The organism is Pseudonocardia halophobica (genome assembly GCF_027922425.1).
Lineage (GTDB): Bacteria > Actinomycetota > Actinomycetes > Mycobacteriales > Pseudonocardiaceae > Pseudonocardia > Pseudonocardia halophobica.
This window is the reverse complement of record NZ_BSFQ01000048.1, coordinates 1-44,195: the sequence shown is the minus strand read 5'-3', so window position 1 is coordinate 44,195 and position 44,195 is coordinate 1. Positions and strand designations below refer to the sequence as shown.

At 73.4% G+C, this 44,195-nt stretch carries 55 protein-coding genes, 1 pseudogene and 1 riboswitch; of the genes and pseudogenes, 42 read left to right on the top strand and 14 right to left on the bottom strand.

Annotation, left to right across the window (positions count from 1 at the left end):
* Positions 1-94: 94 nt before the first annotated feature.
* The 14 genes from PKE99_RS33410 (at position 95) to dmpG (ending at position 12,230) form a co-directional block, all read left to right on the top strand.
* On the top strand, positions 95-772 hold the full coding sequence (locus PKE99_RS33410; protein ID WP_037052844.1) for a dienelactone hydrolase family protein: 678 nt from the start codon (positions 95-97) through the stop codon (positions 770-772).
* A gap of 5 nt (positions 773-777) precedes the next feature.
* Positions 778-2,148, top strand: coding sequence for an aromatic ring-hydroxylating oxygenase subunit alpha (locus tag PKE99_RS33405; protein WP_051738212.1), 1,371 nt, complete (start codon positions 778-780; stop codon positions 2,146-2,148).
* 16 nt (positions 2,149-2,164) lie between these two features.
* The gene (locus tag PKE99_RS33400; protein WP_081924690.1) at positions 2,165-2,707 is read left to right on the top strand and encodes an aromatic-ring-hydroxylating dioxygenase subunit beta; all 543 of its coding nucleotides are present in this window, start codon (positions 2,165-2,167) and stop codon (positions 2,705-2,707) included.
* A complete protein-coding gene (locus PKE99_RS33395) occupies positions 2,704-3,510 on the top strand; it encodes an SDR family NAD(P)-dependent oxidoreductase (protein WP_037052842.1) in 807 nt (268 codons plus the stop codon). Before PKE99_RS33400 ends, PKE99_RS33395 begins: the two co-directional genes overlap by 4 nt.
* Entirely contained in the window at positions 3,507-3,824 is a 318-nt protein-coding gene (locus PKE99_RS33390) for a Rieske (2Fe-2S) protein (RefSeq protein ID WP_037052927.1), read from the top strand. Before PKE99_RS33395 ends, PKE99_RS33390 begins: the two co-directional genes overlap by 4 nt.
* Positions 3,817-4,821, top strand: coding sequence for an amidohydrolase family protein (locus PKE99_RS33385; RefSeq protein ID WP_037052840.1), 1,005 nt, complete (start codon positions 3,817-3,819; stop codon positions 4,819-4,821). Before PKE99_RS33390 ends, PKE99_RS33385 begins: the two co-directional genes overlap by 8 nt.
* Before the next feature lie 100 nt (positions 4,822-4,921).
* Positions 4,922-5,704 carry an IclR family transcriptional regulator gene (locus PKE99_RS33380; RefSeq protein ID WP_037052926.1) on the top strand — a complete coding sequence of 261 codons (783 nt, stop codon included), beginning with the start codon at positions 4,922-4,924 and terminating at the stop codon, positions 5,702-5,704.
* 681 nt (positions 5,705-6,385) lie between these two features.
* Positions 6,386-7,594, top strand: a complete 1,209-nt coding sequence (locus tag PKE99_RS33375) for a cytochrome P450 (protein WP_037052838.1) — start codon at positions 6,386-6,388, stop codon at positions 7,592-7,594.
* 28 nt (positions 7,595-7,622) lie between these two features.
* Positions 7,623-7,751 (top strand): hypothetical protein, encoded by a 129-nt coding sequence (locus PKE99_RS33370; RefSeq protein ID WP_197040865.1) that lies wholly within the window; start codon positions 7,623-7,625, stop codon positions 7,749-7,751.
* On the top strand, positions 7,748-8,347 hold the full coding sequence (locus tag PKE99_RS33365) for an SDR family NAD(P)-dependent oxidoreductase (RefSeq protein WP_051738211.1): 600 nt from the start codon (positions 7,748-7,750) through the stop codon (positions 8,345-8,347). The genes PKE99_RS33370 and PKE99_RS33365 overlap by 4 nt, the downstream gene beginning before the upstream one ends.
* 184 nt (positions 8,348-8,531) lie before the next feature.
* Positions 8,532-9,308 (top strand): LuxR C-terminal-related transcriptional regulator, encoded by a 777-nt coding sequence (locus tag PKE99_RS33360; RefSeq protein WP_197040863.1) that lies wholly within the window; start codon positions 8,532-8,534, stop codon positions 9,306-9,308.
* 122 nt (positions 9,309-9,430) lie between these two features.
* The gene (locus PKE99_RS33355; RefSeq protein ID WP_063739881.1) at positions 9,431-10,282 is read left to right on the top strand and encodes a 2-keto-4-pentenoate hydratase; all 852 of its coding nucleotides are present in this window, start codon (positions 9,431-9,433) and stop codon (positions 10,280-10,282) included.
* A complete protein-coding gene (locus PKE99_RS33350) occupies positions 10,279-11,217 on the top strand; it encodes an acetaldehyde dehydrogenase (acetylating) (protein ID WP_037052834.1) in 939 nt (312 codons plus the stop codon). Before PKE99_RS33355 ends, PKE99_RS33350 begins: the two co-directional genes overlap by 4 nt.
* Complete coding sequence (gene dmpG / locus PKE99_RS33345; protein ID WP_037052832.1) at positions 11,214-12,230, top strand: 4-hydroxy-2-oxovalerate aldolase; 1,017 nt, start codon at positions 11,214-11,216, stop codon at positions 12,228-12,230. The genes PKE99_RS33350 and dmpG overlap by 4 nt, the downstream gene beginning before the upstream one ends.
* Positions 12,231-12,962: 732 nt before the next feature.
* Here dmpG and PKE99_RS33340 read toward each other — a convergent pair.
* Both PKE99_RS33340 and PKE99_RS33335 read right to left on the bottom strand, forming a co-directional pair.
* Positions 12,963-13,253 (bottom strand): hypothetical protein, encoded by a 291-nt coding sequence (locus tag PKE99_RS33340; protein ID WP_037052830.1) that lies wholly within the window; start codon positions 13,251-13,253, stop codon positions 12,963-12,965.
* Positions 13,254-13,429: 176 nt separating this feature from the next.
* A complete protein-coding gene (locus tag PKE99_RS33335) occupies positions 13,430-14,563 on the bottom strand; it encodes a site-specific integrase (RefSeq protein WP_037052828.1) in 1,134 nt (377 codons plus the stop codon).
* 304 nt (positions 14,564-14,867) lie between these two features.
* On the opposite strand from PKE99_RS33335, the gene PKE99_RS33330 reads away from it, so the two are divergent.
* Entirely contained in the window at positions 14,868-15,266 is a 399-nt protein-coding gene (locus tag PKE99_RS33330; RefSeq protein WP_037052827.1) for a hypothetical protein, read from the top strand.
* 51 nt (positions 15,267-15,317) lie between these two features.
* On the opposite strand, the gene PKE99_RS33325 is transcribed toward PKE99_RS33330, so the two are convergent.
* Positions 15,318-15,497, bottom strand: coding sequence for a hypothetical protein (locus tag PKE99_RS33325; protein WP_156068054.1), 180 nt, complete (start codon positions 15,495-15,497; stop codon positions 15,318-15,320).
* Between the two features lie 622 nt (positions 15,498-16,119).
* On the opposite strand from PKE99_RS33325, the gene PKE99_RS33320 reads away from it, so the two are divergent.
* On the top strand, positions 16,120-16,353 hold the full coding sequence (locus tag PKE99_RS33320) for an AraC family ligand binding domain-containing protein (protein ID WP_197040862.1): 234 nt from the start codon (positions 16,120-16,122) through the stop codon (positions 16,351-16,353).
* A gap of 3 nt (positions 16,354-16,356) precedes the next feature.
* Positions 16,357-16,539, top strand: a pseudogene (locus PKE99_RS33315) (helix-turn-helix domain-containing protein); the annotation flags it as partial.
* 320 nt (positions 16,540-16,859) lie between these two features.
* Here PKE99_RS33315 and PKE99_RS33310 read toward each other — a convergent pair.
* The 3 genes from PKE99_RS33310 to PKE99_RS33300 form a co-directional block, all read right to left on the bottom strand.
* Positions 16,860-17,804 (bottom strand): anti-sigma factor RsbA family regulatory protein, encoded by a 945-nt coding sequence (locus PKE99_RS33310; RefSeq protein WP_037052924.1) that lies wholly within the window; start codon positions 17,802-17,804, stop codon positions 16,860-16,862.
* Positions 17,805-17,809: 5 nt separating this feature from the next.
* A complete protein-coding gene (locus PKE99_RS33305; protein WP_156068052.1) occupies positions 17,810-18,238 on the bottom strand; it encodes an STAS domain-containing protein in 429 nt (142 codons plus the stop codon).
* Positions 18,239-18,412: 174 nt separating this feature from the next.
* Positions 18,413-18,886: an ArsI/CadI family heavy metal resistance metalloenzyme gene (locus tag PKE99_RS33300; protein ID WP_037052817.1), complete on the bottom strand. Its 474-nt coding sequence runs from the start codon at positions 18,884-18,886 to the stop codon at positions 18,413-18,415.
* Positions 18,887-18,958: 72 nt separating this feature from the next.
* Here PKE99_RS33300 and PKE99_RS33295 point away from each other — a divergent pair, with 72 nt between their 5' ends.
* The 7 genes from PKE99_RS33295 to PKE99_RS33265 are packed head-to-tail and all read left to right on the top strand — an operon-like array spanning position 18,959 to position 23,383.
* The gene (locus PKE99_RS33295; protein WP_037052815.1) at positions 18,959-19,342 is read left to right on the top strand and encodes an ArsR/SmtB family transcription factor; all 384 of its coding nucleotides are present in this window, start codon (positions 18,959-18,961) and stop codon (positions 19,340-19,342) included.
* Positions 19,339-20,442: an ACR3 family arsenite efflux transporter gene (gene arsB, locus PKE99_RS33290; RefSeq protein WP_425566530.1), complete on the top strand. Its 1,104-nt coding sequence runs from the start codon at positions 19,339-19,341 to the stop codon at positions 20,440-20,442. Before PKE99_RS33295 ends, arsB begins: the two co-directional genes overlap by 4 nt.
* Positions 20,439-20,867 (top strand): arsenate reductase ArsC, encoded by a 429-nt coding sequence (locus PKE99_RS33285; protein ID WP_231498414.1) that lies wholly within the window; start codon positions 20,439-20,441, stop codon positions 20,865-20,867. Before arsB ends, PKE99_RS33285 begins: the two co-directional genes overlap by 4 nt.
* 2 nt (positions 20,868-20,869) lie before the next feature.
* Positions 20,870-21,886, top strand: a complete 1,017-nt coding sequence (locus PKE99_RS33280; RefSeq protein WP_051738209.1) for a hypothetical protein — start codon at positions 20,870-20,872, stop codon at positions 21,884-21,886.
* Between the two features lie 32 nt (positions 21,887-21,918).
* Positions 21,919-22,269, top strand: a complete 351-nt coding sequence (locus PKE99_RS33275) for an ArsR/SmtB family transcription factor (RefSeq protein ID WP_037052812.1) — start codon at positions 21,919-21,921, stop codon at positions 22,267-22,269.
* A complete protein-coding gene (locus PKE99_RS33270; RefSeq protein WP_037052809.1) occupies positions 22,266-22,748 on the top strand; it encodes an SRPBCC family protein in 483 nt (160 codons plus the stop codon). Before PKE99_RS33275 ends, PKE99_RS33270 begins: the two co-directional genes overlap by 4 nt.
* Positions 22,749-22,756: 8 nt before the next feature.
* On the top strand, positions 22,757-23,383 hold the full coding sequence (locus tag PKE99_RS33265) for a maleylpyruvate isomerase family mycothiol-dependent enzyme (protein ID WP_037052806.1): 627 nt from the start codon (positions 22,757-22,759) through the stop codon (positions 23,381-23,383).
* Between the two features lie 11 nt (positions 23,384-23,394).
* Here PKE99_RS33265 and PKE99_RS33260 read toward each other — a convergent pair whose 3' ends face one another.
* Positions 23,395-24,690, bottom strand: a complete 1,296-nt coding sequence (locus tag PKE99_RS33260) for an MFS transporter (protein WP_037052803.1) — start codon at positions 24,688-24,690, stop codon at positions 23,395-23,397.
* On the bottom strand, positions 24,690-26,129 hold the full coding sequence (locus tag PKE99_RS33255; RefSeq protein WP_051738208.1) for an MBL fold metallo-hydrolase: 1,440 nt from the start codon (positions 26,127-26,129) through the stop codon (positions 24,690-24,692). Before PKE99_RS33255 ends, PKE99_RS33260 begins: the two co-directional genes overlap by 1 nt.
* A 79-nt stretch (positions 26,130-26,208) precedes the next feature.
* On the opposite strand from PKE99_RS33255, the gene PKE99_RS33250 reads away from it, so the two are divergent.
* Complete coding sequence (locus tag PKE99_RS33250; protein ID WP_037052915.1) at positions 26,209-26,877, top strand: ArsR/SmtB family transcription factor; 669 nt, start codon at positions 26,209-26,211, stop codon at positions 26,875-26,877.
* A complete protein-coding gene (locus PKE99_RS33245; protein WP_051738207.1) occupies positions 26,874-28,208 on the top strand; it encodes an MFS transporter in 1,335 nt (444 codons plus the stop codon). The genes PKE99_RS33250 and PKE99_RS33245 overlap by 4 nt, the downstream gene beginning before the upstream one ends.
* 27 nt (positions 28,209-28,235) lie before the next feature.
* On the opposite strand, the gene PKE99_RS33240 is transcribed toward PKE99_RS33245, so the two are convergent.
* A complete protein-coding gene (locus PKE99_RS33240) occupies positions 28,236-28,904 on the bottom strand; it encodes a cation efflux transmembrane domain-containing protein (RefSeq protein WP_081924694.1) in 669 nt (222 codons plus the stop codon).
* A gap of 17 nt (positions 28,905-28,921) precedes the next feature.
* Entirely contained in the window at positions 28,922-29,275 is a 354-nt protein-coding gene (cmtR, locus tag PKE99_RS33235) for a Cd(II)/Pb(II)-sensing metalloregulatory transcriptional regulator CmtR (protein WP_037052797.1), read from the bottom strand.
* 110 nt (positions 29,276-29,385) lie between these two features.
* Between cmtR and PKE99_RS33230 the strand changes: the two genes are divergently transcribed.
* The 5 genes from PKE99_RS33230 (at position 29,386) to PKE99_RS33210 (ending at position 32,119) form a co-directional block, all read left to right on the top strand.
* Positions 29,386-30,066, top strand: a complete 681-nt coding sequence (locus PKE99_RS33230; RefSeq protein ID WP_037052909.1) for a HEAT repeat domain-containing protein — start codon at positions 29,386-29,388, stop codon at positions 30,064-30,066.
* A complete protein-coding gene (locus tag PKE99_RS33225) occupies positions 30,060-31,061 on the top strand; it encodes a MerR family transcriptional regulator (protein ID WP_037052795.1) in 1,002 nt (333 codons plus the stop codon). Before PKE99_RS33230 ends, PKE99_RS33225 begins: the two co-directional genes overlap by 7 nt.
* Positions 31,062-31,206: 145 nt before the next feature.
* A complete protein-coding gene (locus tag PKE99_RS33220) occupies positions 31,207-31,557 on the top strand; it encodes a hypothetical protein (RefSeq protein ID WP_037052792.1) in 351 nt (116 codons plus the stop codon).
* Positions 31,554-31,793, top strand: a complete 240-nt coding sequence (locus tag PKE99_RS33215; RefSeq protein WP_037052787.1) for a DUF6186 family protein — start codon at positions 31,554-31,556, stop codon at positions 31,791-31,793. Before PKE99_RS33220 ends, PKE99_RS33215 begins: the two co-directional genes overlap by 4 nt.
* A 107-nt stretch (positions 31,794-31,900) precedes the next feature.
* The gene (locus PKE99_RS33210; protein WP_037052770.1) at positions 31,901-32,119 is read left to right on the top strand and encodes a hypothetical protein; all 219 of its coding nucleotides are present in this window, start codon (positions 31,901-31,903) and stop codon (positions 32,117-32,119) included.
* Between the two features lie 36 nt (positions 32,120-32,155).
* Here PKE99_RS33210 and PKE99_RS33205 read toward each other — a convergent pair whose 3' ends face one another.
* The gene (locus tag PKE99_RS33205) at positions 32,156-32,884 is read right to left on the bottom strand and encodes a GAF and ANTAR domain-containing protein (RefSeq protein WP_051738206.1); all 729 of its coding nucleotides are present in this window, start codon (positions 32,882-32,884) and stop codon (positions 32,156-32,158) included.
* Positions 32,885-32,989: 105 nt separating this feature from the next.
* A riboswitch (Fluoride riboswitch) is annotated at positions 32,990-33,054 on the top strand.
* A 192-nt stretch (positions 33,055-33,246) separates the two neighbouring features.
* On the opposite strand from PKE99_RS33205, the gene PKE99_RS33200 reads away from it, so the two are divergent.
* The 4 genes from PKE99_RS33200 to PKE99_RS33185 all read left to right on the top strand — a co-directional run bounded on the left by PKE99_RS33200 (position 33,247) and on the right by PKE99_RS33185 (position 35,256).
* On the top strand, positions 33,247-33,540 hold the full coding sequence (locus PKE99_RS33200) for a DUF3040 domain-containing protein (protein WP_037052767.1): 294 nt from the start codon (positions 33,247-33,249) through the stop codon (positions 33,538-33,540).
* A 136-nt stretch (positions 33,541-33,676) separates the two neighbouring features.
* Positions 33,677-34,342: a hypothetical protein gene (locus tag PKE99_RS33195; RefSeq protein ID WP_037052765.1), complete on the top strand. Its 666-nt coding sequence runs from the start codon at positions 33,677-33,679 to the stop codon at positions 34,340-34,342.
* Between the two features lie 66 nt (positions 34,343-34,408).
* Positions 34,409-34,705 carry a hypothetical protein gene (locus PKE99_RS33190; protein WP_037052759.1) on the top strand — a complete coding sequence of 99 codons (297 nt, stop codon included), beginning with the start codon at positions 34,409-34,411 and terminating at the stop codon, positions 34,703-34,705.
* Between the two features lie 227 nt (positions 34,706-34,932).
* Positions 34,933-35,256: an STAS domain-containing protein gene (locus PKE99_RS33185; RefSeq protein ID WP_197040861.1), complete on the top strand. Its 324-nt coding sequence runs from the start codon at positions 34,933-34,935 to the stop codon at positions 35,254-35,256.
* Positions 35,257-35,275: 19 nt separating this feature from the next.
* Here PKE99_RS33185 and PKE99_RS33180 read toward each other — a convergent pair whose 3' ends face one another.
* A complete protein-coding gene (locus tag PKE99_RS33180) occupies positions 35,276-35,980 on the bottom strand; it encodes a TetR/AcrR family transcriptional regulator (RefSeq protein ID WP_051738204.1) in 705 nt (234 codons plus the stop codon).
* 110 nt (positions 35,981-36,090) lie between these two features.
* A complete protein-coding gene (locus PKE99_RS33175; RefSeq protein WP_231498412.1) occupies positions 36,091-37,434 on the bottom strand; it encodes a cytochrome P450 in 1,344 nt (447 codons plus the stop codon).
* A gap of 393 nt (positions 37,435-37,827) precedes the next feature.
* On the opposite strand from PKE99_RS33175, the gene PKE99_RS33170 reads away from it, so the two are divergent.
* From PKE99_RS33170 to PKE99_RS33155, 4 genes are all read left to right on the top strand, one after another.
* Positions 37,828-39,063 (top strand): helix-turn-helix domain-containing protein, encoded by a 1,236-nt coding sequence (locus PKE99_RS33170; protein WP_037052755.1) that lies wholly within the window; start codon positions 37,828-37,830, stop codon positions 39,061-39,063.
* 139 nt (positions 39,064-39,202) lie between these two features.
* Positions 39,203-40,039 carry an SDR family NAD(P)-dependent oxidoreductase gene (locus PKE99_RS33165; RefSeq protein ID WP_051738203.1) on the top strand — a complete coding sequence of 279 codons (837 nt, stop codon included), beginning with the start codon at positions 39,203-39,205 and terminating at the stop codon, positions 40,037-40,039.
* A gap of 40 nt (positions 40,040-40,079) precedes the next feature.
* Entirely contained in the window at positions 40,080-40,922 is an 843-nt protein-coding gene (locus PKE99_RS33160; protein ID WP_037052752.1) for an alpha/beta fold hydrolase, read from the top strand.
* 114 nt (positions 40,923-41,036) lie between these two features.
* Positions 41,037-41,300 (top strand): hypothetical protein, encoded by a 264-nt coding sequence (locus tag PKE99_RS33155; protein ID WP_037052748.1) that lies wholly within the window; start codon positions 41,037-41,039, stop codon positions 41,298-41,300.
* Positions 41,301-41,330: 30 nt separating this feature from the next.
* Here the strand turns inward: PKE99_RS33155 and PKE99_RS33150 are convergent, their stop codons facing one another.
* Complete coding sequence (locus tag PKE99_RS33150) at positions 41,331-41,876, bottom strand: dihydrofolate reductase family protein (RefSeq protein WP_037052745.1); 546 nt, start codon at positions 41,874-41,876, stop codon at positions 41,331-41,333.
* 420 nt (positions 41,877-42,296) lie between these two features.
* On the opposite strand from PKE99_RS33150, the gene PKE99_RS33145 reads away from it, so the two are divergent.
* The 3 genes from PKE99_RS33145 to PKE99_RS39700 all read left to right on the top strand — a co-directional run.
* Positions 42,297-42,536 carry an acyl carrier protein gene (locus tag PKE99_RS33145; RefSeq protein ID WP_037052889.1) on the top strand — a complete coding sequence of 80 codons (240 nt, stop codon included), beginning with the start codon at positions 42,297-42,299 and terminating at the stop codon, positions 42,534-42,536.
* Positions 42,537-42,540: 4 nt separating this feature from the next.
* Positions 42,541-43,320: an alpha/beta hydrolase family protein gene (locus tag PKE99_RS33140; protein WP_051738202.1), complete on the top strand. Its 780-nt coding sequence runs from the start codon at positions 42,541-42,543 to the stop codon at positions 43,318-43,320.
* A 40-nt stretch (positions 43,321-43,360) separates the two neighbouring features.
* On the top strand, positions 43,361-44,195 hold an 835-nt coding region (locus tag PKE99_RS39700), incomplete at its 3' end, for a hypothetical protein (RefSeq protein ID WP_271214958.1).

The following is a 44,195-nucleotide window of genomic DNA, read 5'->3' as shown; positions in this document are numbered from 1 at the left end:
AAGCCACCAACGACAAGAACCGATCAGCCACACCCTGCCGTCGCGGGCGTCCGGAACACCTCGTCCCGAACATCAACAACCTTACGGAGGACCGATGGGCCACGAGGCGATGCCCCGAGTCGAACCGGAAACGCTCGACCTGGACGGGGTCGCGGTGGCAGCACTCGAGCTGGGGGCGAGCGCCCGGGGTGCGGTGGTGCTGCTGCAGGAGCGCGCCGCCGCCCGTGGTGAGACGGCCGAGCGGCTAAACCTGGTGGTGGAGCGCGGCTACTGCACCCTGGCGGTGCCCCACGAGGGGGTGGGAGTCGCCCTGCCCGCGGCCCGGCGGCGGCTGGCCGCGGCCGGGTGGGGCCCGGAGCAGACGGGGGTCGTCGGGATCGGGGCGAGCGCGGGCGCCGCGCTCGCCCTGGCCGGGCAGGGCGAGGTCGGCGGGGTCGTCCTGCTCGCCCCCGACGACCTCGAGCCCACCGCCCTGGCCGCGGTGGCGGTCCCCACGCTCGTCGTCCTCGGGGGCCGGACCCTCGGCCTGACCGCGGCGCAGGTGGCCGCGCTCGACGCCGCGGGCCGCCGCGCGTCCGAGCTGGTCCGGGTCGTGGTCGAGCCGGAGGTCGGCCACGGCTTCGTCGCCCGCTCCGGCGAGACGGCCGGGCACGCGGCCTGGTTCGACACCTGGCAGCGCACCGTCGAATGGTTCGACCTGCTGGTCAGCCCGCGCGCCACCCCGCTGGCCCTGGCTTGGGACCGGCGCCACGACCTCAGCACGAGGAGCTGACGGAGATGTCGCAGTACATCGTCGACGACCGAGAGATGCCGAAGTTCCGGGTCGACCGCGCCGTGATGGTCGATCCCGACGTGTTCGCCCGCGAGAAGGAGCTGATCTTCGACCGGTGCTGGCTGTACGTCGGTCACGAGACCGAGCTCGCCAAGCCCAACGACTTCCGCACGCGGACAGTCGGCGGCCGACCGGTGATCTTCTTCCGGGACAGCAAGGGCGTGATCCGGGTCTGGGTGAACTCCTGCCCGCACCGCGGCGCCACACTGTGCCGGGAACCGAGCGGCAACGCCCGGTTCATGACCTGCTTCTACCACGGGTGGAGCTTCAGCAACGCGGGCAAGCTCGTCTCGCTGCCCGACGACGAGTCCTACGGCCCCGACTTCGACCGCCCGGGCCTCGCCGCGCCGGCGCAGGTCGACTCCTACCGCGGCTTCGTGTTCGCCACCTTCGACCCGGAGGCACCCGACCTGCGGACCTACCTCGCGGGCGCCGCGGACTACCTCGACCTGGTCTGTGACCAGTCGAACGAGGGCATGCGGGTCCTGGCGGGGACTCACGAGTACTCCGCGAAGGCGAACTGGAAGCTGTTGGTGGAGAACAGCTTCGACGGCTATCACGCCGTCACCACGCACCAGCGGTACTTTGAGATGGCGATCGCGGCACGCTCGGGCAGCGAGGGCGACGCGGTGCGCGCCCGCGCCACCGGGGCGGGCAGCACGAACACCCTCGTCCAGTCGCGGGGGATCGACCTGGGCAACGGACACGCCGTCACCGCGGGCTCGCCGGTCACCGGCGGCATCTTCGGCAGGCCCCTGACCCCCGCTGGGCAGGCCGAGCGCGAGAAGCGCTTCCGCGGCTTCGCCGAGACCTACGGAGAGGCGTGGGTGGACCGCATGCGCGGCACCCGCAACCTCGTGATCTTCCCCAACCTGGTGGTGATCGACCTCGTCATGGGCGTGGTCATCCGCAAGATCGACCCGGTGTCGCCGGACTACATGGAGGTCTCCGCCTGGCACCTGGCACCACCGGACGAGGGGCCGGAGCTCCACCGGCAGCGGCTGGACAACTTCCTCACCTTCTGGGGCCCGGGCGGGCTCGCCTCCCCGGACGACGTCGAGGCGCTGGAGACGTGCCAGCGCTCGTTCGCGAGCCGGGGGGAGCTGCGCTACTCGGACATCTCGCGGGGCATGAACAAGGAGCGTCCGACCGGGTCCGACGAGTTCCAGATGCGCACCTGGTGGCGGCGCTGGAACGTGATCGTGACCGGCGAAGAGCTGCCGCCCGAGGAACACGCGCCCCTCGACGGCGTGTGGGCGGGTACCCGGCGGGACCCGGCCGACACCACGACGAGCGCGCCCGCCACCGCGGGCTGAGCAGAAGGCGACCGATATGACCCTGGCCCACCCCACGGCCGTGCCGACGCCACACTCCGCCGTCGGCTGGTCCACCGTGGACGACGCGACGCTGCGCGCACTTGAGCGTTTCCTGACCGAGGAGGCGGACCTGCTCGACCGCTGGCAGCTGCACGAGTGGCTCGACCTGTTCACCCCCGACGGGCGGTACCTGGTGCCCGCCACCGACCTGCCCGAGGGCGACCCCGAGCAGGACCTGTTCCTCATCCAGGACGACCGGTTCCTGCTGGAGCAGCGGGTCAACTCGCTTCTGACCCGCTCCGCCCACGCCGAGTACCCGCACTCGCGGACCCGGCGGCTGGTCACGAACGTCCGGGGCCGGTCCACGGACGGGGACCGGCTACTGGTCCGGGCGAACTTCGCCGTCTTCCGGATGCGATCCGGGGTCATGGACACCTACGTGGGGGAGTACCGCCACGTCGTCGTGCGTGAGGGGGCGATGTTCCGGTTCGCCGAGCGCAAGGCCGTCGTCGACCTCGACGCCCTGCGCCCGCACGGAAAGGTGAGCATCGTCCTGTGAACCGACTCGAGGGACGGACCGCGGTCGTCACCGGGACCAGCCCGAACATCGGGGGAGCCATCGCCCTCGGACTCGCGGCCGAGGGCGCCCAGGTGACCTGCACCGACATCGACCCCGATACCGCGGAGGCCTGTGCGGCGAAGATCGTCGCGAACGGCGGGGAGGCCATCGCGGTGGCGGGGGACGTCACCGACCCGGCGCATGCCGAGGACGTCGTCGCCCGCACCGCCGAGCGCTGGGGCGGGGTGGACGTACTGGTCAACAACGCGGTCCAGTTCAACCACAAGGGCCTGCTGGAGATGCCGATCGAGGAGTTCCGCAGGCAGACCGACATCATCCTGTCCGGCGCATTCCTGTTCACGCGGGCGGTGGCGCGAGACCTGATCGCCCGCGAGGCACCGGGCAGCATCGTCAACATCCTGTCCACTGCGGCGTGGCAGGGGCAGCCCGGCAACATCGGGTACTGCACGGCCAAGAGCGGCCTGATCAACTTCACCCGCTCCGTGGCGATGGAGCTGGCCGCGCACAGGATCCGGGTCAACGGGTTCACCCCGACCGCCACGCTCAGGGAGGGGCCGCCCCCGCCGGGGCCTGCACCCGCGGCTCAGGGGTTCCGGATGGACTTCCGGGGCCTGCACCCCTCGGGCAGGCTGCCGACTGCTGCGGACTACGTGCCCGCGGTCGTCTTCCTGGCCTCCGACGACGCCGCCATGATCACAGGAAGCAACATCACCGTCGACGGGGGCGCGACGGCCAAGTACTGGCCGTGGGCGCCCGGCACCGACGGGGGAGGGACGCCGTGACCGCACATCCTGTTGGCCCGAAGGCCGACTTCGAGCCGGGCACCGCCCGCACCGTGAAGTTCGAGGGGGTGGAGCCGATCGCCGTCTTCCGCACGGAGGACGGCGAGTTCCACGCCACCAGCGACACCTGCACCCATGAGGAGTGGTCGCTGGGCGAGGACGGCGACCTCGAGGGCACCGAGGTCACCTGCCCCCTGCACCTGGCCCGCTTCGACATCCGCACCGGCGCGCCGCTGTGCTTCCCGGCGAGTGTGCCGCTGACCTCGTACCCGGTCGAGGTCGACGCGGACGGGACGGTGTCGGTCGTTGTCTGAACCCACCGCGGTCGACGTCCACGCCCACCACTTCTCCCTCGGGGCCTGCCCGGGCACGGGTGCGGGGGCGCCGGCGCTGGTCGACGACGGCGACGGGCGCGGACGAATACTGCGGGACGGCGAGGTGTTCCGGGTGGTCACCGACACCTTGTGGCGCACCGCGCCCCGGCTGGCCGAAATGGATCGCGCCGGGGTGTCGCACCAGGTCGTCTCCCCGGTGCCGGTGGCGATGGAGTACGCCGCGGAGCCCGCCGCGCCCGCAGCCTATGCGGCCTGGACGAACGACGGCATCGCCGACGTCTGCGCGGAGGCGGGCGGTCGGCTGTACGGGCTGGGCTGCCTGCCCACGGCGGAGCCCGGCGTGGCGCTGGCCGAGCTGTACCGCTGCCTGCGGTTGGGGCTGCGCGGTCTCGAGGTCGGCACCAGGATCGGCGCGCTGGAGCTCGACGACCCGGAGCTGGAGCCGCTGTGGGCGGCGTGCGAGGACGCCGACCTGGCTGTGTTCGTGCACCCGTTGGACGGTGGCCGCGGAGTGGTGCGCCGTACCGGTCAGCCCTACGACCTCGGCCTAGGGATGCTCACCGACACTGCCATCGCCGCGACCGGGCTGATCTTCGGGGGTGTGCTGGAGAGACATCCCGGGCTCCGAGTCGCACTGGCGCACGGGGGTGGGGCGTTCGCCTGGGCCTATCCGCGGCTGCGGGTCGCGGCCTCGCGCGGCGCGGACCCGGGCGCGGTGCAGCGGTGGGACGCCGCTGCCAGCCGGCTCTTCGTGGACACCCTCGTGTTCGACGACGAGCACCTGCGCCTGCTTGTGCACCGCTTCGGTGCCGACCGGCTGGTGATCGGCAGCGACCTGCCGTTCTTCCCGGACCAGCTGGCCGAGTCGGTATGCGCGGTGCGGCGCTCTAGCGGAAACGCGCTGCCCGCCGGCACGGACCTGGCCGCGCTCGCCGCCAATGCCGAGATGTTCCTCGGACTTCGTCGCTCCGCGTAGGCTCACCGTCGTTCCAGTGGCTGGAACGGGTGGTCCCCCCCGCCGGCGGCCACCGGGCAAGGTGGTCGGCGTAGGCGAGGCGGACGCGATGGAGCGGTCGATGGGACGTGAGGGGCCGCCGCCGTCCATCCTTTCCAAGGCCTTCGACCTGTTGAACGCGTTCAATGCCCAGGAGCGGGTGATGACGCTCAACGAGCTGACCAGCGCGTCCGGCCTGCCGAAGTCTACGGTGCACCGACTGCTGGCCCGGCTGGTCGAGCTGGGGGCGATCGAGCAGCACCGCTCCGGCTACAAGATCGGGCTGACTATGTTCCGGCTCGGCTCAATGCCGCCCGCGGTGGGCATGCGGGACCGCGCGGTGCCGTACCTAGCCGCCCTGCACCGCTTCACCGGGCAGACCGTACACTTCGCGGTGCTCCGCGGCTTCGAGGTCGTCTACCTGGAAAAACTGCCCAGCGAGCACTCGGCTTCGGTGCTCTCGGGGATCGGCGCGCGGCTGCCCGCCAGCTGCACCGCGGTGGGCAAGGCACTGCTCGCCCACGAGGCGCCCGAGGACCTGCCGGACCTGCTGCCGTGTCCGCTGCCGCGGTTGACGCCGAGCTCGATCCGAGACGCCGACGAGCTTTTCGCCGAGCTCACTGAGGTGCGGACGAGCGGTCTTGCCCACGAGTACGAGGAGGCGCAGCCCGGTCTCGCGTGCATCGGGGCGCCGATCGTGGTGAACGAGTACGCCGTCGCGGCGGTGTCGGCGTCGTACCGCACGAACGCGCCGCTGCCCAAGGGGGCCGAGTCGATGCTGCGGCAGACGGCGGCGGCCATCGCCTCCTCTGTGCGGTCCTCGCTCGAGAGCGGCAGGCAGCACTGGTTCCCGCGGGAGATGTGACCGACGCCGCGCCGTTCTGCGCATGCCGCAGACCTGGTCGAGGTTGTAGCCCTCCCTCATCGAGCCGTGCCCGACCCGGCCCTCCTGGTCGCTCCACCGATGCAACGTGTGGAAGATGTCGGCGAAGGAGTACCAGGTCTCCGGCATCGACGACACCGCCCCGCCCTGCACGGCGACGTACCGCCCTCGGCATCTCGCCGGACCACTACTGCGTCACGCCGGCGGGGCCCATACGGTGGGCGCGCAGCTCGGACTCGACCAGGCCGTGCAACCTGGCCGTCGCGCATAGCAGGTAGCCGCGGTGGAAGCGGTACTGCTCGGTGGGCGCGGCAGCGGGTCGAAGGTGAAGACTCGGACGTGCCTTGTCGAGTAATCCGGCGCGAACCATCAGATCAGAGCCAGTGTCCTACAGGTCGCGGCGGCCGTGAGGTTCTTGCCCGCGGTCCCGAGAATGCCCATGTCGAACGACCTCCACGATGAGGTGCGATGGCGGCGGAGGCGGACCGGAGTCAGCCGAGAGTACCGTGACCCAACTTTTCAACCGGTGTCAAGAGTTGTCCGGAAAAGTTCGGAACGCCCCTCCAACTACGACCGAAAGGAGGTGCTTACCTTGACTCGGCGCCTACTCCGCATCCATTTTCCTCCAGGTTTCTCGCCCCTTCTCTCCGGAGGTGACCAGCGATGCCGACTGAGATCGCCCGGCCCGTCGAGGTCCCGGTCCTCGACGACGACCCTTTCGACCCCGAGAACCTCCGTGACCCCTATCCGATGTACGCGCGGCTGCGGGAGGCGGGGCCGGTCGTGTACCTGCCGAGCTGCCGGCACTACGCTGTGGCCCGTCACACCGAGGTGGCAGCCGTCCTGAAGGACTGGCAGACGTTCAGCAGCGCGGCCGGGGTGGGCCTGCAGGACCCCCGCGAGCCCGGCTACTTCCGCGCGCCGGGTCTGCTGCTCGAGCAGGACCCCCCGGACCACGCGCGGTTCCGCAAGGTGTTCACCCCGATCCTCGCCGCGCCGTCGGTCCGCAGGCTGCGCGAGGGCGCCGAGCAGCGGGCGCGTGCACTGGTGGATGGACTGCTGGCCCGCGGAACTGTCGACGCGGTGCGCGACCTGGCCGAGGTGTTCCCGCTGCAGGTGCTGCCCGACGCCATCGGCCTGCCCGTCGAGGGCCGCGAGCTGCTGCTGCCGATGGGCGAACTTGTGTTCAACGGCTTCGGCCCGCCGAACGAGCTGTTCGGCGCCGCGCTGGAGCGGGCCGCCGAAGCCCGGGCCTGGGTGGCGCGGTGCATGCTGCGGGAGAACCTGGCGTCCGTCGGCTACGGCGCGACGATCTACGGTTTCGCCGACGAGGGCACGATCACCGAGCACGAGGCCGGGATGCTCGTGCGCAACTTCCTCACCGCGGGCATCGACACCACGGTCAGCGCCCTGTCGGGGGCCCTCTTCCACCTCGCCGCCGACCCGACGCAATGGGCCGCGCTGCGGGCCGACCCCGCCCTCGCCCGGCTCGCCTTCGAGGAGACCGTCCGGATGCTGACCCCGGTCCAGGTCATGGCGCGCAGCTGCACTCGGCCCGCCAGGATCGGCGACGCGGAGCTGCCCCCAGGGGCCAGGGTGCTGGTGTTCTTCGGGTCGGCCAACCGCGATCCCGCGCGCTGGAAGGACCCCGACCGCTTCGACGTCCACCGCCGCCCGGCGGGGCACCTCGGCTTCGGCTCCGGAGTGCACTCGTGCCTGGGGCAGATCGCAGCCCGGCTGCAGGGTGAGGTGATGGTGGCCGAGCTGGCCCGCCGCGTCGAGCGGATCGAGCTCGTCGGCGACCCGGTCTGGCGGCTGAACAACGTGATGCGGGGCCTCGGGTCCCTCCCGGTGCGGCTGGTGGCGGCGTGAGCGGCGAGCTGACGGGCCGGTCGCGCTGGTGACCGGGGGCGCCGAGGGCATCGGCGCCGCGCTGTGCGACGGGCTCGGCGCGGCGGGCGCCGCGATCGCCGTCTGCGATGTGGTCGACCCGACCGACACCGTCGACCGGCTGCTCGCGGCAGGGTGAAGGCCCGGGGCGGGATCGTGGACGTCACCGACGGCGCCGCGGTCGAGCGGTTCGTCGCCGAGTCGGCGGCGGAGCTGGGGGAGGTGAACGTCCTGGTCGCCAACGCCGGGCTGTTCACCGGGCTGGCGCACACGCCGATCACCGAGATCACCGACGAGGAGTGGGACCGGGTCCAGGCCGTTAACGTCCGCGGTGTGTTCGCCTGCCTTCGGGCCGTGGTGCCGGGCATGCGCCGCGCGGGCAGCGGCAGCATCGTCACCATCGCCTCGACGTCCGTCGCTGGCGGGCTGGCCGACCTGGCGCACTACGTCGCCTCGAAGGGGGCTGTGATCGCGTTGACCAGGGCTGCGGCGCGCGAGCTGGGGGCAGACGGGATCCGCGTCAATGCCGTCGCGCCGGGGTTGGTCGCCAGCGACGGGATGCTCGCCAACGACGAGCACGCCGCCCTGCGGCCCTACGCGGCGGCCAAGCGCCCCCTCGCCCGCGACGAAATCCCCGCGGACCTCATCCGGCCGGTCGTCTTCCTGGCCGCGGGCGGTGACGGCTTCGTCACCGGGCAGACCCTCGTGGTGGACGGCGGTGCCTACATGGGCTGAGAACTACCGTCGAAAGGAGGCGCCGGGCCTGGCCGTCGAACGTCGTCGTCCGCGAGACTGGAGCCCTGATACGGGCGTCGGCGCCTGGGCGTCGTCCGGCGAGTCCCGGCGCGGGCCGTGCCGACCGGCCCACGGGAGGTGCGAGACGATGCGGGACTCTGACCCCTCACGGGGGGATCTCGTCGTGTTGGACGGGGCACTAAACCGGCTGCGTGCCGAGACCGGCGTGCCCCTGGTGGCGGGCGGGATCGTGCGCCACGGTTCCGGCGGCGAGCTGCTCGTGCTCGACCGCACCCTGGGCTCGCTCGACGACGCCCTCAACGGGGCGCGGGTCCGTCCCGGTCGCGGGCTGGGCGGCGCGGTCCTCGCCGCCAGAGCGCCCTGCTCGGTCGACGACTACATCACCGACGGCACCATTACCCACGAGTTCGCCGAACGCGTCGTGCGCGAGCGGTTGACCTCCACCTTCGCCCACCCTGTGGTCGTGGATGGGCGCATCCGCGCAGTCCTCTACGGCGCGGCGCGCGACGGGTGTCCGCTCGGGGACCGGGCGCTCGACGGGGCCCGCCGGGTCAGCAACGAGCTGGCCCTCGTCCTCGGGGCCGCACCCGCGACCCACCATCGGCGGCCCTGGACCCCGGCCGAGGCGTTGCGCGAGCTCGCCCGCGCTGCCGCGGAGGTCCGGGACCCGGTGCTCCGCGGCCGTCTGGAGGGCATACACCGATGCCTGGTCGAGGAACCCCCCGCACCCGCGGACCCCGGCACGGCGGTCCTCGCGCCCCGCGAGGTCGACGTGCTCCGCCGGGTCGCAGTGGGCCGTAGCAACCAGCAGGTCGCGGACGACCTCGGGTTGAGCCCGCTGACCGTGAAGGCCTACTTGCGGTCGGCCATGCGAAAGCTCGGGGTGTCCAACCGGACGGCCGCGGTGCACGCCGCGCGCACCGGGGGCGTGCTGACCTGACCATGGTTAGTCGCCCACTCGTCCCGTCCACCGGAACGGGGACTGGGCCGGGTCGGCCTCGGATGATGAGACTCGGCCGACCGGCGGGCCCGAACCCACTCGCCGGGGAGCCGGGAGGATGCATGAGCCAGAGCCAGGACCACGGCGTCGAGGCGGCCGCCACGAGATTGCTGGACGCGGCCCGCACCCTGATCCCTTGTGACCCGGTTCGGGGCCTGCTGCCGGACAGCACTGCCGCGACCGGCTACGCCGTGCAGACCCTTCTCACCCGGGCCGCCGAGGAGGCGGGACGGCGCGTGGTCGGCCGCAAGATCGGGCTGACGTCGGTTGCCGTGCAGACCCAGCTCGGCGTGGACCAGCCGGACTTCGGCGTGCTGTTCGCGGACGCCGAGGTCCCCGACGGCGGGGTGGCCCCGGCGGACCGACTGCTCCAGCCGAAGGTCGAGGCGGAGATCGCGTTCGTTTTGGGGGCGGACCTCGCCGACGACGACCTCGACGAGGAGACGGTCCGGCGGGCGACGAGGCACGTGGTCCCTGCGCTGGAGATCGTCGACTCGCGGATCGCCGGCTGGGACATCACGTTCGTCGACACCGTGGCCGACAACGCGTCGGGGGCGATGTATGTGCTCGGCGGGCGGCCCACGCCGCTGTCGGAGGTCGACCTGCCCGGGGTACGCATGGAGATGCGCGACGGGGCCGGTGAGCTGCTCAGCCGGGGCACCGGCGCAGACTGCCTCGGCGACCCGGTCCTGGCCGTGCTCTGGCTCGCGCGGACCTGCCGGGGGCTCGGCGTGCCGCTGCGGGCCGGAGAGGTGATTCTCTCGGGCGCGCTCGGGCCGATGGTCTCGATCAGCGCGGGCGGGTCCTACACCGCGACGCTCTCCTCGCTCGGCAGCGTGTCGGTCGCCGTCAAGCCTGTCGTCGACCCCGCCGCCGGTCCGGCGGTCGTGCGGACGGTCGGGCTCCCGCGATGAGGACGAAGGTCGCGATCGTTGGGTCCGGCAACATCGGGTCGGACCTGATGATGAAGGTGGTCCGGCTGTCCGGGGCGTTGGAGATGGGGGCGATGGTCGGCATCGACCCCGAGTCCGAGGGCCTCGCCCGAGCCCGTCGGATGGGTTTCGCCACCACGGCCGACGGCGTGGCGGGTCTGCTGGAGCTGCCGGTCTTCTCCGAGATCGGCATCGTCTTCGACGCGACGTCCGCCCGGGCACACGTTGCGAACGCCGCGCTGCTGGAGCCGCACGGTCGGATCCTGGTGGACCTCACGCCGGCCGCGATCGGTCCGTTCGTGGTGCCCGCGGTGAACCTCGAGCAGCACCGCGACGCGCGCAACGTCAACATGGTGACCTGCGGCGGGCAGGCGACGATCCCGATGGTCGCCGCCGTCTCGCGGGTGACCGACGTGCCGTATGCGGAGATCGTCGCCTCCATCGCGTCGAGGTCCGCGGGGCCCGGCACCCGGGCCAACATCGACGAGTTCACCGAGACCACGAGCCGAGCGATCGAGGTCGTGGGCGGCGCGCGGCGGGGCAAGGCGATCATCGTGCTGAACCCCGCGGAGCCGCCGATGATCATGCGGGACACGGTGCTGTGCCTCGCCGCCGGCGGGGATCCCGACGAGATCCGCGCGAGCGTCGCGGCGATGCACGAGGAGGTGTCGCGGTACGTGCCCGGCTACCGGCTCAAGCAGGAGGTGCAGGTCGACCCGGTTCCCGACGACGAGCCCCTGGGCACCCTGATCGGGGAGGGCCCCCGGCCACGGTGGCGGGTGTCGGTGTTCCTCGAGGTCGAGGGGGCGGCGCACTATCTGCCGTCCTACGCCGGGAACCTAGACATCATGACCTCGGCGGCGCTGCGCACCGCGGAGCAGTTGGTCGCGCGGTCGCGCGTAAAGGTGGCTTCGTGAGCGAACAGCCCGTGCTATACGTTCAGGACGTCACGCTGCGAGACGGCATGCACGCCGTCCGGCACCGGATGTCGCCGGCGGACGTCAAGGCGATCGCGGCCGCCGTGGACCGGGCGGGGGTCGACGCGATCGAGGTCGCGCACGGCGACGGCCTCGCCGGGGCGAGCCTGACCTACGGCCCCGGCAGCAACACCGACTGGGAGTGGATCTCCGCGGCGGCCGAGGTGGTCGAGCACGCCCGGCTCACCACCCTGCTGCTGCCCGGCATCGGCACGATCGCCGAGTTGGCCAAGGCCTACGACTTCGGCGTCGCGTCGGTGCGAGTTGCGACGCACGCCACCGAGGCCGACATCGCCGTGCAGCACATCGAGAAGGCCCGCGAGCTCGGTATGGACGTCTCGGGCTTCCTGATGATGTCGCACGTGGCGCCGGCCGCGGATCTTGCGGCGCAGGCGCAGGTCATGGAGAAGGCGGGGGCGCACTGCGTGTACGTCACCGACTCGGGCGGCAGGCTCACCATGCGGGACGTCCGGGACCGGGTCCGCGCGTACCGGGATGTGCTGAGCCCGGCGACGCAGATCGGCATCCACGCGCACGAGAACCTCTCGCTGTCGGTCGCCAACTCCGTGATCGCGGTCGAGGAGGGCGTCACCCGCGTCGACGCCTCCCTGGCCGGGCACGGAGCCGGCGCGGGCAACTGCCCCATCGAGGCGTTCGTGGCGGTGGCGGACATCTACGGCTGGAAGCACGGCTGCGACCTGTTCGCCCTGCAGGACGCTGCGGACGACATCGTGCGCCCGTTGCAGGACCGGCCGGTCCGCGTCGACCGGGAGACCCTGACACTTGGCTACGCGGGGGTGTACTCCAGCTTCCTGCGCCACGCCGAGCGTGCCGCAGCTCAGTACGGCCTGGACACGCGGGCGATCCTGGTGGAGGTCGGCCGCCGCAGGATGGTCGGCGGCCAGGAGGACATGATCACCGACGTGGCCCTCGACCTCTCGCAGCGGGGGTAGCCGCGCCCGGCGGCGTCAACGATCCGTTGGCGCCGCCGCGTCGGCGACCACGCGATCCGCGCAGTCGGTATCACGGAGGTCCAAGACCAAACTGTTACGAAGACCACGGGCGACGATGCCAAGGACTTTGCTCCTCGATGACGAGGTGGCTCCATGGGAGACGAACGAGAAGCCACCACCCGGTCCGTGGTCGACGGAATCTGCGCCGGTCGGCACCCGCGCGTCGTCGCGGATGTGTCGATGTCGCTGCCGCGGACAACTGCGGTTTCGAGTTCCGCCGACCCGAACCCGAGCGGCGGTCGCGGACCGGCTCGGACAACTCTTCATTCTGGACAGACATCGAAGAGATGCCCCTTGGGACGAGTCGACGGCAAGATCGCTTTCATCACCGGCGCGGGCCCGCGGCCCGGAACACGTCCACGTGCTGCGGCTGGTGCAAGAGGGCGCCGACATCATCGCAGTCGACATCCGGGTCGATTTGAACGTCGCCCGCGACGGAGGCCGATCTGGCGGAGACCGCCAAGCTGTTCGAGGTCCTCGACCGGGAGGGTGGTGACCCGCAGAGCCCAGGCGTAGACGTCCGGACGTTCAAGGGACTTGACGTGTGGCGCCAGGACGACACGGCTCTTCGCATGCGGAAGCGGACGCGCTCAGCTGGCGAGCGTCTGCGAGCGGGGTACGAGCGCCTCGTCGGGCGGGCCTTTTGGCGCTGAGTACGGTGTCCTCTCGACCTCAGTCAACGCCGCCGTCGTGCCGGGTTGCCGCGGCGCCGCCCTCGCGGCGAGGAGGCCAGGGCACTCCCGCTGCTGCTGCCCGAGCGTGCAGCTCCATCGTCTGGACAAACAGTCGCTCGGTCAGCCGTAGCAGGCCTGCCGCGCCGTGCTCTCGCTCGAATTGTTCAAGGATTGGGCGCGCTGCCAACTTCTTGGCGTCACGGTCGCCGTCTGCGGTGATCTGCGCACGAACGACCTCGTACATCGCTGCACGGATCTGCTGATCGGTGGTGAGCTCTTCGTCCGCCATGAGTCATGATCATGCCGCAGGCGGATCTGGCATGCCCGACCCACGCCCGGCGGCCGGCTCCTGCAGGCGGACGGGCTCGACGTGGTCCGAGAGCCCCCGGGCCTGCAGCCGCGCCTTGCTCGTCCTGACCTCCCCATTCGAGGGTCCGCGGCGACGCGTTGTCGAGTCCAGCCTGGCTATCCGAGGTCCTCCAAGACATCGGCCGCACCCGTGTCAAGGATCGCCCGGCCGTAGTACCGGTCGCTGGTCATCGACGGCTTGGCATGGCCGAGCTGGTCCGCCGCGGCGCGACTCGAAAGACCGGCTCCGTCCATCATCGACGCCACCGTCTTGCGGAAGACATGGCTCGTGACCCACTCGTAGCCGCTCGCGATCAACGCCTCTTTGAGGTCGGCCTGGGTATTGGACGGGTCGCGCAGCCCGCCTTTGGCGGCTGGGAACACCAGCGGCTCGGAGGTCGTGTCATGGGGTCTGCGCCGCCGCAGCATCTCAACTGCCCACGTGGGCAACCGGAGTCGGCGGCCCTTTACCTTCGATGACGGGTCACGACGGACTCGCAGCCCCTTGCCTCGTTCGCGAACGACCATCCCGCCCGTCCGAACGGTGCCGGACTCGAGATCAACGTCATCCCAGTCCAGCGCGCAGATCTCGCCGATCCTCAGGCCCGTGGCAAACATCGCCGATACGAGGTCCGGGATGTCGCGTCGTACCGCCACCTCGTCGTAGGTGAGCAGGGCGCGGAGCTGCCGTGCCTGCGCAGCGGTGAGAGCGACCGGGTCCTTCTTCGGGGTGCCGGAGATCCGTGGGGCGTCTCGGACGGGGTTTCGCTCGAGTGCGTCGTGCCTCAAGGCTAGGGTGCACATCCCCGAGAGGACCGTCCGCACGAGCTTCGTCACCGCGACGCCGTGCCGCTCGCGCACGGCCTTGAGGTGACGGTCGACAACGCCTGTGCTGAGCTCACGGACGCGGAGGCTGCCGAGGGAGGGCTTCACCTGGCGATCGAGGCGGTCGCGGTACGCCCGGAGCGTGCCCGGCGACTTGGCGCCGTCGTTGATCTCCGACCACCAGGCCTCGGCGAGGGCGTCGACCCGAGAGTCCGGAGTGATCTCCGCGCCTCCGTCGATGCGGACGCGGTCGCGCAAGGCCTCGGTGAGTGCGCGTTTCGCGGCGTTCTCCGTCGGCCCGTTCCTCTGCACCTGCCTTGTCACGCCGTCCCAGTCTCTGAACAGCGTTCGGGCCCACCACACGCCCCCTCGATCGTAAGTGCGTATCGAGGAGTACGTACCCAGCGGCATGGCGGGGCGGCCCATGAGTCACATCTTAGTCACAGGAAACCCTGGCAATTCAAGCGCAACGCTGATTGACGTGGTCGACAGTTCGCCCAGCTCATGGCTGGTAGTGAGCAGTCTTCACAAGCGTCGAGAAGTGGTCGAAGTAAATCGCAGGGTTACTGGTTCGAGTCCAGTCGGAGGAGCTTCTCCCCAGCTCACAGGCCTGATCACGCCTGCCAGCAAGATCACGCACCCACAATCGACGTCGTTCTCGACATCGCCACGCCACGCGGGCCGCTGTCTCCAGGTTGCGCAGCCGGATGACAGGGCGTTGCCTGACCTGATGACGTCCGACGACCGGACCGACAACGCCGAGCACGCCAACGGTCCCGGCGAGCGGGTGGCCGCGGCGCGTCGCCGCCGGGAGCAGATCGAGGAGCGCATCGAGCAACTGCGCGATCGGCGGGGCGAGATCGAGCAGCAGCGCACAGAAGGCCACGGCTCGCCGATCGAGGCCGCTGCCGAGGCCCAGGCCCGCGCCGAACGGGCGCACGAGCATGCTGCGGAGGCACACCAGCGGGCGGCCGTGCAGCACGAGGAATCCGCCGAGGTGCACGAACACGTGGCCGACGTGCTCGACGAGTACGGCCGGACGGACAACGCTCAGACGCATCGCCGGTCGGCTGAGCTGGCTCGTGAAGCGGGCGACGAGGAACATCGGACCGCGGCGGAGGAATCCTGACGGGGTGCAGCCGAAGCGTGAACCGCACGACCGTCGGTGTGGGCGGCTCGATCAGGGAGCTGCAGCCGAATGTTCGAGCTCGATCGAGGCGATGGCCGCCGGGACGGGGCTGTGCTCGCGGATGCGCTGTGCCTCGGAGCGGATCGCGATGGCCATGGCCTGCGTGGCGATCGCGTCCTGACGAAGCCAGCGTGCGTCGTCGATCAGCTTCTTCCACCCGGTGGCGTCCATGCTGCTCCTCTCCACGCGGAGGTCCTCACACTGCACCCGTGGGCACGGTCCCGCACCTGGTAGGGGGTCTGCGGCCGTTGGGCCGCGGGCCGGTTGCCGGGGTCGCGGGGGGGTAAGCAGAGGACATGGCAGAGACGCGCGAGACCGATGAAGTCATCGCGGCGGCGCGGGACATCTGGCGCCGCGGCCAGTTGCTGATCGACGAGGCCAAGACGCTGCGCCTCGCGGCGACACGGGCCCGTGAGAAGAGCAGGGCGGTGCGTGCGCGCATGACGTCCGAGCACGGCCTTCCGCACTGGCCCGACCTGCACGTCCGATCGGACCAGCACCCCGTGGGTGAGCGACGGTCATCATCCGTGTCGGGTCGGCCTCTCGGGAACCAGGGCCCTCACACGTCCGGGTCTGCGCATCCCGGGCCAGAAGAACCATCGCTCACGGCGTGACGCTCGCGCGACCCGGCGCTCCGACAGCCGTCGGCGGCCTCGCGGTACCTCTGAGGCAGTGTCTGATCGCCGCGGGCCTCGAAGACGTCTGCCAGGCGTGCGTGCAAGTCCGCGGCGCATCGATAGCGCTCCGCCGCCTGCTTGTGCGCCCGTAGCGCACACTCGTGTGCCTTCACGGCGTGGGCCTGCGCTTCGGAAACCTGGACAGGTCGCTGTGCGTGGAGCAGGTCCACGCGGGCCGCTTGTCGTTCCGCACCGCCGGACGCGAGCTCCACACCGTCGCCGGGGACGTATGCCTGGTCCCGCCGCACGAGCCGTGGCGGGCGACCAGCGAGGAGATCGACCTCGCCCCGCTGACCCTGGACCGCGACCGGGTCGCCGCGGCCGCCCGGGTCGGCCCGCGCGAGCTGTAGTACCTGTTCCGCGAGCACGAGGACGGCAGCCCGCTGGACCACCTGCGTCGGGTCCGGCTCGCCCGGGCCCACCGTGACCTGCAGGCCGCGGACCCCACCGAGGGCGACCCGGTCGCGGCCGTCGCCGCGCGATGGGGCTTCGCCCATCTCGGCCGCTTCTCCGTCCAGTACCGCCAGAGGTACGGGCAACGCCCGACGCCACCGTGCGATCCGCCGGCGGCACCGCTCGAGAGCTGCGGTCGCCACACGAGCACGGTCGGCGCGGTTCGACCTCGACAGCCGGAGCGCAGGCTCAGGCCCGGGCCGACGATGCGCTCGCCCGCGCCCGGGAGGCGCACGCACGAGCAGCGCGACTGCATGACGAAGCAGTGGAGACTCGTCGGCGCGTCAGGCAGGAGCGCGACCACCTCGGTCAGCCCGGCGCAGCCGTCGCCACGAACGTGGCCGGGCCGGGCGAATCCCCACCGGCTCGGGTCCGGTCGGAGGAGCTCCTCCCCGGCTCGGATCTACCGCCGGAAGTGGATCCGGATGACCGTGCCGCGACCCGTGGCGTGGACGCGGACGAGGTCGGTGACGTGGTTCACCAGCAGCAGGCCTCGTCCACCGACCTGTCCGGGTCGGGCAGGGCGGCGGCCGACGAGCGGATCGCCGATCCGGCCGGCGTCCTGCACCTCGCCGACCAGGTGGGCGTCGTCGATCCACACCCGCAGCGCACATTCGCCGGTCGCGTGCTCGATGCTGTTGGTGACCAGCTCGTTGATCGCGAGCTTGAAGTCCGCGACCCGGTCGGGGGTCAGGCCGGCCCGCTGTGCCTCCGCCACGGCCAGCGCCCGCGCCTGCGACAACGTTCGGATGTCGACCTGCACGGTGGACGGTCGGCGCGGCGGCTCGGGGAGGACCTCGTTGTACTCGGCGAGCACGTGATGCGGCTGGTACTGCCCGCTCGGGCGGTGCCCGGCGGGTCCGATCACCGTCGGGTGCGTCCGTTCGGCGTCGGCCACGACACGCTCGGGGAGGCCGTTCACGTCGTAGGGGCAGAGGATGTCGACGGGCCGGCCGGCGAAGGCCTGGTTGATCAAGGCTTCGTGTTGCACACAGGCCGGGTACTCGACCTCGCTCCGACCGGGCCAGATGGGCTCGCCGATGATCCGGACCCGGTCGGCACCGACATGGTGGTCGGCGAAGGCGAACAGCACCTCGGGCAGGATCCGGCCCGGGTTGCGACCTGCGTGCGTCATATCGATCAACCGCACCCGACCGGCGGATTCGCCCAGGGCCGCCCGCAGCGGTCCCAACTTCGGACCCGGCACGGCCACCGCCACCGGTTCACCGGCGCGGAGGCCCTCCGCGATGAACGACAGCGTGCCGGCGAGGTACTCGTCCAGCCCCCGGTAGAACAGTGCCGGATGCCGGAACCGTCCACCGTCCTCGGCGCCGGACGTCGTGGGCAGCGCAGTCACGGCCGGGTCCTCTCGACGAGAAGGCCGGGTACCCCGTTCGGCCAGCATGCGTCGAACACACGGAGGAACGTCGGACACGGGTTGGTCACGTGGAGGTGGCGGCCGGGCGGCAGCCGTGCGGACGCGGCGACCAGCATCGCCACCGCTCGAACGCTGACGAACCGTAGATCGGTCAGGTCCATCCGCCCGCCTCGGCCGCCCGACGCGATCCGATCCAGAGCCGCGGCCCAGAAATCATGGTTCCGTATGTCGATCACACCACACACCTGCCAGCCCCCATCGCTCAGCGCGATGATGTCGGCCAATGAGGCGGCGTCGCCGCCGTCGAGACCGGGCTTGTGTGAGTGATGGGCCTGGAGGCGCCCTCGCGGCCCCGCGTCCCGGGTCTGTACGGGATGGGCGTCGGGTGGTTTCCCGTCTGCCATGCAGGAAGTCTAGGCGCGGCGCGGCCCGGCGAGCGCCTCGCGCGTTCGCCGGGTGCGCGGGAAACGTCCAGCCGGGCACGGTGACGCGACGCCGGCGGGGCGCGCCGATGGTGTACGGCCGGGGAGCCGCAGGCCGACGGCTCGCCGCCCGCCGGGCGCCAGTGCGCCTTCCGTTCAGCCGCAGCACTTCACCGCCGCGTCGCCCACCAGCTCGGCAGGGGTCCCGCACTCGCAGGCCGTGTCCGGTGACGCACCGGCCGGGTGGACCGAGGTGGCGTCGGGGGCGTCGGCCTTGACCGTGTAGACCTCCCACGGCTCCGTACCCGGGCCGTGCACCCAGACCTTGTCCTGCAGCGCGTAGCAGCAGGTGGTGTCGTTCTCGACCTGCGTGAACAGACCCAGCTCGGACAGCCGGGCGGTGGCGGCGTTCACCTCGCCGCTGGTCTCGACCTCGACCCCGAGGTGGTCCATGACCGTCGGCCGGCCGGGCTCGCCCTCGATGAGCACCAGCTTCAGCGGCGGCTCGGTGACGGCGAAGTTGGCGTAGCCCGGGCGGAGCTTGGCCGGCTCCACCCCGAACAGCGACCGGTAGAACGCGATCGAGCCCTCCAGGTCGGAGACCCGCAGGGCGAGCTGGACACGGGACATGGCGTCCTCCTTGTTTCGATGACTGTCGAGACAGAGGTTGCATGCTGGTTCGAGGCTTGTCAAGATAGGCGCATGTCGAAGCAAGACCTGCCGGTCGTCGACCTGAGCGCGCCGGCCTGCTGCTCGCCGTTGACCAGTGAGCCCCTCGACGCGCAGCGTGCGGTGGAGCTGGCCCGGGTGTTCAAGGCGCTGGGCGACCCGGTCCGGCTGCGGCTGTTGTCGCTGATCGCCTCGCACGAGGGCGGTGAGGCGTGCGTGTGCGAGCTGACCGGCGTGTTCGACCTCAAGGGGCCGACGATCAGTCACCACCTCAAGGTCCTCAAGGAGGCCGGGTTGATCACCGGCGACCGCCGCGGGACCTGGATCTACTACCGCGTCTCACCCAGCACGCTGCGCACGCTCGGCGACGTCCTGACCGTCGACCCGGCCGACGAGCCCGCGGGTGTGTCCGCGTGAGCCTGACCGACCAGCCCACGGCCTCGTCGAACCCGGCGGTCGTGGGCAGGCTCTCCACGCTCGACCGGTTCCTGCCCGTCTGGATCCTCGCCGCGATGGCCCTCGGCCTCGGTGCCGGCCGCCTGATCCCCGGCCTCGGCCAGGCCCTCGACGCGATCTCGCTCGGCGGGGTCTCGCTGCCGATCGCGCTCGGCCTGCTGGTGATGATGTATCCGGTGCTGGCGAAGGTCCGCTACGACCGCCTCGACACCGTCACCGGCGACCGCCGCCTGCTCCTCGGCTCGCTGGTCCTGAACTGGGTCCTCGGGCCCGCGCTGATGTTCGCCCTGGCCTGGCTGCTGCTGCCGGACCTGCCCGAGTACCGCACCGGGCTGATCATCGTCGGTCTCGCCCGCTGCATCGCGATGGTCGTCATCTGGAACGACCTCGCCTGCGGCGACCGCGAGGCCGCCGCCGTCCTCGTCGCGCTCAACTCCGTCTTCCAGGTCGTCGCCTTCGCCGGGCTCGGCTGGTTCTACCTCTCGGTCCTGCCCGGCCGGCTCGGCCTCCCCCAGACCGACCTCGACGTCTCCGCCTGGGAGATCGCCCGCTCGGTGCTGATCTTCCTCGGCGTCCCGCTGCTGGCCGGCTACCTGACCCGCCGGATCGGGGAGCGGGCCAAGGGCCGCTCCTGGTACGAGGAGAAGCTGATCCCGCGGATCGGGCCGTTCGCGCTCTACGGGCTGCTGTTCACCATCGTGGTCCTGTTCGCCCTGCAGGGCGACGCGATCACCTCCCGCCCTCTCGACGTCGCCCGGATCGCGCTGCCGCTGCTGGCCTACTTCGCGATCATGTGGTTCGGCTCCCTCGCCCTGGCCAAGGCCGTCGGCCTGGGCTACGAGCGCTCCGCCACGCTCGCGTTCACCGCCGCCGGCAACAACTTCGAGCTCGCCATCGCCGTGGCCGTCGCGACGTTCGGCGTCACCTCCGGCCAAGCCCTCGCTGGCGTGGTCGGACCGCTGATCGAGGTCCCCGTCCTCGTCGCCCTCGTCTACGTCTCCCTCGCCGCCCGCCGCCGTTGGACCCGCTCGAGCCACTCGACCCAGGAGGCCTCGCCATGACCAGCCCCGACAGCCCGACCATGCCCGAGGTGCTGTTCGTCTGCGTCCACAACGCCGGCCGCTCACAGATGGCCGCCGCACTCCTCCGTCACCACGCCGCCGGCCGGGTCCGCGTCACCTCCGCCGGCTCCGCACCGGCCGACCAGATCAACCCCGCGGTCCGCGCCGTCATGACCGAGCGGGGGATCGACCTGTCCCACGAGTTCCCGAAGAAACTGACCACCGACGCCGTGCAGGCCGCCGACGTCGTCATCACCATGGGCTGCGGCGACACCTGCCCGGTGTTCCCCGGCAAGCGCTACCTCGACTGGCAGGTCACCGACCCCGCCGGCCGCAGCGTCGACGAGGTCCGCCCGATCCGCGACGAGATCGACGCGAGAGTCCGCGACCTGCTCGCCACGCTTCTCGGTGAGCCGGCGGTGTAGCCGTGGCCGGCCCGGGACGGGTCTGCCCGGTGGCCTACCGCTACCGGCCCGAGGACCTCGCCGAACCTCCCGCGTTCGCCTGCACGACCCTGTTCGTGGTCGGCGGGCTCTACGGCAACCCGCACGCCCTCGACGCGGTCCTGGCCCGCGCGGCCGCCGAGCCCGCCCCTCCCGAGATCGTGTTCAACGGCGACTTCCACTACCTCGACGTCGACCCCGATCACTTCCGGGCGGTGGACGCCGGCGTGCACTCCCACCACGTCACCCAGGGCAACGTCGAGTACGCCCTGACCGCCGACGACGACACCGTCGGCTGCGGCTGCGACTACCCCGACTACATCGCCGAACCGGTGGTCACCAACTCCAACCTCGTCGTCGAGCAGCTCCGTGCGAGCCCGGCCCTGCGGAACGACGCGGTCCGACGCCGCCTGGCCGAGCTGCCCCGGCACCTCACCGTGCTCGTCGGGGACCACCGGGTCGGGATCGTGCACGGCGACCCCGAGAGCCTGGCCGGATGGCGGCTCGCCCTCGAAGCCCTCGACCCACCCGACCAGGACGCCCGCACTCACACGGCCTTCGCCGGACCGACCACGACGGTCGAGCAGGTGGTCGACTGGTGCCGCCGGGCCGGGGTCGACGCGCTGTGCTGCACCCACACCGGCCTGCCCTACGCCCAGGTCGTCCCGCACGCCGACCGCCGCTGCGTCGTCGTGAACAACGGGTGCGCCGGCCTGCCGAACTTCGCCGGCACCCGCGTCGGCGTCCTCACCCGCCTGTCGGCCGATCCGGGCACGCCGCGGGACAGCCTGTACGGGACCACCCTCGACGGCCTCCGCGTCGACGCCCTGCCCGTCCGCTACGACCACGACCGCTGGCAGGCCGACTTCCTGCACTCCTGGCCGCCCGGCTCACCCGCCCACGACAACTACGCCACCCGCGTCGAGCACGGGACCTGGCTGACCGTCGACAAGGCCGCCCGGGGCACGGCCGCCGCCCCGGGCGCCACTCCGCGGGCTTGACGACGGCCTTCGTGCGTCTACACTTACCGTTTGTGTCGGCTTACGGAGATGCGGGCCTGGGGCTCCTCGGCGACCCCAGCCGGCGCGCCATCTTCGAGCTGCTCGCGCGCCGGCCCAGTTCGGTGCAGGAGCTGGCCGACGAGCTGCCGATCAGCAGGCCGGCGGTGTCCCAGCACCTGCGGGTGCTGCGCGAGGGCGGGCTGGTGGTCAGCCACGCCGAGGGGACCCGGCGCATCCACCGGCTCAACCCCGAGGGCGTCGGCGCCTTGCGGACGTGGCTGGACGGGGTGTGGAGCGCCGCGCTGACCGACTTCCAGAAGACCGCCGAGGCCACCACGCCGGGCCTGGAGTCCCGGCCCGAGGACGTCGAGGAGCAGCCATGAGCGGCACGGCCCCGATCCCGCCCATCACGGGCACGGTCAGTCTCGCGGTCCCGGTCGAGCGGGCGTTCGAGGTGTTCACCGGTGCGGTGAACACCTGGTGGCCGCACCAGTACCACATCGGGCAGGCCGAGCTGGCCGAGGTCGTCCTCGAGCCCGGCGTGGGCGGGCGCTGGTTCGAGCGCGGCGTCGACGGCAGCGAGTGCGACTGGGGGCGGGTGCTGGTCTGGGAGCCGCCGCACCGGCTGGTGATCACCTGGCAGATCAACGGCTCCTGGCAGTTCGACCCCGACCCGGAGAAGGCCAGCGAGATCGAGGCCCGGTTCACCGCGGGCGGGCCGGGGGAGAGCGTGGTCGAGGTCGAGCACCGCTACTTCGAACGGCTCGACGGCGGGCAGGCGATCAACGACGCGATCAACGGCGGTGGCGGCTGGGCGCTGCTGCTCGACGGGTTCGCGAAGACCGTCGCCGAGCAGGGCTGAGGCCCTCGATGCACGCCGTGGACACGATGGCGATGGCCCGCGAGGAGCGCGGCGAACTGGTCGACCTGCTCGGCACGCTCACTCCGGCGCAGTGGGAGGCCCGGACGCTGTGCAGCGAGTGGTGCGTCCGCGAGGTGGTCGCGCACATGTTCAGCTACGACGAGCTCAGCCGCCCCCAGCTGGTTGGACGGTTCCTGCGCCGCGGGCCGGGACGGGCGAACGAGGTCGGGGTCGCCGCCTACGCCGACCGCAGCCCGGACGAGCTGATCGCCCTGGCGAAGAACAACCTGCAGCCCCGGGGGCTGACCGCCGGCTTCGGCGGCCGGATCGCGCTGACCGACGGCATGATCCACCAGCAGGACATCCGACGCCCCCTCGGCCTGCCCCGCCCCATCCCTGCCGAGCGGCTCGACGTCGTCCTCGACTACGCCAGGACCGCCCCGCCGATCAGGGCGAGGAAGCGCATCCGTGGGCTGACCCTGACCGCGACCGATCTCGACTGGACCACCGGCGAGGGACCGGAGGTCGCCGGGCCCGGCGAGGCGCTGCTCATGGCGCTCGCCGGCCGCCACGGAATCACCCCCGAGCTCTCCGGGCCCGGGCTACCCGAACTCGCCAGGCGCATCGGCGACTGACGGCACCGTGCTCAGCTGCGGTGACGGTCGCTGCGCATGGCCAGCCGGCTCCACACCGCGGACGCGGCGGTGAGCCCGGCCGCGACCAGGACGGCGGCTTCGAGGGAGGCCAGGGCGGCGGTGACGCCGCCGACGAGGGCTCCGACGGCATAGCCGATGTCGCGCCAGAAGCGGTAGCCGCCGAGGGCGGCCGCGCGCGCGGCCGGGTGGACGCCGTCGCTGATCGCGGCGAGCAGGGCGGGGTAGACGAGCGCGGTGCCCACCCCGAGCAGGAACGAGCCGACCAGCCCGGCGAGGAAGGCCCGGGACAGGCCGAGCACGATGATCAGCAGCCCGACGGCCTGGATCGCCATCCCGGCGACGACGGGGATCTTGCGGCCGATCCGGTCGGCGAGGTGGCCGGTGCCCAGCATGCCCACGGCCCACATGAAGGGGTAGAGGGCCTTGATGGCGCCGACCCCGCCCACCGAGACCCCGGCCTGGACGAGCAGGACGGGGAGCAGGACCCAGGTCAGGCCGTCGTTGAGGTTGTTGACCAGGCCGGCCTGGCTGATCGAGGCCAGGTTCCGGTCGCGCCACGTGAGCTCGGCGAACATCGTGCCGAGGCCCGGGGCGGCGGTCGCCCTGGACCGGCCGCCGGGGTCCTGCTCGTCGGTACGCCGGTGTGCGTGGTGCTGCTCGGCCTCCAGCCTGGCGTGGGCGCTGGTGTCGCGGACGAGCGTCACCGTGAGGGCGAGCCCGGCGATCGCGTAGACGGCGCCGAGGAGCTCGGGCGCGGGCTGCAGCCCGTAGGTGGTGGCGAGGTACCCGGTCGCCAGCGCGGTGACGGCGACGCCCAGATAGCCGGCGGTCTCGTTGATCCCGAGGGCCAGGCCGCGGCGGGCCGGCCCGACCAGGTCGATCTTCATGTTGACCGTCATGGACCAGGTGAGGCCCTGGTTCACGCCGAGCAGGACGTTCGCGCCGATCACCCACCACCAGTTCGGGGCGAAGGCGAGCAGGAACGGCACCGGCAGGCCGACGATCCAGCCGGCGACGAGGACCTTCTTGCGGGTGTACCGGCCGACGACCGCGCCGCCGACGAGGTTGGTCACCGCCTTCGTCACGCCGAAGGCCATGACGAACAGGGCGACGGTGAGATCGCCGAGCCCGAAGACCTGCGCACCCACCAGCGGGGTGACCGTGCGTTCGAGGCCGACCATGCCGCCGACGAGCAGGTTGACCAGGGCGAGCAGCGTGAACTGGCCGAGGTTCTCACGCAGCCCGAGGCGGACCGGCACGGTGGTGGCCCTCGTGGACGCGGGCATCAGCGCGCCGCCTCCTCCGTCGCGGGATCCGGTGATCCGGCAGTGACGGGCTCGGCATCGGCCCCGGTGACCAGTGCCCGCCCGCCGGCGTCGGCCCAGTCCTGGGCGCCGCCGACGACGACGGCGAGATCCCGGTGCCCGGCGGACTCGAGGAGGCTCGCCGCGGTGGCGGCGCGTTCGCCGTGCCCGCACATCACCGCGGTCGGGGCGGGAACGAGCTCACCGACTCGGCCGGTGAGTGAACCGAGCTCGAGGTGTCCGGCGCCCGGCAGGTGCCCGGCGAGGTACTCGGAGCTCTGCCGGACGTCGAGGACGCGCAGGCCCGCGGGGTCGAGCTGCTCCGAGCGCAGGACGCGGGTGGCGGCGATGTCGTACCCGGCGGCGGTCCAGGCGTCGAGTCCCCCGGCCAGCTCCCCGACGATCCGTTCCATGCCGATGTCGAGGGCGGGCCAGACGATGTCGGCCGGGTCCTGGTCCGGGTTCCGGACGACGACGATGTCGTTGTCGGGGGAAGCGACCCAGCCCAGCCACGTGGCGAACTGGGCGCGGAGCGCGTCGGACAGGGAGCCCGGGATGTGTGCCGCGGCGTACTCGACGACCGGGCGGACGTCGACGAGCGTCGCGCCCTCCGCGCGCAGGCGCCGGACCGCCGACGCGGGCAAGGCGGTGAGGGTGCCGGCGCGCTCCGTGTCGAGGACGGCCGGGCCCTGCCGGTTGATCTCGCCCAGCCGGCGGAAGTAGTCGGGGTAGCTGCCCAACGATCCGAGCAGGGCCTCGACGAAGCCCTGCTCCTCGTCCAGGCGGAGCAGCGGGTTCGTGGCCAGCTCACGGCCGATCGTCGAGGTGCGCTGCGCCCCGGGCGGGGCCGAGCAGAAGGACCCGGCGCCGTGCGTGGGCCACACGGCGGTCGCCGCGGGCAGGGCGGCGAGCCGGCGCAGCGACGCGAACTGGGCGCGGGCGAGGTCGTCCGTGCGGTTCGGGCCGAGCAGATCGGGCCGCGCGGCCGAACCGACGATCAGCGACCCGCCGGTGAACACCCCGGCCGGAGCGGCGCCGTCGGAGACCAGGAAGGACACGTGCTCGTCGGTGTGTCCCGGGGTGGCCAGCGCGGTCAGCCGCAGCCCACCGAGGTCGACCTCGTCGCCGTCGTGCAGCCCGCGGTGCGGGAACCGCCGGGCGCCGGCGGCCGAGGCCAGCACGGTCGCCCCCTCGTCGTGTGCGAGCTGTACCGCGCCGGAGAGGAAGTCGGCGTGGAGGTGGGTGTCCGCGACGAACCGGATCCGCAGCCCCTCGGCGCGGGCCCGCGTGTGCACCGCGCGCAGATCCCGCGGAGGGTCGACCACCAGCGCCGCCCCGTCGCCCAGGTCGAGCAGGTAGCTGGAGTTGCCCAGCCCCTCGTCGACCACGGCGTGGACGCGGACCTCCGTCGGCGTGACCATCGCTTCCCACCTTCTCCGCCGGACCGGCCGGGGCAGCGATGTTACAGTAATCCATGGATTTATGGAGGAGCTGAGGCCGGTGTCGGACGAGACCGCGAAGGGCGCGCTGTTCACGCACCTCGCCCGGGTCGGGAAGGCGCTGGGGCACGGCAAGCGCCTGGAGCTGCTGGACCTGCTCGCCCAGGGCCCGCGCAGCGTCGCCGACCTCGCCGCGACCGCGCGGCTGGGCCTGACGACGGCCTCGGCGCACCTGCAGGCGCTCAAGCAGGCCGGCCTGGTGACCACGACCCGGCACGGCACGACGATCGAGTACGCCCTGGCCGGGGACGACGTCGCCGCGCTGTGGCTGCGGCTGCGGGAGGTGGCCGGGGCCCGCGTCGCCGACGTCGGACCGGCCGCCCAGGCCTATCTCGGCCCGGACGACACCGAGGAGATCACCCGCGAGGAACTGCTGCGCCGGGTCGCCGCCGGGCGGGCGGTGGTCCTCGACGTGCGGCCCGGGCCGGAGTTCGCCGCCGGGCACATCCCGGGCGCGGTGTCGATCCCGATCGGCGAGCTCGCCGACCGGCTCGAGGAGATCCCCGCCGACCAGGAGATCGTCGCCTACTGCCGCGGCGCCCTGTGCGTGTTCTCCCACGACGCGGTCCGGCTGCTCGCCGCGCACGGCCGGCGCGCGGTGCGGCTGACCGAGGGCTTCCTGGAGTGGCGCCTGTCCGGGCGGCCCGTCGTCGGCGAGCCCGGTCGATGACCGACCGGCAGGACCGAGATCGCTCCCGGAGCCCGGACCACGGCCCGGCGTCGACGGAGCCGCCGGAGCAGCGCCGCATCCTCCGCACCCTGGTCCTGGCCCAGGTCTTCAGCGGCGCCGGGCTCGCGGCCGGGATCACGGTCGGCGCCCTGCTGGCCCAGGACATGCTCGGCGCGACCAGCCTGGCCGGGCTGCCCATCGCGCTCTTCACCGTCGGTTCGGCCGCGGCGGCCGCCGGCGTCGGTCGGCTCTCGCAGCGGTTCGGCCGCCGGCCCGGCCTGACCACGGGTTACGCGGTCGGCGCTGCAGGCAGCGCCGGGGTCGTCCTCGCCGCGGTCGCCGACAGCGTCCCGCTGCTGTTCGCGGCGTTGGTCGTCTACGGCGCGGGTACCGCGACCAACCTGCAGGCCCGCTACACCGGTGCCGATCTCGCCGCCCCGGCCCGTCGCGGCCGCGCGGTCAGCACCGTCCTGGTCGCGACCACCCTCGGTGGGGTGCTCGGTCCGACCCTGGTCTCCCCGATGGGACGACTCGCGACCGCGTGGGGCCTCCCTCCGCTGGCCGGGCCGTTCCTGCTCTCCGGCACCGCCTACCTCCTCGCAGCCCTCGTCCTCGGCCTCCTGCTGCGCCCCGATCCGCTGCACCTGGCCCGGGAACGCGCCGCCGCAGTTGCGATCTCGTCGGAGTCCGTCGGACCGTCGCCCACCTCGCACGAGGCAACCGGAACGGCGGGGACCGGCGGCGCCGAGCCGGGCGGGGTCGCCCTGGGCGCCTCGGTCATGGTGCTCACCCAGCTCGTGATGGTCGCGATCATGACGATGACCCCGGTGCACATGGCCGCCCACGGCCACGGGGTCGGCGCGGCCGGGGCCGTGATCGCCGTGCACGTCGCCGCCATGTACCTGCCCTCGCCGCTGAGCGGCTGGCTCGTCGACCGGTACGGCCGGCTCGCCGTCGCGGCGCTGTCCGGAATCACCCTGCTGGCCGCCGGTGTCCTCGCCGCCACCGCGCCCACGGACTCCGTGGTCCTGCTCGCCCTCGCGCTCGCCCTCCTGGGTCTGGGCTGGAACCTCGGGCTGGTGAGCGGGACCGCGATCATCACCGACGCCGTGCCCCTCGAGCGGCGCGCCGCCACGCAGGGGACCGTCGACGTCGGCATCGCCGTCGCCGGAGCCGGTGGTGGGCTGGCCTCCGGCCTCGTCGTCGCCGCGGCCGGCTACCCGGCGCTCGCCGTCGCCGGAGGAGTGGTCGCCCTGGCGATCATCCCGATCGTCGCGGCAGGTTCCCGCGCCCGTCGCCACGCGGACCCCGCCGCCGGAACGACGGCCTGACGCTCGGCACCACTCGGATGGTGCGGGTCAGCAGCAGTGACGACCCTTCCAGGCCTCGCGCCCTTCCCGGACGGCGACGGCGGCGATGACCAGTGCCGCGATCGGGTCGGCCCAGGACCAGCCGAGGAGGCTGTTCAGCAGCAGTCCGGCGAGCAGGACCCCGGACAGGTAGGTGCAGAGCAGGGTCTGCTTGGAGTCCGCGACGGCGCTGGCCGACCCGAGCTCGCGGCCGGCCCGGCGCTGCGCGGCGGACAGCAGGGGCATGACCACCAGCGAGAGCGCCGCCAGCACGATGCCCACGGCGGAGTGTTCGGGCTCGCCGGCGCCGAGCAGGCTGCGCACCGACTCCACGGCGACGTAGGCGGCGAGCGCGAAGAACGACAGGCCGATGACCCGGAGCGCGGCGCGTTCGCGCTGCTCCGGGTCCGAGCCGGAGAACTGCCAGGCGACGGCGGCCGCGGAGGCGACCTCGATCACCGAGTCGAGGCCGAAGCCGATCAGTGCGGTGGAGGAGGCGACGTGCCCGGCGCTGATCGCGACGACGGCCTCGACGACGTTGTAGCTGATGGTCGCCGCGACCAGCAGACGTACCCGGCGGGTCAGGACGGCGCGACGGTCGGGCGTCGTCGCGCCGGCGGTCCGGGCCGGAGCGGTGCCGCAGTCGTCCGTGCAGCGGGGGCTCCCGGCGTCGGGCACGGATCGGCTCGGGCCGGTCACGGCTGCCCGGCCCCGGGTGCGGGGGAGCGGTCGTCCTCGTCCAGGCAGGCCGGGCCGGTGTCGACGGCCAGGACGACCGCGAGCAGCTCGTGCAGCGCACGGGCGAGGTGGGGATCGGCGATCTCGTAGCGCACCTGCCGGCCCTGGTAGGAGGCGGTGACCAGGCCGCATCCGCGCAGGCAGGCCAGGTGGTTGGACACGTTCGGCCGGGTGAGGCCGAGCCGGTCGGCGAGCTGCCCGGGGAAGCCCGCGCCGTCGAGGAGGGCGACGAGGATGCGGCACCGGGTCGGGTCCGCGAGGGCCTTCCCGACCCGGGCGAGCGCCGCCTCCCGCGTCTCACTGGTCAGCATGCGCTGAACTGTAAAGCACGGGCTGACGTCTGACGACCCGCCCGGGTTCCGGCGAGGGCTTGACCTTGACACGGTGACAAGGTCTTGAATCGCGGGTGGAGGTGATCGAGATGTCGAGAGTGCACGAGGGAGCGGGCGCGGGGTTGAGGTCCGCCCTGGAGAGTTCCGCCGCGTCGGCCCGCCTGCACGCGGCTCTCACGGCCGGGATGCACCCGAATGCCGAGTACGTCGAGGTGCTGGTCGAGCGGTGCGCGGTCGAGCCGGACTTCTTCGTCCGCGACATGCTGACCTGGGCGCTCACGCGGCACGACGCCTCGGCCACGGCGGAGCGGTTGCTGTCCGAGCTCGGGTCGGAGGTCCCGCAGGGGCGGAGCCAGGCGCTCCACACGCTCTCCAAGATCGGTGACGCGCGGACCTGGCCGGCGATCACCACCGAGCTCCTGGAGGACGAGGACGACGAGGTCGCCCGTACGGCATGGCGCACCGCGGCCGGACTCGTCCCCGAGGGGCGTGAGACCGAACTCGCCGAGACGCTGTTCACCCAGTTCGACCGCGGGAACGGCGAGGTGCAGCGGAGCCTCAGCCGGGCCTTCGTCGCCCTCGGGGAAGCCGTCCTGCCCGTCGTCGAGCGCGCGACGACCGCCCGCGACCCGGGCGTGCGCGCGCACGCGCTCGCCACGAAGCGGCTCATGCAGCATCCCGACGAGGGGTTCGAGGCCGCGATCGCGGAGGCGCGCCGGGTCGTCGCGCTGCGCGGGGCGCCGCTCGTCGGGGAGCACGCGGGGTGCTGATCGGTGAGGTCTCCGCGCAGTCCGGGATCAGCGCCCGGATGCTGCGCCACTACGACCGGATCGGGCTGGTGTCGCCGACCGGGCGTACGCAGGGCGGGTACCGGCAGTACTCGGACGACGACGTCCGGCGCCTGTTCCACGTGGAGGCCCTCCGCTCGTTGGGCCTGAGCCTGCAGGACATCGCGGACGTGCTCGGAGACCTCTCGTTCAGCCCGGCCGCGATGGTCGAGCAGCTGGTCGCCCGCACGCACGACCGCCTCGCCCGGGAGGAGGAGCTCCTGCGCCGGCTCGACCAGGTCCGGGCGAGCGACCCGGCTGCGTGGTCGGACGTGCTGCGGACCATCGGCCTGATGCGGGGGCTCGATGCGGGCGATCCCTCGGCACGTCAGCGGTTCGCCCTCTCGCTCGCCGGCGAGGGGGAGCGCGACGTGGTACCCCTCGCCGAAGCGGCGTTGAAGGAGGCGGACCCGAACGTCGCCGGCGCGCTCGACTGGGCCCTCGCCCGGACCGGGGACAGCGCGATCCCGGTCCTGGCGGAGGCCCTGGAGTCACCGGTCCCCGAGCGGCGACATCGCGCGCTGGCGGCACTGGTGAAGATCGGATCGCCGCGCGCCACGGCCGTCCTGGCCGACGCGTTCCGGCATCCCGACCCGGTGGTGAGCGGACGTGCCGCGCTCGTGCGGGCCGCGCGCGGTGAGGCGGACGCCGTCCCCGCGCTCGTCGCCCTCGTCGTCGAGGGACGCGACGACGTGGACGCCGCGGACGCGCTCGGAGGGCTCGCCTCCCGGCACGGCCGGGCGGACGAGATCGCACGCGCGATCGCGGACGAGCTCACGCGCGCCACCGGCGCGGCCCGGCGGCGCCTGGCGTCGGCTCTCGCCGACGTCCCCGGACCGCGGGCCGAGGCGACGCTGACCGGCCTCGTCGACGATCCCGACCGCGGCGTGGCCCTCACCGCCACGTTCCTGCTGCGGGTACGTCGGTCCGACGACTGATCGACCTGGTCCGTCGAGGCTTGGCCCATCCGCAGGAGGGCGGGATCGTGGCGAGGTGACATCGCGCCGTCCTCCCGCCGACCCTGCGCCTGCCTCGTCCGCGGCCGTTCCCCGGGGTGCGTCGCGGGTCGTCACCCGGGCTGCCGTGCTCGCGGTCGCCGTACCGGTCGCCGTGCTCGTCTCGCCGATCCCGACGCACACCTGGCAGGCGACGGCCGTGACCGCGGCGATCGGCCTGGGCGGGGTCGCGTTGGCGGCGTCCGGCCGCCTCGGGCGGGTCGGCGGACGCCCTCGGGTCACGCTCCGATCGGCGGCGCCGTGGGTCGCGCTCGTCGTCGTCGCCTCCGTGCTGGAGATCGGTGCGCTGCTCCACGGCCACCGGCCGGGGTTCCCCACGATCAGCTACCTGGTGGGGCCGGAGTTCGTCGACCGCACGGTCCGGCTCGTCGGTTACGTCGCATGGATCTGCGGCGGGTACTGGCTGACCCGGCGATGACCGGGTGGGACGCGACGATCGCCGCGTACCTCGCCGTCGTCGTGCTGGCCGGCGTCGTCGAGCTGACCGGGAGGCGCCCCGGCACCGCGACGCCGACCTTCGGCGAGCTGGTCTCCGCGATCGCGACGACGCTCCCCGGCCGGATCGCGCTGTTCGCGTGCTGGTGGTGGGTGGGCTGGCACTTCCTGGCCCGCAGCAGTGCCCACGTGGCTCCCCACCTCGTCGACATGCACTGACCGAACTCCTGTGTTCCGGCCTCCTGTGTTCCGGCCTCCGGCGCTCCGGTCGGCAGGAGCCGGAGGCCGCCCGGTCCCCTCGCGAGGCGAGTGCATAGGGTGTCGCGGTGCAGCTGACGGTGACCCGGCGGACCGGCGATCGCGAGTGGACCTGGACCGTGGTCGACGAGGAGGGGTTCGTCGTCTCCGGAACCGCGAACAGCCGCCGGCGGGCGCGGGACATCATCGCCTGGGTGCAGACGGAGATGCGCTACCCGCCCATGCTGCGGCCGCAGTCCGGGATGCTCCGGCACCTGGCCTTCAAGCTCCCGCTCGTCGACGACTGACCCCGACCTCCCCGAAAGCGGCAGCATCTCCCCAGGTCAGCGGGGTGTGGAGCGCTCCGGGGCCGAGGGGAGCCGGCCGGTGTGGGTGACCTCCTCGGCGACCTCGCGGAGCTTCCTGTTCAGCCACTGGGACGTGTCGCGGAGCACGTCGAAGGCCCGGTCGCGGGTGATCCCGTGCGAGGCCATGAGGATGCCGATGGCGACGCCGATGTCACGGTTGCTGTCGAGGGCCTCGCTGAGGTTTCTGCGCTGCTGCCGGTCCCGGCTGTGGGACAGCGCGAGGGTGGCGTGCCCGGCCAGGATCGCGCCGACGGCGACGGCGTGGTCGTCGAACGCCCGGGGCGTGCGCGAGTAGAGGTTGAGCGCCCCGTGCACCTCGTCGTCGAGGTAGAGGCGGTAGGACAGCATGCTGCGCACGCCGGTGCGTTCCGCCGCCGGGCGGGCGAAGTCGGGCCAGCGCGTCTCGGCTTCGAGGTCGTCCGAGCGGTAGAGCCGGTCGTGTTCGAGCGCCTCCAGGCAGGGGCCCTGACCGGTCTCGTACTGCACCGCGTCGACCTGGGCCGGCAGCTCGTCGGTCGCCGCCACGGTGGTGATCGTCCCGTTGCGCCGGACCAGGGAGATCGCGGCGTGCGCGCAGCCCGGCACGGTCGCCACCGCCGCGAGCGTGATCTGCTCCCGGGCCCCCGCCGGGTCGTCCTCGGCGTGCAGGTGACGCGCGATACCCACGAAGAGCCGCGCGAGTTCCTCGTTCCTCTCGGCCGCCATCGATCGACGGTAGCGGGCTCGCCTCCGGAGTGCAGGCGGGCGTCACCGCCCGAGGAAGCGGTGGTGACGCCGCGGATCTGGTCAGCGGCCGGCCACGGGACTACGATCTCCTGCGGCGATGGAGCCCGCCCTCAACCGCCCGGCAACGGGCTGATGGCCCCTACCTGATCACGGTAGGAGTGCGCCATGAGGCGGTCGGCACCTCGTCCCCCTTCCATCCGAGGCCGCGCCGAGCAGACGGGCGTGTCCGCCGATTCCTCGTGTCCTGCTGCCACGACCCGGCGTCGCGGTGCCGCGCCCGTCCCGACGGCCTGCTGTCGAAGGGGAACCGAACCCGTGACCGATATCGGGGAGGAACGGAGATGAGGCTCACCCGCCGGCAACGCCGTGAGCTCGCCGCGCTCGCGGAGCAGCTCGCCCACGACGACCCCGACCTGGCGGCACAGCTGTCCCGCCCGGCCGGGCCGGCGCGGCGGTCGCCGCCCGGCCGGACCGGCGTCGGCGTGCTGATCGGCCAGATCCTGTTCGTCCTGGGGCTGCTCGCGCTCACGTGGGGCGTGCTGATGTCCGCCCCGACGGCGACGACGGTCGGCACCCTCGGCCTGCTGGTCTGCTGGGTCCCGTGGCAGTTCGGATCGGGGGACCGCGGGGGGTGAGCGTCCACGGCGTCGCGTGTCGGTGGGCGGCGTCCGGATTCGTGTGTCCGGATCTGGCCAGCGCGTGCCCGCAGGTACGCGGGGCCGTACCGTCGACGGCACCGCCGCATCCGTGGCAGGTGAGGAGTCCGGCGCGATGGACGAGTGGCACGGCGGGCGCGACCCGCGGCCCGCAGCCGACCGGCGGGACGTCGCCGCCTGCGCCCGGGACGACGCCGCCGGGGTGCGCGACGAGGTCTCGCGGGAGCGCGACGCCGAGGCAGACCTACGGGACATCCGGGCCCGCACTCGCGACGCGGAGGTGGTGGGCCGGTCGCAGCAGGTGGTCGGCCGGCTGCGCGACCTCCGCCGGAGCCTCCTGGAGTCGTTGGACCGGCTGGAGCGCGACGGCGCGGCCCCGGTCGGGTCCGCGGAGGCCTGGAGGCGGGACCGCGCCGCCGTCAGCCTCCTCCTCGAGGAGGCCATCATGATCGTGGCGCGGGACGAGTCGCTGCGGCGGAACGCGGCGGGGGACCGGCGGGCGTCGGCCCGGGACCGGTGCGCCGCCGCCCGGGACCGCCGGGAGTCCGCGGGGGACCGTGAGGACGCGGCCGCGGACCGGGAGCAGTCCGCGCTGGAGCGCGAGCAGCTCGGCCGGGCGGAGGCCGATGCCGTCCGGCGCCGGACCGAGGAGGCCCGCGACCGGACGGTCGTCACCGCCGCCGCCGTCTCGCGGGCGGTGCGCGGCAGCCGGCTCCAGGTCGCGGAGAGCAGGGACGTGCTGGCGCGCGTGCGGGCGCGCCGGAGCCGGCGGGCGCCCTGACCGAGGTCGATGATCGCGGTGCCGGTCGGGCGCACGCACACCCCACGAGGAACGGAGGAGGTTCGGATGCACGGCGACGAGCAGGCGGAGAGGGGTGAGTCGCTGAGACGGCAGACGGCACGGCTCCGGGCGGAGGGCGAACGCGTCGCGGCACAGGTGGCGGCCCTCGCCGAGCAGCGGGCGAGCGTCGAGGACGCCGTCGCGTCCACCCTGGACCACGCGGCCGAGGTGCGGCCCGACGACGCCGACCGCCTCCGAGGTCTCGCCCAGCACGCCCGCGACTCGGCGCGACACGAGCGCGAGGAGGCTCTGCGCTGGGCGAGGTACAGCCGGACGGGCGACGACGCCGACCGGTCGCCGTAGGGGTATGGCCGGTCGAGGGCCGGGATGTCGCCGGCAGGGGTGGCACGATCAGCTGGACGCGCCGCTGACCAGGCAGGGTGCCTCGGATGGCCGTTGCGGGGAGGTCCGCTCCGGTACGACACTCACCCACCTCGCCGGACGGTGTAGGGCCGCGGCAGGCGCCGGAATGTTGGGGGAGCGCCGTGAACGCGTGTGAGAAGTCCTTGCCGGGGGGTCTGCTGCTGACCGTGCGACGCCCGTCCTCCGATGTCGTCGTGGTGGCGATCGAGGGTGAGGTCGACCTGGCCAACTGCCCGGAACTCGATCGCGTGGTGATGCGGGTGACGGCCGAGCCCGGGATCGAACGCGTGATCATCGACCTGACCGGTGTCGGTTTCCTCGCGGCGTGCGGCGTGCGCTGCCTGGCCCGGCTGCAGATGCGGCTGGCCGCCGGTCGGCACCGGATGCAGCTGGTGGTGTCGCCGGACTCGGGGACGGTCCGGCGGGTGCTCGTCCTCGTCAACGGGTTCGAGATCGTCGACTCGCTGGCGGAGACCGGCGCGACGTGCTGAGTGGCGCGGGCCCTCGGAGTCAGCCCTGCCGCACCCCGTCCAGCCCCGCCGCCAGGTGGGCGAGGGCCTCGTCGACCTCGTGCCGCAGCACGGCGAGGGGCGGGGCGTGCTCGGGGTCGTGCTCGGGGTCGTGCTCGGGGTCGGACGCGTGGTCGAGCCAGCGTTCGAGGACGACCCGCAGAGCCGCCAGCGCCGCGGCCGCGCACAGCTGTGGGTAGATCGGCCGCGGTCCGCCGTCCGCCCAGGGCAGGCCGACGCGTCCGGCGACGGCACGGGCGAGCGACTGCTCCTGCGCCGTGAGCACCGCCATCTGCTGCGGCACGAGCGAGGGGCTCTCCCGCATGAGTCGCAGCGCGCGGAGATGGTCGCGGCCGGCCGCGTCGTGCCGGTCCATCACCACGAGGACCGCCTCGCGCAGCGCCTGCAGCACCGACTCCGCGGGCGGCCGGGCCCGGAACTCGGCGACGAGCGCCTCCGCCCCGGCGGCCGCCGCCGCGACGACCGCCTCCTCCTTGCTGGAGTAGTGGTTGAAGAAGGTGCGCAGCGCGATGTCGGCCTCGGTCGCGATCTGCTCCACCGTGATGTTCTCGACGCCGTACCGGACCGCGAGCCGCAGCGCCGCGTCCCGCACCGCGGCGCGGGTGGCGAGCTTCTTGCGCTCCCGGCGGCCGACCTCCGCGAGCGCGGGCGCGACGGGGGGAGTGGGCGGTGCCGTCCCTGCCATCGCGTCCCCTCTCGTGGCCCGGTCGTCGTGGCCGTCGTCGTGGCCCGTCGTCGTGGCCGCCCGATTATGACGACCGGCCGGGCGCGGCCCGGCCGGTCGGCCACCCGCCGTCAGGCCCAGGTCACCGGCAGCGAGTGCACGCCGAAGATCAGCATGTCGTTGCGCAGCGGCACCTCGCCGGCCTTCGCGGCGAGCCGCAGGTCCGGCAGTCGTGTGACCAGCTCGGCGAACCCCACCCGCATCTCGATGCGGGCCAGCTGCTGGCCCAGGCACTGGTGGATGCCGTGGCCGAACGCCAGGTGCGGCGCGCGCTCGCGGCCCAGGTCGAGCCGGTCCGGGTCCGTCCAGTGCCGGGTGTCGCGGTTGACCTCCGGCGTGGCGACGACGACGGTCGCCCCGGCCGGGATCTCGACGCCGCCGACCGTCACGGTCTCGGTGGCGATCCGGCTGACACCGAGCTGGATGATGCTCAGGTACCGCAGCAGCTCCTCGACCGCGGTGTCGATCAGGCCCGGATCGGCGCGCAGGGCCGCGAGCTGGTCCGGGTTCTGCAGCAGGGCGAACGTGCCCAGGGCCAGCATGTTCGCGGTGGTCTCGTGCCCGGCGCCGAGGAGGACGAGGGCGACGTCGATCAGCTGGGCGTCCGTGAGCGGCGGTTCGGCCTCGTGGACCAGGCCGGAGAGGATGTCGTCCGCCGGGTTCGCCCGCTTGGCCGCCACCAGCTCGGAGATGAACGTGTAGAGCTCCCCGCCGGCGCGGGCGCGCTCCTCCGGTGTCGAGTGCGAGTTGAGGGCGACGGCGGTGTTCTCCTGGAACCGCGCCCGGTCGGCGTAGTCGACGCCGAGCAGCTCGCAGATCACCAGCGACGGCAGCGGCAGCGCGTAGGCGGGGACGAGATCGGCCTCGGTGCCGGCTGCCTTCATCGCCTCGATGTGCTCGACGGCGATCTCGGTGATCCGCTCCTCCAGGGCCTTCATCCGGCGCACCGTGAACTGGCCGGTGAGCAGCCGCCGCAGCCGCGTGTGCTCCGGCGGGTCCATGAAGACGAACATCCCGTCGGTGCGGGCCTCGATCGGGGCGGGGCACACCGGCTCACCGCGCTCGATCGCGGCGGCCTGCGCGGCGGCCTCCTCAGGCGGCATCTGGGTGGCCTCGCGATAGCGGACCCGGTCGGAGCTGAACCGGCGGTCCGCCAGCACCGCACGGGCCTCCTCGAAGCCGGTGACCAGCCAGGCCCGTGCCCCGTTGAGCAGCGGCAACGGCTGTACCGCGCCCTGTCCGCGGCGGCTCTCCAGGCCGGGAGCGGGGTCGAAGGGGCACTCGGTACGCCGCTCCAGCAGGTCGGCGGGCAGCACCCGGGTGCCCGCGGCCGGCGAGTTCTTTGCGGGCGCGGTGTCGCGGTCGGTCTCCATGCCAGTGGCGGTGGTGGTGTCCTGCTCGCTCGGGGCACTCATGCGCGTCCTGTTCCCGGGTGCCGCCGGCGGGCACCCGTCGTCCGGGTCGCCTCAGGCTACCCACCAACGTGCACGTCGTGCAGCGATGCACAGCGTGCACTCAGGTTCGGCGCCTCATCGCGGGTCCTGGTCGTCGACGGTGGTCTCCCGGTCGTACCGGCTCCGGCCGCCCATGTGCGCCTCCGCATCACGTCCGCGCGTCCCCGTGCCCGCTCCGGACGGGGGCGCGGCGGCCGGGGTACTTCCCCTACCCCGGCCGCCGCGCGCACCACGACGGTAGCAGAAGTTCGAACAAAGGTTCGAGTCGAGGGAGGGTGACCGGCGCCCGCCGCGGCGCCCTCGTCGGGCATCCTGACGCCCGACGGGCACGGGCCGAGGAGGACGTCGGAGCGGATGGCGGAGACCGGGGGGCGCCGGGCCGGCGCGGACCTGCAGGCCGTGGTCGACGAGCTGGCCGACGAGCTGGGCCGCTCGGTGGTGGTGAACGACCCGGTGGTGCGGATGCTCGTCACGAGCCGGCATTTCGGCGACGAGGACGAGGTGCGCGTCCGCGCGGTCCTGCAGCGCGACGCCGGGGCGGACGTCGCGCGGCACGTCCTGGACCAGGGGGTCGCCCGGTGGTCCCGGGCGGGCGTCGTGCCGGAGCGGCCGGACCTGGGCCTGCGGGCGCGGCTGTGCGTCCCGATGCGCCACCGCGGGGAGCTCCTCGGCCTGCTCATGGTGATCGACGCCGACGGCAGCCTCACCGACCCGCAGATCCGTCGTCTCGAGGAGGTGGCGGCGGCCGCGGCCGCGCTGCTGGCCCGCGACGAGGAGTCCGAGGAGGACCGCGCCGAGCGCGCTCGGCTCCTCGGCCGGCTGCTCGGCGACGACGTCGTCGCCCGTGGGGCGGCCGCGGCCGCGGCGGTGTCCGGCGGCCTCGTGGCCGACGCCGAGCAGGCCGTCGTCACCGTGCTGCACGCGCCCGGCTCCGCGCGGCCGGAGGTGGCGACCGCCCTGCGCGTCGTGCTCGACTCCGCCGCGCACCGCCACCCGCACCGGTCGCTCGCGGCGCCGGTCCCGGGCGGCGGCGCCCTGCTCCAGGTCGGTGCCCAGCTCGATCCCGCGGAGGTCCGCGGCACGGCCGAGCGCATGGTCGCGGCCGCCGGGCGGCTCCTCGGCGGAGCCGACGGGGCAGGGGCCGGCGTCGTGGCCGGGATCGGCGAGATCGTCCCCGGCCTGCGGTCGGCGTTCCGCTCCGCGCGGCAGGCCCGGGCGGCGGCGCGGGGCGCGCGGGCGCTGCCCCGCCTGGGCCCGGTCGCGCAGTGGGACGCGGTGGGCCCCTACGGGTTCCTCCTTCAGCTGCCCGACGACGTGCTGGGCCCCGCCCTGATCCCGGAGCCCGTCGTGCGTCTGCTCCGGCACCGGAGCGCGCCGCGTCTGGTCGCGACCACGCGCGCCTTCCTCGACCACGGCGGCTCGATGCCCCGCACGGCCGAGGCGCTGCACCTGCACCGGACCTCGCTCTACTACCGGCTCGAGCGGATCGCCGAGATCACCGGCCTCGACCTGCAGGACGGCGGCGACCGGCTGCTCCTGCACACGGGCCTGCTGGTCGCCGACCTCACCGGGAGCGACGGCGAGGACTGACGGTTCTTCCTACGGACCGTGGAATTTCGGTGCGTGAGTTCCGGCGCCCGTCCGTAGCGGGCGGTGCGGTGGCGCGGCGAGACTCGGCCGGACGCGGGCCGGGTCGGTCCGGCCAGGATGCAAGGAGGCGGCAGCAGCGATGACGGTGCACGGGACCGGGCCGGTCGGACGCCCCCGGCTGGCCGGCCGGACCGCGCTCGTGCTCGGCGGCGGCCACGGCCCGTGCGGCCCCGACCAGAGCGGGGGCACGGTCGGCATCGGCTTCGCCACCGCGACCACCTTCGCCCGGCACGGCGCCGCCACCGTCGTCGTCGACCGGGACCCCGAGGCGGCCGCCCGCACCGTCGAGGAGATCCGGCGGTGCGGAGGTACGGGCCACGCCGTCGTCGCCGACGCGACCGACCCGGACCAGGTCGAGGAGGCGGTGGCGGCGACCCTGCGCCTGACCGGCCGGCTCGACGTGGTGCACAACAACGTCGGCGCGACCCGGCTCGGCGGGCCCGAGGAGCTCACCCTTGAGCAGTGGCGGGCGACCCTGGCGGTGAACCTGGACAGCGTCTTCCTCAGCGCCCAGAAGACGATCCCGCACCTGCTCCGGCACGGCGGCGCCATCGTCAACGTTTCGTCGACCGCCTCGATCCGCTGGACCGGCTACCCCTATCCCGCGTACGCCGCCGCGAAGGCCGCGGTCAACCAGCTCACCCGCAGCCTGGCGGTGCAGTACGCGGACCGCGGGATCCGCGTCAACGCCATCCTCGCCGGGCTGATCGACACCCCGCTGGTCTACCGGCAGCTCTCGGGCGGCCGGGCAGCCGCCGACGTCCGGGCCGAGCGCGCCGCGCTGAGCCCGACCGGCGCGATGGGCAGCCCGTACGACATCGCCCACGCCGCCCTCTTCCTCGCCTCGGACGAGGCCGCCTACATCACCGGCACGCTGCTGCCGGTCGACGGCGGGCTGCACGTCCGGGCCGCCTGACACCGTTCCCCGGCCCTCCACCGACGACGCAGGAGCGACCATGAGCACCTTCACCACCCAGGACGGCGTCGAGCTGGCCTACCGCGACACCGGGCCGGCCGGCGACGCCCCGCCGCTGGTGATGCTGCACGGCTGGGGCCAGACCCAGGCGATGTTCCGGCACCAGGTCGACGGCCTCGCCCCGCGGCGCCGGGTCGTGACGCTCGACCAGCGCGGGCACGGGGTGTCGGAGAAGCCGCACCACGGCTACCGGATCGCCCGCCTCGCCCGCGACGCCCACGAGCTGCTCGACCACCTGGGCGTCGAGCGCGCCGACGTCCTCGGCTGGTCGATGGGCGTGTCGGTGTGGTGGAGCGTCGTCGACCAGTACGGCACCGGCCGGATCCGCCGGTTCGTGGCCGTCGACCAGCCGGCCGCGGTCGCCGCGGTGCCGTGGATGTCGCCGCGGGCGCAGGCGGACAGCGGCGCGATCTTCGACGTCGCCGCGCTGCTGTCGCTGTGCGAGGCGCTGCACGGGCCGGAGGGGGCGAAGGCCACCGAGGACTTCGTGCGCGGCATGTTCGGCGACGAGCCGGACCCGGAGCTCTGGGCGTTCGTCGAGGAGCAGATCGGGCTGACGCCGCCGCACGCCGGCGTCCCGCTGCTGTGGGACCACTGCGCCCAGGACTGGCGGGACGTCCTGCCCCGCCTCGACCGCCCCACCCTCGTGATCGGCTGCGAGGGCAGCCACGTCGACCCGGCCTCCCAGCGCTACATCGCCGAGAACCTGCCCGGCGCCGAGCTGCACGTCTTCCCGCGCGAGGTCGCGAGCTCGCACTTCCCGTTCCTGCAGAACCCGGCCGCGTTCAACGAGGTGGTGGAGGCGTTCCTCGACCGGCCCTGACCTCGGGCCGGGCGTGGCGCGCCCCCTCCGCCCACGCCCGGCTCGTCCCCACCGCGGGGCCGGGAGGTGCTCGAGCGGCCGTTTTCGTCGGACCCCCGGCCTAGCCTGGCCGTCGTGGACGCCGGGCCCGTCGAGTCGTCGCGCCCGCCGCACCGGGTGGATCCCGACCGTGCGGCGCTCGTGCGCGGCTTCGCCGTGCTCCGCGGCCGGCCGGTCGACGACACCGAGGTGCGGGCGGTCGTGGAGAAGGCCGACTCGCTCACCCGCGAGGAGCTGAACACCCTGTGGCGCCGTCACGAGCGGGCGCCGCACACCGTCGACTACCGCTCGCAGCTCGCCCTGGTGCTCCGGTTCGTCGAGCTCGGCCGCCAGGGCTGAGGCCGGATCAGCCGGCGGCCGGGGTGTAGCTCAGGCGGGCGTGTAGGTCAGGTGCACCACGCCGTTGTCCAGGCCCTTGCTGCCGGCCAGGGCCAGCGCCCGCCGCGGGCCGCCCTCGGGGAACAGCCGCGGGCCCTCGCCGACGGCGACGGGATAGACGAACAGGTGCAGCTCGTCGAGCAGGCCGTCGTCGAGCAGGGCCTTCACGAGGGTGCCACTGCCGCTGACGTAGAGGTCGCCGTCGACCCGCGCCTTGAGGTCGCGGATCGTCTCCGGGTCGTACTTGCCGATGATCGTGGAGTTGTTCCAGTCCGCGGTCTGCAGCGTGCCGGACACGACGTACTTGGGGGACTCGTTGAAGAACGGGGCTCCCGGGTCGTCCTCGGCGGTGCGGCCGGACCACGCCGGGGCGAACTCCTCGAAGGTGGTGCGGCCCAGCAGGATCCCCGTGCACGAGCTCATGAAGCCGCCGATCTCCGCGCCCAGCTCGTCCGTGAACCCGTAGTCCATCGTCCACATCGGGGCGCCGATCACGCCGTCGAGGGTGGTGAACTCGTGGACCTTGATGCGCGCCATGGCGTCCTCCTGTGTCTCGGGCGGTGGCCGGGGCGCTCGCCCGGCCCGTCGCTGTCGTCGGGCGGTGGACCGCCGTCCGGTTCCGATCTCATCGGTCGTCCGCCGGAAGGATCGCGGCGGGGTGTCCGGGCGCTACCGGGGAACGACGCGTCGACCGCACGGCCGCGGCATCCCGGGGCCGGGCGGCGGGTTTGACCGGCCGCTGCGGGGGCACAGGACCCGCGGGCGCTGGACAGCCGTGGTGGGCGCCCCGCGCGGCGGGAGGTGGTGCTCCCGGCGCACGAGGAGCCCCGCGGCGCGATCCGCGCCGCGGGGCTCCTCCGTCCCGGCCCCGGATCGCGTGCGCCGCACGAGGTTCGAGCCCGTCCCCGCGGGTACGTGCCTCCGGTCCGCACGATCCGACGACCGGAGGTGACCGCCATGGCGACCGGGGAGACCGGCTTCAGCGACGTGATGTACGACCTCGTGTCCGTGCAGTACCACGCGCTCAAGGCCGGGCACGACTACGGCCAGTACGTCCGCGACGCCCGCAACGCCGGGTACGACGACGTCGCGTCCTTCTTCGAGGAGGTCATGACGGAGGACTCCCGCCGCGCCGCCCGCTGCCACGAGTTCCTGCGCGAGCTCTCGGCGAAGGAGGACACGGGAAGCACGGCCTGACGGGGTGAGCACGCTCGGGATGACCGCCGTCGAGCCGCCCGCCGCGGGCGTGCTCGACGGCCTCGCCGCACTCGGGACCCGGTTGAGCCTGGTCAGCGGCGCCCTGCTGCAGCGGGCGCAGCCCGACCCGCCGCTCCGCCGGGCCTGGCGTGGACACGGGCCGCTGGTGCTGGTGGGCGGGTTCGGCACCACCGACGCGGGGCTGGGGCCGATGCGGCGCTGGCTCGGCCGGCTCGGCTACGACGTCACTCCCCACACCGTCGGCGTGGGCATGGGCTGCGGCGGGCGCAGCGTCGAGGCGCTGCGGCGCACCCTCGAGCGCGCCGACACCGGCGACGGCGTGCACGTCGTGGCGCACAGCCGCGGCGGCCAGTTCGCCCGCGCCGCGATCGCCGCCGACGCACCGGTCCGCGGGCTCGTCACCCTCGGCTCCGGCTTCGACCTCTACCGGCTCGGGCTGCCGGTCCTGGGTCTCGCGGCCGTGCTCGGCGCGGCCGGCACGCTCGGTGTGCCCGGTGCCGCCACCCTCGGCTGCCTGCGCGGCCCGTGCTGCGCGGACTTCCGCACGGCCCTGCGCGGCGCCGTCGGCGTGCCGTTCACCTCCGTCTTCACCCGGCGCGACCGGGTCGTGCCCTGGCGTTCCTCGCGCGACCCGCACGCCACCAACGTCGAGATCGGCGGCAGCCACCTCGGCCTCCTCTCCGACACCGACGCCAAGCGCGCGGTGGCGGTTGCCCTGGCCACGCACGAGCGGGCGGGGGCCGCGCAGGCCGCGGCGGGGTAGGGGCCGGGTTCGGGGTCCGGGCGGCGGGTACTCCCGGCCGGTGAAGGTCACGAGAGGACTCCTCAACGGGGTGACGGCCGGGGCGGCGGGCACCACCGCCCTCAACGTCGTCAGCGGCACCGACGCGGTGCTGCGGGCGCGGCCGGCGAGCCGGGCGCCCGAGCGGCTGGTGGCGGCCGTCGCGGACCGGGCCGGGGTGGAGGTGCCCGGCGGGCCGTCCGAGCGGCGCAACCGGCTCGCCGCCCTGGGCCCGCTGGCCGGTTCCGCGTCCGGGCTGGTCGTCGGGGCCGTCGCCGGCGGGTTGCGGGCGGCCGGGCTGCGGCTGCCCACCGCGGTCGGCGGCCCGCTGCTCGGTGCGGCGGCGATGCTCGCCACGGACGGCCCGCTCGCGCTCACCCGGGTCTCGGACCCCCGCACCTGGTCGGCCGCCGACTGGACGGCCGACGTCCTCCCGCACCTCGCCTACGGCGTGGCCACGCACGCCGCCCTCGTCCGGCTCGAGCGCGGCTCGCCCGACCCGCCCGACGGGGCCTCCGCGGCCCCGCCCGCACGTCCGTCGACGCTGCTCCGTGCGGCCGCGCTCGGCGCGGCGACCGGTTCCCGCAGCACGGCGGGCACGGCCGCGCTGGCCTTCACCTCACGCACCGGGGACACCGGCGTCGCCGGACGTCTCGGCGGGCGCGCCGGCACGACGGTGGCCGGCCTGCTGGCCGCGGGGGAGGCCGCGGCCGACAAGCACCCCGCCGTACCCAGCCGGCTCGCGGCCCCGGGCCTGGCCCCGCGCCTCACCCTGGGCGCCACGAGCGCCGCCGCCATGGCCCGGCGCGACGGCGAGGACGCAAGTCGGATCGTAGCCATGTCGTTCTGTGAGCCAA

Coding starts and splice junctions, on each gene's coding strand:
- PKE99_RS33410 (WP_037052844.1), top strand. CDS start 95: ATGGGCCACGAGGCGATGCCCCGAGTCGAACCGGAAACGCTCGACCTG.
- PKE99_RS33405 (WP_051738212.1), top strand. CDS start 778: ATGTCGCAGTACATCGTCGACGACCGAGAGATGCCGAAGTTCCGGGTC.
- PKE99_RS33400 (WP_081924690.1), top strand. CDS start 2,165: ATGACCCTGGCCCACCCCACGGCCGTGCCGACGCCACACTCCGCCGTC.
- PKE99_RS33380 (WP_037052926.1), top strand. CDS start 4,922: ATGGGACGTGAGGGGCCGCCGCCGTCCATCCTTTCCAAGGCCTTCGAC.
- PKE99_RS33375 (WP_037052838.1), top strand. CDS start 6,386: ATGCCGACTGAGATCGCCCGGCCCGTCGAGGTCCCGGTCCTCGACGAC.
- PKE99_RS33355 (WP_063739881.1), top strand. CDS start 9,431: ATGAGCCAGAGCCAGGACCACGGCGTCGAGGCGGCCGCCACGAGATTG.
- PKE99_RS33350 (WP_037052834.1), top strand. CDS start 10,279: ATGAGGACGAAGGTCGCGATCGTTGGGTCCGGCAACATCGGGTCGGAC.
- PKE99_RS33340 (WP_037052830.1), bottom strand. CDS start 13,253: ATGGCGGACGAAGAGCTCACCACCGATCAGCAGATCCGTGCAGCGATG.
- PKE99_RS33335 (WP_037052828.1), bottom strand. CDS start 14,563: ATGGGCCGCCCCGCCATGCCGCTGGGTACGTACTCCTCGATACGCACT.
- PKE99_RS33330 (WP_037052827.1), top strand. CDS start 14,868: ATGACGTCCGACGACCGGACCGACAACGCCGAGCACGCCAACGGTCCC.
- PKE99_RS33325 (WP_156068054.1), bottom strand. CDS start 15,497: ATGGACGCCACCGGGTGGAAGAAGCTGATCGACGACGCACGCTGGCTT.
- PKE99_RS33305 (WP_156068052.1), bottom strand. CDS start 18,238: ATGGCAGACGGGAAACCACCCGACGCCCATCCCGTACAGACCCGGGAC.
- PKE99_RS33300 (WP_037052817.1), bottom strand. CDS start 18,886: ATGTCCCGTGTCCAGCTCGCCCTGCGGGTCTCCGACCTGGAGGGCTCG.
- PKE99_RS33295 (WP_037052815.1), top strand. CDS start 18,959: ATGTCGAAGCAAGACCTGCCGGTCGTCGACCTGAGCGCGCCGGCCTGC.
- PKE99_RS33285 (WP_231498414.1), top strand. CDS start 20,439: ATGACCAGCCCCGACAGCCCGACCATGCCCGAGGTGCTGTTCGTCTGC.
- PKE99_RS33270 (WP_037052809.1), top strand. CDS start 22,266: ATGAGCGGCACGGCCCCGATCCCGCCCATCACGGGCACGGTCAGTCTC.
- PKE99_RS33265 (WP_037052806.1), top strand. CDS start 22,757: ATGCACGCCGTGGACACGATGGCGATGGCCCGCGAGGAGCGCGGCGAA.
- PKE99_RS33260 (WP_037052803.1), bottom strand. CDS start 24,690: ATGCCCGCGTCCACGAGGGCCACCACCGTGCCGGTCCGCCTCGGGCTG.
- PKE99_RS33255 (WP_051738208.1), bottom strand. CDS start 26,129: ATGGTCACGCCGACGGAGGTCCGCGTCCACGCCGTGGTCGACGAGGGG.
- PKE99_RS33245 (WP_051738207.1), top strand. CDS start 26,874: ATGACCGACCGGCAGGACCGAGATCGCTCCCGGAGCCCGGACCACGGC.
- cmtR (WP_037052797.1), bottom strand. CDS start 29,275: ATGCTGACCAGTGAGACGCGGGAGGCGGCGCTCGCCCGGGTCGGGAAG.
- PKE99_RS33230 (WP_037052909.1), top strand. CDS start 29,386: ATGTCGAGAGTGCACGAGGGAGCGGGCGCGGGGTTGAGGTCCGCCCTG.
- PKE99_RS33215 (WP_037052787.1), top strand. CDS start 31,554: ATGACCGGGTGGGACGCGACGATCGCCGCGTACCTCGCCGTCGTCGTG.
- PKE99_RS33205 (WP_051738206.1), bottom strand. CDS start 32,884: ATGGCGGCCGAGAGGAACGAGGAACTCGCGCGGCTCTTCGTGGGTATC.
- PKE99_RS33200 (WP_037052767.1), top strand. CDS start 33,247: ATGAGGCTCACCCGCCGGCAACGCCGTGAGCTCGCCGCGCTCGCGGAG.
- PKE99_RS33195 (WP_037052765.1), top strand. CDS start 33,677: ATGGACGAGTGGCACGGCGGGCGCGACCCGCGGCCCGCAGCCGACCGG.
- PKE99_RS33190 (WP_037052759.1), top strand. CDS start 34,409: ATGCACGGCGACGAGCAGGCGGAGAGGGGTGAGTCGCTGAGACGGCAG.
- PKE99_RS33180 (WP_051738204.1), bottom strand. CDS start 35,980: ATGGCAGGGACGGCACCGCCCACTCCCCCCGTCGCGCCCGCGCTCGCG.
- PKE99_RS33175 (WP_231498412.1), bottom strand. CDS start 37,434: ATGAGTGCCCCGAGCGAGCAGGACACCACCACCGCCACTGGCATGGAG.
- PKE99_RS33170 (WP_037052755.1), top strand. CDS start 37,828: ATGGCGGAGACCGGGGGGCGCCGGGCCGGCGCGGACCTGCAGGCCGTG.
- PKE99_RS33165 (WP_051738203.1), top strand. CDS start 39,203: ATGACGGTGCACGGGACCGGGCCGGTCGGACGCCCCCGGCTGGCCGGC.
- PKE99_RS33160 (WP_037052752.1), top strand. CDS start 40,080: ATGAGCACCTTCACCACCCAGGACGGCGTCGAGCTGGCCTACCGCGAC.
- PKE99_RS33150 (WP_037052745.1), bottom strand. CDS start 41,876: ATGGCGCGCATCAAGGTCCACGAGTTCACCACCCTCGACGGCGTGATC.
- PKE99_RS33145 (WP_037052889.1), top strand. CDS start 42,297: ATGGCGACCGGGGAGACCGGCTTCAGCGACGTGATGTACGACCTCGTG.